This window comes from Gordonia effusa NBRC 100432 (assembly GCF_000241305.1).
Lineage (GTDB): Bacteria > Actinomycetota > Actinomycetes > Mycobacteriales > Mycobacteriaceae > Gordonia > Gordonia effusa.
On sequence record NZ_BAEH01000060.1, the window covers coordinates 1 to 52,945 of the forward strand.

A 52,945-nucleotide genomic window follows, 5' to 3' on the forward strand; every position below is an offset into this window, starting at 1 on the left:
CTGATGCGGGCGACGAGGTAATGACCCCGCAGTGCGCGAGGCGATCTCCGCCGACCGTGGGGGAGTGAACCGGCAACGGTGTCGGCACGGTATCGCCCGGTTGGGGCACCTCGGATTCGTCGACCGCCGGTGGGGTGTTGACCTTGTGTGGACAGTGGTCGGTTGGCACCGGCGACGCATTGCCCGGTACCGCGGGAGTCGCGAGTAGCCCGAATATCGCTACGACCGCTGCGACGACAAAGACCCGCGCGGCGCTCGCGAATATCGTGCCCCCGTTGGGCTGTCGAGTGACGTAGCTCATTGCGGAGAAGTCTAAGTCATCGGTGATCCGGCTGCGCGACCTCAACCACAGACGGCGATTCCCCGACGTCCGCGAACAGTATTCTGGGTCGTCACCGTGCCGTTGACCGCGACTTCGCAGCTGGCGCGTGACCCGCTGGTCTGCAGGTAGACGACGAATTCGGCGACCTGACCGCGGGTGGTGTAGGTCAACGTCGATGACCACAGGCCAGCCTTGCTGTCGAAGGTGGACAGGATCGGATCTTGCTGGGTGCGTGGCCGGTTGGTTGAGTCGATCCAGCCGGCCGCGATATTGCGTTGCTGATCGGATGTGAAGGTGATTTCGACGGTGTCACGCGCGATTGGAGCGGCGCCGACATTCGCGACGAGGGATGCGGCGTCGAATAGTGCGACCGCGAGAACAGCGAGTGAGGCCGAGCAGATGCGTTTCATGGGTTATTGGACGTTGCGGGCATCGGGTTTGGTTCCATCGAATCCGCAAATCTCGCCCCGTGACAATGGAAACCGCCCCGCCCGACAGGAGTCGGACGGGGCGGTGGTCTACGAAATGTCTAGCGCGAGAACATCAATGCGCGCTTGACCTCTTGGATTGCCTGTGTGACCTGGATGCCACGCGGGCAGGCGTCGGTGCAGTTGAAGGTGGTCCGGCAGCGCCATACACCGTCGGAATCGTTGAGGATGTCGAGCCGCTCGACGGCGGCCTCGTCGCGGCTATCGAAAATGAAGCGGTGCGCATTGACGATTGCGGCTGGCCCGAAGTAGCTACCTTCGTTCCAGAAGACCGGGCAGCTGGTGGTACAGCACGCGCACAGGATGCATTTGGTGGTGTCGTCGAAGCGGGCGCGGTCCTTCTGCGACTGGATACGCTCATAGGTCGGCTCGTTGCCGCTGGTGATCAGGAACGGTTTGATCGCCCGGTACGCGTCGAAGAACGGTTCCATATCGACGATCAGATCCTTCTCCACCGGAAGGCCCTTGATCGGCTCGATGGTGATGGTGATGTCTTTGTTCTTGTCCTTAGGCAGCATGTCCTTCATCAGGAGCTTGCAGGCCAGGCGATTGACGCCGTTGATCCGCATGGCGTCCGAACCGCAGACGCCATGGGCGCAACTGCGACGGAAGGTCAGCGTGCCGTCGAGGTAGCCCTTCACGTACAACAGCAGGTTGAGCAGCCGGTCGGTAGGCAGAGCGGGAACGCGGAAACTTTCGAAGCCGGCGGCGTCGGGATCCTCCGGGTTGAACCGGTAGATCTTGAGAGTCACCATCGTGGCCTCCGGCGGTACCGGGGGCAACGGTGGCTCGGTTGTTGCCGGGTTGTCTTCGACGATAGCGGTCATCAGTACTTACGCTCCATCGGCTCGTAGCGGGTCTGGATCACGGGCTTGTAGTCCAGCTCGATGTCGGCAAGCAGACCATCGCCGCGCTTGTAGGCCATGGTGTGCTTCATGTAGTTCGCGTCGTCGCGGGTTGGGTAGTCCTCGCGGGCGTGGCCGCCGCGCGATTCCTTGCGGTTGAGCGCGCCCACCACGGTGACCTCGGCCATTTCCAGTAGGAAGCCCAACTCGATGGCTTCGAGGAGATCGGAATTGAATCGCTTGCCCTTGTCGTGCACGCGGATGTGGGCGTAGCGCTCTTTGAGAGCACGAACCTCGGTGAGCGCGGTGGTCAATGTTTCTTCGGTGCGGAACACCGATGCGTTGTCATCCATGACGCGCTGCAGCGTGGTGCGGATGTCGGCGACGCGCTCGTTGCCGTGTTCGGAGAGAACAGATTCGAGCCATTCGTCGACCATCGCGGTCGGTGCTTCGGGCAGCTCGGTGAAGCCAACCGAGTTGGCGTAGTCGGCAGCGGCGATGCCGGCGCGGCGTCCGAACACATTGATGTCGAGCAGTGAGTTGGTGCCCAGGCGGTTGGCGCCATGCACTGAGACACAAGCACATTCGCCGGCCGCGTAGAGACCGTGCACGACGGTGTCGTTGTCGGAGAGCACCTGACCTTCGATATTGGTCGGGATGCCGCCCATCACGTAGTGGCAGGTCGGATAGACCGGCACGTACTCGGTAACCGGGTCGACGCCGAGATATGTGCGGGCGAATTCGGTGATGTCGGGCAGTTTTTCGTTGAGGACGTCTTCGCCGAGGTGAGTCACGTCGATGTAGACGTAGTCCTTATTCGGGCCGGCACCACGACCTTCGAGTACTTCGAGCACCATCGAGCGGGCGACGATGTCGCGGGGTGCGAGGTCCTTGATGGTCGGAGCGTAACGCTCCATGAACCGCTCGCCGTCGACGTTGCGCAGAATGCCGCCCTCGCCGCGGACCGCCTCGGAGATGAGGATGCCCAGGCCCGCCAGGCCGGTCGGATGGAACTGGTGAAACTCCATGTCCTCCAAGGGAAGTCCCTTGCGGAAGATGATGCCCATGCCGTCGCCAGTGAGGGTATGAGCGTTCGACGTCGTCTTGTACATACGCCCTGAGCCGCCGGTCGCGAAGACGATCGACTTGGCGTGGAAGACGTGGATCTCGCCGGTCGAGAGTTCGTAGGCGATGACGCCGGTGGCGACTTTCTCGCCCTTCTCGTTTTCGCTCAGCGCGATGTCGAGGGCATAGAACTCGTTATAGAACTCGACGTCGTGTTTGACGCAGTTTTGGTACAGGGTCTGCAGGATCATGTGGCCGGTGCGGTCAGCGGCATAACAGGCGCGACGCACAGGAGCCTTACCGTGATCGCGAGTGTGTCCGCCGAAGCGACGCTGATCGATCTTGCCTTCGGGCGTGCGGTTGAAGGGCAGGCCCATCTTTTCCAGGTCGAGCACGGCGTCGATAGCTTCTTTCGCCATGATCTCCACCGCGTCCTGGTCGGCGAGGTAGTCGCCGCCCTTGACGGTGTCGAAGGTGTGCCACTCCCAGTTGTCTTCCTCCACGTTGGCCAGTGCGGCGCACATGCCGCCCTGGGCCGCGCCCGTGTGGCTACGCGTGGGGTACAACTTGGTCAACACCGCGGTGCGGGCGCGCGGCGCGGATTCGATGGCTGCGCGCATACCGGCACCGCCGGCACCCACAATGACGACGTCGTAACGGTGTTCCTGCATGGTTTCCCTGGGTCTCCTCTGGGCGGGGCTAGCTTCTAGTTGCCGATAGTCCGGGTAGCTCTAGCTGCCGACGCTGCTGGTGTCGAAAGTGAGTAGCGCGTAGGTGCCGAGCACGAGCACGAGGATCATCGACAGACCGAGCAGCACATTGAGCCAGAAGCGGGTCGAGTCCTTGCGGGAGTAGTCGGCGATCACGGTGCGCACGCCATTGCCACCGTGCAGTTGGGCCAGCCACAGCATGGTCAGGTCCCAGACCTGCCAGAACGGTTCCTTCCATCGTGCGGCGACGAATGAAGCGTCGATGCGGTGCACGCCGTTGTCCCACGCCAGCATGATGAACATATGCCCGATGGTCAGGATGATCAGCGCGAGACCGGAGAAGCGCATGAACAGCCATGCGTTCTTCTCGAAGTTGCCGCCCTTGGGCTTACGAGGTGAGCGGGGGTTGTCCAGGCTGGCCGGACGGTCGTATTCCTTGCCCAGGGACTTGGCGGTGCCTGGCGCGGCTTGCGATGCGGTCATCAGGTGCCTCCCTTAGAGCGAGTGGATCAGGATCTGCAGCAGCCGGATGGCAGCCGCACCGAATACGACGGCGAAGATGGCCAGGATGGTCCAGAGCATCTGACGCTGGTAGCGCGGGCCCTTGGACCAGAAGTCCACCAGGATGATCCGCAGGCCGTTGAATGCGTGGTAGAGCACGCAGAAGACCAGCGCGATCTCCATCAGACCGATGATCGGGGTCTTATAGGTCTCGATGATCTCGGAGTACTTGTTGGGGTCGATACGGATGACCGCGGTATCGAGCACGTGCACGAAGAGGAAAAAGAAGATCGTCACGCCGGTGATGCGGTGCAGAACCCAAGACCACATGCCTGGATCGCCTCGATAAAGCGAGATCTTGCGCACCGGTGCGGGTGCAACTTCGGTGGGGGTGCTCATGGCGAAAAACTGGCCTCCGCTGTTCTCGGGCTGGACCGCTCTACTGTGTGGCCGAGCGACACAGTGGCTTGTACCGCTTAGATCACTTCGACCCCTAGCAACAGACTTTAAACCTAAGCTGAGTGCCATTGTTAACTGGCTGAAGTGATCTGAGCGACTAAGAATTTGAACTAAGGATTGCCTTACCAAGCTTTTGTTGCTATAAGCGGTATCGAAATTCGCGAAACAGTGCCCCGGGAGAGGATATCGGTGACATCGGTAGTTGACTGGAATCTGTTGCACCACAAGGCAATTGATGCGATGGGTAACGCGTACGCACCCTATTCGGCCTTCCCCGTCGGGGCGGCGGCACTAGTCGATGATGGACGTTTAGTCCACGGATGCAATGTGGAAAATGTCTCATACGGGCTCGGTGTCTGCGCCGAGGTGACACTCGCCGGAAACCTGGCGGTTACCGGCGGCGGCCGACTCGTCGCGGTCTCGGTTTGCGACTCGCGCGGTGAATTGCTAATGCCCTGTGGACGGTGTCGCCAGGTGTTGCTCGAACATGGCGGAGTCGACCTGCTGGTCGCCTCGCCGTCCGGACCGAGGCGTCTGGGCGACTTGCTACCTGACGCGTTCGGTCCCGACGACCTCGCCGGAGGACGGTTATGACAGTCGATGCGCACGCGCTCGACGCGGTGTCGATCATCGCCGCCAAACGCGACGGCGCCGAATTAACCAACGAGCAGATCGACTACATCATCGCCACCTATACCGCGGGCGAGGTTGCCGAAGAACAGATGTCGGCGTTGCTGATGGCAATCGTGTGGCGGGGGATGACACGCCGCGAGATCGCGCGCTGGACCGCTGCGATGATCGCCACCGGCACTCGGCTCGTCTTCGCCGGTCTTCGCCGGGACAGTCGGCAACTGCCGACCGTCGACAAACACTCCACCGGTGGCGTAGGAGACAAGATCACCTTGCCCCTCGGCCCACTCGTCGCGTCATATGGCGTAGCGGTGCCCCAATTGTCGGGCCGAGGGCTCGGTCATACCGGCGGCACGCTAGACAAACTTGAATCGATAGCCGGCTGGCGCGCGGACCTGAGCGTCGAGGAGATGACGAACCAATTAGCCGACGTCGGGGCGGTGGTATGCGCTGCCGGTGCCGACCTGGCACCGGCCGATCGCAAGATCTATGCGTTGCGCGACGTCACCGGCACCGTCGAATCCATTCCACTGATCGCCAGCAGCATCATGAGCAAGAAGATCGCCGAGGGCACCGCGGCACTCGTCCTCGACGTCAAGGTTGGTTCGGGTGCGTTCATGAAGAATCTCGACGACGCAACGGAATTGGCGCGCACGATGGTTGAGCTGGGTGCCGACGCCGGGGTCGCGACGACGGCATTGCTCACCGACATGAACACGCCGTTGGGCCGGACCGCGGGCAACGCCTTGGAAGTCGCCGAGTCGCTAGAGGTGCTTGCCGGCGGTGGCCCCGAAGACGTGGTCGAACTGACGCTGGCGCTGGCACGGGAGATGCTTTCGTTGGCGGGGCTGCCCGACATCGACCCGGCAGAGAATCTGCGCAATGGTCGGGCGATGGACTCGTGGCGGGCGATGATCGCGGGGCAGGGCGGCGATCCCGACGCGGCGCTGCCCGTCGCGTCAGAGCGTGATGTCGTTGTCGCACCGGCCGACGGGTACGTGAGTCGGCTCGACGCGATGGCTGTCGGCCGCGCGGCGTGGCTCCTCGGTGCCGGTCGTGCCACCCCCGGACAGCCGGTGCAGGCTGAAGCCGGCGTGCAATGGCATGCGGGACTGGGTGATCGGGTACAAGCGGGCGATCCGTTGTTCACGCTGCACACCCAAACTTCCGAGCGATTCCCTTCTGCGCGTGCGGCGTTGACCGGTGCGGTCACAGTGAGTGAGGCTGCCGTACCGGTTGCCGGGCGAGTGGTGGGCAGAATTTCCTAACTTGATGTCGACGTCGCGGCCAAGGGCCGCAACGATATTCCGTTGGACTGCTGGCTGGGACGGAATTCACCGTGGCGTCGGACAACGTTCTTGCGCGACATCGGCTACGGAGCCTGCATCGGTCGTAGATTTTTGACAGGCTGAGGTGATGATCCCGTCACTCGACCCCGCGAAATTGATACTCGCGCCCAAGGTGGTTCTGCACGATCATCTCGACGGCGGACTGCGTCCGCAGACCGTGATAGAGCTGGCTGACGCTGTCGGCTACGACAAGCTGCCGTCAACCGACGTGGCGGACCTGGGGCGGTGGTTCGCCGACGCCGCCAACAGCGGGTCGTTGGAGACGTATCTGGAAACCTTCGCTCATACCGTCGCGGTGATGCAGACGGCTTCGGCGTTGCGCCGGGTCGCGCGTGAATGTGTCGCGGATCTGGCCGACGACGGTGTGGTGTACGCGGAGGTGCGGTACGCACCCGAACTACACACCGAGCGTGAGCTGTCACTCGACGACGCTGTCGAGGCGGTGCTGGCGGGATTCGCCGAGGGGGAAGCCGACGCCGCGCGGCGAGGCAGTCCAATCATTGTGCGGTGCTTGGTAACCGCGATGCGGCATGCCGCGCGGTCGCGCGAGATCGCCGAACTTGCCGTGCGGTATCGCCATCAAGGCGTCGTCGGCTTCGATATCGCGGGTGCCGAGGCCGGGTATCCTCCGACACGTCATCTCGACGCCTTCGACTACATGCGAGCGAACAACGCGCACTTCACGATTCACGCCGGCGAGGCGTTCGGATTACCCTCGATCCACGAGGCGATCGGCTTTTGCGGGGCGGACCGTCTCGGTCACGGCGTACGCGTTATCGATGACATCACGCTGCCCGACGGCGCCTCAGCCGATGATCATTCGTTCGACGGTGCCGTACTCGGTGACGTGGCAAACTATGTGCGGGACAAGAGAATTCCGCTGGAACTGTGCCCCAGCTCGAATATCCAGACCGGGGCAGTCGCCGACCTGGCGTCACATCCATTCAACATTCTTGCCAGGTTACGGTTCCGGGTTACCGTCAATACGGACAACCGACTGATGTCGGACACCACGATGAGCAATGAATTCCGTTGTCTGTCAGAGCAATTCGGCTATGGGTGGAGCGATTTCCAGCGGTTCACGGTGAATGCGATGAAGTCGGCGTTCATTCCGTTCGACCAGCGATTGGCATTAATCGATGATGTGATCAAACCGGGGTACGCGGTCTTGCTGGGCTAAGCCGCGTATGAGCGAGATACGCGTGTGGGTTTGGAGAACCGCGCGTTTAAGCCCCGACGTTGGCGCGGGCGAGGGTCTGCGCGGCGATCTCCAGTTGATCGCGCAAGGTCACAATCAGCGCGCGCATCTCCTGAACTTCTTCATTGGTTGCCCCGGCCGCCGCGGTGACCGCCTCGATCATCTCGATCGACGCGGGCTTGAGTCGATATCCGGCCGCGGTCGGGGTGAGGGTTACCGCGCGCCGATCCGTCGCGCTGCGGTCGGCGGTAATCAATCCGGCGATGGTGAGTCGTTTGACGAGGGGCGAGAGCGTCCCGTAGCCGAGCTGGAGCAATTCGCAGAGATCCCTGATCGACCGGCCGGGCTGCTCCCAGAGCGCGAGCAAAACCAGGTACTGCGGGTAGGTGATTCCCATCCGGTCGAGAAATGGACGGTAGGCAGCAGTCATCGCCTGGGATGTGCTGTACAACGCGAAACACAGTTGGGCCGCGGGCGCCAGCAATGCTTCACGGTCGTCGGCGCCCTTGGTATTTCGTGTCTTCGCCTTATTGCGGTTATCGCTCATCAGGTAATCGTATCGCTTAGCGCGCCAACCACCGCCCCGCTTGAATGACAGTCGGCGACGGTGATGCGCACACCGGACGTGCAATCCTTCACCGCGATGCGCGCACGATTGAACGCATCGAGCACCGCGATGGAATCCGACGGACTTCGGTACGACACGTGGACGAAATTGGCCGCGCTGGCCGCGACATCGAATCCGAGGTGCCGAAGACGCGTCGAGAGGCGGTCGCGTTCGACGATTATCGGCGTGATGCGCTCCAGCAACTCCGGCTCGGCGCGGTAACACGCGGCTACAGCGACCTCGGCAAGAGCGTTCATCTCGAACGGAATAAGCCGTCGTCGAATACGCTCGATCATCGTCGGTGAGCCGATCCCGTAACCAATTCGCAGCGCGGCCAAGCCGTAGGCTTTGGAAAAAGTCCGCAGTACCAATACATTTGGGAACATCGCGACCAGTGCCAGTGGATCGGTGCGGTGTGCGGGATCCGCGAATTCCACGTACGCCTCATCGAGGATCACCGGGATCGTCGGATCGATATAGGTCAGAAATTCCGCGAGTTCGGCTGGGTCGACGCAGGTGCCCGTCGGGTTGTGCGGACTGCACACCACCACCAGACGGGTCCGGTGATCAACAGCGTCGGCCATCGCCGCGAGGTTGTGCTCGCCACTTCCGGTCAAGGCGACAGCGTGGCATATGCCGCCGGCCATTTCGGTCAAGATCGGATAGCCGTCGAAGGTCGGTACCGACATGACGACGTTGTCGCCGGCGGAGACGAACTCCCGGAGCAGGTGGGTAAGAATCCCAGTCAGGCCCGGCCCCACCACAATCTGGTCCTGAGTGGTGCCGATATGTCCGCTGATGATGTCGGCTAGTCGCGACGGGAAGAATTCCGGGTATCGGTTAACGCGGCCCAGCGCCTCCGAGAGAGCCAACCGCACCGAGGGCAACGGTCCGAACGGAATCTCGTTGAGTGCGAGAAGATGGTCAACCGGCTCGGTTCGATGCTCGACGATACCCGAAGTCATCTGCCCGCCCCGCCCCACCGAAAGGCCGCGGCGCCCGCGAAATCTCCGGAGTGGGCGAATCCGGCGAACATCACTAGCGACCCAGGCTTGACCGAACCCGTGGTGAGCACATGATCGAAAGTCACCGGAATCCCCGCGCCGAAGAGATTGCCGCATTCGTCAAAGGTGTCCGGATGCCGATCTTCGGGCAGCAACAAGGCCTCGCGCCAGTTGCGCAGAAACATCCGGTTGGGTTGATTGGTCACCAGTAGATCTAGATCGCTCGACGCGACTCCGATGCGTTCGCACACTTCGCTGGCAACCTCGGGGACGAGACGATTGCCGCGGCCAACGACCTTCGCGATACGCGACTCGGTAAAACCGACATGCAATTGTCCGGAGCCGGCTTCCCAATACTTACGCGGCGGGTCGGCCACGCCAATCATGTCGCCGGCGTATTCGGGCAGATGCCGGCAGACCGTCGCGAGTATCGGTGACTCGTCCGACTTGGTCAGATATCCGACTCCGCAGCCATCGCCGGGTATCGCTGCCTGCGCGAGGCCGCGCACCTGCTCTTGGGTGAAGACCTGACCCGCGGAATTCTGGGCGGTGCAGATCAACGCCGAGCGCGCCGAAGTAGTCTCCAGGATCTGCTTGGCCAGTTTCATCATGTAGACAAATGCGACGCAGCCGCCATTATGCAGATCGATTACCCATTCGGGTGCGATACCGAGGCGGTGGGCGACTTGTCCTCCCGCGCCATGGATGGGCAGCTCGGGCAGTTGGGTATGCGTGATCAGGACGTCGACCTGCGAAAGCATCTCGGATCCGTGCCGGGCAAGCAATGGCTCGACCGCGCGCTCGATCATATCGGTCACCGTCTCGTCCTCGCCGATGTGGTGACGATATGCCGGTGCCTTGAACATCACCGAGTTAGCGAGTTCGTCCGATTCGGCGAATTGCGCGAAATACTCAGCGCCCACTCGATTTTCGGGCAGATAACTCGCTACATCAGTAAGGCTGACGACGGTCATTTCATCCACCCCGGGGTGATCGGCTCGCCATTGCGGTGGCGATGTTCGCAAATGGCTTTGAGATTGCGCAGTTCCATTAGGTGACCGGCATAGAACAGTTCCCAGAAATCGCCGACCCACACCTTGCGATCTTTCGGTGCGGTTTCCGGGTACGGATTCTCGTCGTAGAACGGATGATGACAATTGGTCCACAACACGACCGAGCCAGGTTTGTTCAGGACAGTTTGGGCGTCAACGACGCGGATGAGATAGATCATCCACAGATGTTTGCCCTGATCCCATGCGCAGTAATAGTCAACTGTGCGCGCATCCGCGCTGGATTCGGTCCGGGTGTAGATTTCGGTGTTGTCCCCGATGCGATCCTGTGCGATCCACAAGCCGGCCTCATCGGTCTCCTCGAACCCACGCAAACTGTAGGTCCACTCTTCCAGGCTGCGAGTATCAGCGAGATAATTGAAGACGTCCTCGGGCGGAGCGTCGATGAATTCTTGTACGGTGATGTATTCGCCGTAGACCTGATCGTGCGGGTAGACCGCGCGAGTCATATCCAGCACCATCGGCATTCCGGCCTTGACGCTGATATTTTCGATCCGATACACGCCGGGTATATCGATGGACGTTATTTCCGAGCTGGTCATGGATTCACTTCCTTCATCAACGGGGCAAACGGTGGGATTTCATCTGGATCGCATTCCACGCAGACGAATGCCGGACCACCGGCGTGCGTGAGTTCGTCGAGTGTTCGTGTCAGCTCGTCCAATGACTGGACAGTCCGAGTGGTGAGGGTGGGAAACATTGCTGCGACAGCGTGGCCGATATTGGCAGGGGAGAAGCGGTTGAAGCTGTATTCGGCATCGAAAAAGATCTGTTCGCGAGTGATGCACATAGCGTGGGCGTTGTTGTTGAACACGATGAATGTCACCGGCACCTGATGCTCGACCGCCGTGTGAACTTCGAGTCCGTGCATGAAGAACGCTCCGTCGCCGGCCAGGACGTAGGTTCGCCGTTCCCGGGCGATGGCGCTGCCGATACCCGCTCCGAATGCGTAGCCCATCCCGCCCATACCCAGGGCGACGACGAATCGTCCGTCGTCCGGTGTCGGCAAGTAGTGCACCGCGGCTGCCCCGGTATTGCCGGCGTCGGCAAACACCCCGTCGCCGGTTCTCAGTCGCGCGCCGATCGCAGCCATTGCCGGTCGGTAACGCACCCCGGGGCCAGACCCGTCGGGAACCTCGAGTTCACGCACCCTCGCTAGGTTGGGTAACGGTTCTCGTCGAGTTACGTTGTCGGCCAGCAAGTTCAGTGCCTCGCGAAGCTCTCCGCCGACGCTGGTCTCCGCGTCGACGAATGGTGGACGATCACCGATGTGCAGGATTCGGCTGGCGGCGAGGACCGGATCGAGGCCACCGCGCTCGGTCATCGTCAGGGGAGTGCCGACTACGACGCACAATGCGGCATCGCCGATAACCTCGGCGATGCCGCGGTGGCCCATCACCCCACTCACTCCGACGAACAACGGATGTGACTGCGGGAAAACGTCTTTCGCATCCGGGGTTACCACCACCCCGGCTCCCAGTGACTCGGCGAATCGTAGCAATTCGGCACGCGCATCAGCTCTGGCCACACCCGAGCCGGCGATCAGGATTGCCGGCCCGCTAGCGGTCGCGGTCAGTAGTTGTTGTGCCGCAAGGTAATCGGGCATATCGGGGCGGTGAGGTTCTGAGTGAGGCTCGGCCGGTGAACTTGCTGCAGACTGGTTATCGAGTAGCTCTTGCTGAATATCCTTGGGCAACAACAGTGTTGCCGGGCCACCTGACCGGGCTGCGGCAATCGCGGCGTCGAGAAGTTCGGGTACCTCGGCCGCCGACGTCGCCTTCTGACACCAGCGCGACACCTGCCCGAATAATGTGGTGGCATTGAGTGTTCCAGCTCGTCCGCTGGTGTCCTGGAATGCCCCGATGCCTTCGAATTTGGTTGGCGGCTGGCCGACGAGCGCGAGGACCGGAACCCGCGAGTCGAATGACTCGCCCAGTGCCGCAACAAGATTCAACGCACCGCCACCGGAGGTCGCGGCGACGACGCCTAATCGATTCGTCGTTCTGGCGTAACCGTCCGCCATCGTCGCCGCACCAAACTCGTGCTTGGCCACAATTCCGGTCATCGATGGGCCGAATCGATCGATCGCGTCGTACAGATCCTCGATATTCGCTCCGCCTACCCCGAAGACGTGATTCGTGCCGATAGTCGCGATGCGTTCGACCACATAATCGGCTACTCGCCGGTTGTGATTCATAACCCCCCTTTCCATCGTGCACGATGTATTTACGATCAAAACGCTATCCCCAGAATTCGGATACCGCAACTACTTAGCTCGAATTTCCCCTGGTTAACAAGCGATTTCCCAACGGCAAACCCCACCTACGGCGACATCCCCGACCCAAAATCAGGGTCGGGGATGTCGCGATGAGTCGGGTTTGCGAGGAGGCGGGTTACCCCTTCTTCGACAGTCGGTCTTCGAAGTCGTGTACCGCGGCGCGGAATTCTTCGGCTTCGTTGTCAAACGGACCCGACGGGGCGAGGCGTTTGGGGTCGGGGTTGATCGCATAGTCGACAAACCAGCCCAGCGGTGTGGTCGACGCGAAGGCTTCCGCGACGGCGTCGTCGCCAGCGTAATCCGCTGCGTCAGTGAGCAATTCGACTGCGAGCTCAAGTTGATTCGAATCGATGCGACGGGGGCCGTCGACGATGTCTTCGGCTAGGCCGGGCAATACGTACACATTGTCATCGGTGACGTCGTACTCGAGCGATCCGTCCGTGGCGGCGACCTTGACGTCGTCGAAGGTGGAAACCTTAGCCAGATCGTGTGTGTCGGCGTTCGCCAGAAAACGCGTCAGTGCACGCTCGGCCGAGAAGACGTAAATGGCGCCGTTGCTGCCGAGGAAGACCGGCTCATCGCCGAGATAGCAACGCAGCGAAAGGTATTCGCCATCGGTGGTGACGATGCGGATCGGGTCGATGCCTACGTTGGCCCAGAAATCGTCTTCGTCGATCTCGTCGTCCTCGCCGAGTTCGTCGTCGGCATCATCGCTGTCGTCATCGTCTTCGGATTCCCCGTCGGCGTCGATGTCATCGTCGGATGGTTCGTCCTCTTCCTCGGCCGGGACAGCAGCCTCCAGTTCCGCCTCCGCGATGGCAACGATGTCGGCGGGGACGTCGGGTGTCGACGTCACCTCATCAAGGGCGTCGATGACATCGTCCCAGTGCTTGGCGATCAAGCGGCCGATCCGCACCCACAGGTCCAAACCTTCGCGGCCCTCGAAGTTGCGTGTCCCGGTGGTAACGGCACCCAGGATCGGGTTGCCGTTGAAGAACTTGGTGATGACGGTCAGTTCGCATACCTCGCCGAGGATGCGGACGATCTCTAGCGCGTCTTCGAGTTCGGCGATGACGGTCGGCTGCGGGTCTTCCGCGGCCAACTCGGGGACACCGATCAGGTCGTAGCTGTGCCGCGCGTCGGGGACCAATTCATCGGCCTGCAATTCGACGACGGTCGACCACGCCGGATGTTCGACGAGATCGTTGTCGTCGCTGGACCGGATGAACGCGACCAGTTCGGCAACGCCGGGAAAGGTATAGAGATCTTCGTCGAGTCCGAGGAACGCCTCCCACTCGTCGTCGCCTTCTCTCCAGCGAGGTGCCCACAGGGTGAACGAGTTGCCGTCGGTCAGTCCGAGTTCGATCGGGACGATGTCGCCTGCCATGGGCACAAAGCCTAACGATCTTTGCTGAACGTTGCCGCATTGCCCCTTCCTCCGGGCCCGTGGCCGTCGTCAACCGCCAGTGTCGGCAGCTACGGCGTCATGCGATCGCCCGACGCCGGAGTGCTCATCGGCGGCATCATCGCACCCGACGACGGCGGCATCATCTGCCCGCTCATCTGCGGTGACATGCCGCCGGGCATTGACGGACTCATCGGTGCCGACGACATCGGCGCGGTCATTTGGCCCGACATCGGTGTCGTCGACGACGGCGTGGAATCGGTCTTGGAATTGTCGCAGGCCCCGAGCAGTAATACACCGGCGGTTGCGGCAGTCGCTGCGGCGAGCGGGAACAAAGCGGAGCGGCGAAGTGAGCGGGACATGTGAATCCTTTCGTCAGGGTGGCGGGCGCCGGGTGGGCCCTACCGGTCATTCGGCGCCGCTCGGTCGATGGATTGGTGCGACTTCGACGACCAATCCGTGGCGTGCGCGGTGGCGAAGTACATAAGGTGAGGACGACCTTCGACAGTGGAGAATGTGTGAGCGTGGAGCAAACCGACGATCACGGTTTGTTGCTGTGTGCCGTCGGTCGGGGCGACCGGGATGCGTTTGATCGCCTCTTCGACGCCCTCGCGCCGCAGACCTACGGGTTAGCTCAGCGGGTCGTCGCGAGTTCGGCACGCGCGGAGGAGGTCGTCCAGGAGACCTGGCTGCAGGTGTGGCGTAATGCCGGCCAGTTCGACCCGGACCGCGGTAGCGCTGCGGCATGGATTCTCACGATGGCGCGACGCCGGGCCATCGACGCGGTGCGACACGATCAGGCCGCTATCGGCCGGGACGTCGTGTACCACGCTCAGCAGGTACCGGATTACGACCGCGTGAGTGAGGCGGTGGTGGCGTCGGATGAGTCTCGGCGGGTAAGGCACTGCTTGGGCGGTCTAACGGATTTACAGCGCGAGGCAATCGATTTGGCGTACTACGGCGGCCTGACCTACGTGGAGGTCGCGGATTCGCTGGCCTGCAATCCGGCGACGGTCAAGACCCGAATCCGAGACGGCTTGCGGCGCCTGCGCGCTTGTCTGGGAGGTGTGTGACATGGCTGACGAGCACGAAGAATACGCGGGATTCGCTGAGCTCTATGTCGTCGACGGATTGCCGCACGACGAACGAGTCGCATTTGAAGAGCATCTGCGGGCCTGCCCGATCTGCGCCGAGGACATCGCGGGCCTGAGGGAAACGGTTGCGGCACTGTCGGTTCCAGGTGCGACATTGCCGACGGGGGTGCGGGAGCGGGTGATGGCGGCGGTTGATGCCGAGTCGGAGGCCCGCTCGTCCGGCGGCGTGGTCGAACTGACCACCCGACGTCGTCGCACACAGACGTGGCTTGCCGCAGCGTGTGCCGTCGTCGTCGCTTTTGGTGCGGCAGTGGTGATTTGGCAAGTGACCGATACGACCACATCAGAACCGCCGGTCGCGAATCCGCCGATGGTGCAATCGGTACTGACGGCCCCGGATATGACGAAAGCGTCCGGTGCGCTGGAAAAGGGGACTGTCGCCGCGATGTACGCGCCGTCGCAGCGAGCGACAGTCGTGGCAACCGAATCTCTGCCCGCCATCCCGTCGAACATGATGTACCAAGTGTGGATCACGGTGGGCGGCAAGAAGAAGAGCGCCGGGATGGTGCCGGGTGGGCAACCGGATAAGACTATGGTGGTGATGACCGACATGGAACGGCCCACGACGGTGGGGTTGTCGGTGGAACCCGCGGCGGGGTCGTCGCAGCCGACGTCGCCACTGGTCGTCGACTTTCCGGTTTCCTAGGGGAACGCCAACTACCCCACAGCTGAAAGGTGCTGCACGACAATTATTGTCGTGTACCTCGGAAAATCTGTGGGGTAACCAATCCACACCCCCGACCGTGCCGAATTATCGGTGAGAGCGTTGGCGCCCGTTGCCCGACGCCGAGACCGTAAGGAGTTGGCGCATGGTCACTTTGGCGCTGTTGGGTGTGATCAGCGGGTTGATCACCGGAGTATCCCCATGTGTATTACCAATGATTCCGATCGTCTTCGTGACGGGCGGAACGAGCGAGAATCAGAAGACCTCTTCGCGGCCGAATTGGCTTCGGCCGGTGCTGATCATTATCGGAATAGTAATAAGCTTCGGGACCATCGCCTTGTTGGGCACCCTGGTCTTGTCCCTGCTCGGCTTGCCGACCGGGTTGTTGAGGTGGTTGGGGATCGCCTTGTTGGCGCTGGTTGGAGTGAGCCTTATCGTGCCGAAAGTCGCGCACGCGCTGGAGAAGCCCTTCGCCAAATTGCCGTCGTGGACTCCCGGCCACAGCGACGGGGTACTGGGTCCGCTGCTACTTGGTTTGGGGCTCGGCACTCTCTACGTGCCATGCGCGGGTCCCGTGCTCGCCGCTATTTCAGTTGCTGGCGCGACCGCCGAGATCGGTTGGCAGACAGTGGTGTTGACCATATCTTTCGCGCTCGGTGCGGCGATACCGCTGGCATTCTTCGCCTTGGCCGGAGCGTCGATGACGTCGCGATTGGGGGCTTACCGCAGGAGGCAGCGGGCATTTCGGCTTGGTGGCGGCGTGATATTGGTGGCGATGGCTGTCGCGATCGCCGCGAATCTTCCGGCGACCCTGCAGCGCTTGGTACCTAGTTACACCAGTGGCGTTGAGCGGGTGATCGCGCGTCAGGACGCGGTCACCGATGCGTTGCGGCCAGCGGGCGCGTCTGGACCGCGAATTGACCTGTGCGCCAAAAACTCCGGCAACATTGCCGACTGCGGTGCGGCGCCGGAATTTTCCGGTGGCGGGCGATGGTTCAACACCAGTGGTCAGCCGCTAACGAAGGCTGGTCTGCGCGGCAAAGTGGTGCTCGTCGACTTCTGGACCTACTCCTGCATCAACTGCCAGCGAGACGCGCCGTATGTCAAGAAGTGGTACGACGCTTATCGTTCGGCGGGGCTGGTAGTCATCGGAGTGCACACTCCCGAGTTCGCGTTCGAACACGATGCCGGGAATGTCGGCCGAGCGATAGCGGATGAGGGCATCGCCTATCCCGTGGTGCAGGACAACAACTTTGCGGTCTGGAATGCCTACCGGAATCTGTACTGGCCGGCCAAATATCTCATCGACGGTGCGGGCAATATCCGTGCGACCGCCTTCGGCGAAGGGAACTATGCGAATACGGAAGGCAATATCCGTACCCTGCTCCGGCAAGCGAATCCGTCGGTGACACTGCCCAAGGCAGTGACCGGCGGTGTCGACACAGTATCGTCGGCCCCGACGACGCCGGAGATATACCTGGGTGCCGCGCGAGGGGCAACGTCTTACCAGGGCAGCGGCGATCTGACAACTGGCTCGGGAAAGATGTTCACACTCAACGCCGTACAGCCGGTTGACACCTTCAGCGTCGGTGGGCGGTTCGATGTCGCGGGCGAGTCGATCACGTCGGTTTCCGACGCTCATGTGCGGGTCAACACGCGTGCCGCCAAGGTGTTCACCGTCTTGTCGGGAACTGGAACCTTGCGTATTCATTCGGCGGGTATAGCGGATAAGACGATTGACGTATCGGGCACACCGAGGTTGTACACGCTGATCGATGCGGCATCGGCGCAACGGGTGCTCGATATCAGCTATACCCCGGGAATCTCGGTGTATACGTTCACCTTTGGGTGAGGAGTTACCTCGGCCCAAACTGCCGATCGCCCGCGTCACCTAGACCAGGCACGATGTAGTTGGCCTCGTCGAGCCGATCATCGATCGCGGTGATGACAAGTCGCACCGGCAATCCGGAGTCGTTCAAGGCGGCGACCCCGGCGGGAGCTCCGACGACGCAGACGGCAGTGATGTCCTGTGCCCCGCGTTCGACGAGCAGATTCAGTGTGTACAACATCGAGCCGCCGGTGGCGAGCATCGGGTCGAGGACGAAGACGGGATGTTCGGACAAGTCTTCGGGCAACGACGCCAAATAGGGAACGGGCTCGGCGGTCGCTTCGTCGCGGGCAATGCCGACGAAGCCGACCTGCGCCTCGGGCACCATCGCGTGAGCCTGGTCGACCATACCGAGGCCTGCCCGCAGCACCGGCACGAGCAGTGGTGGGCGGTGCAGGCGAACGCCGGTATGGGGCACCAACGGCGTCTCGATCTGACGATCATCGGTGGGCCAGCCACGCAATGCCTCGTAGATGAGCATTTGTGTCAGATCGTCGAGCGCGCCGCGGAACGCGGCGTTGTCGGTGTTCTTGTCGCGCAGAGTGGTCAATCGAGTGAGCGCGAGAGGATGGTCGACGGTCGTGATCTGCATGCAAACAGTATGTCGGTCGGCTCGTAGTGCGGCGTCCGTTGGGGCGTTAGAAGTCTGACATCGATTCGGTGAATGGGATCAGGACGAAGATCACGAAGGCGCTGGCCAGCGTCACGCCCACGGTGATACCCAGTGTGAACCCGGCGATGTGCCCACGTCGGATCAGTAGGGCGATCAGAGCGGCAATGCTCGTGATCGAGACGACTGCGCACGCCACCATTGCGACAGCGGTGCTCAGCAGCATGATGGCTCCGGCGCCGACAAGTGTGCCGAACCATCCGACGACGCCGCAGGCGACAACTTCGCAGATGTACTGCAGCACACCGAGCGCACTGTTGGAGAGACGTTTTCCCCGAGACTCCGGGGTGAGCCCCTCCGTCACGTGATTCACAATAGTGATCATACCCTGTACGAACGAACATCCTCGATGGTCGAAAGATGAGTGGAACCAATATGGGGTGCCAGCGCGTCCAATTCGCATGGCCCTTCACACCGAAACCCCCGCAGTCACCGACTTCGCCCGCCGACAGCACCACGTCGCTACCCGCGTTTCCACAGCCGCGACTTCCGTTCGCTCCGACATCGCGTCACTCGCCGGCACCTTCGGATTGATTGGGGCCGACTTCCTGGCAGCGGTAGCCGTTGTCGTCGACAATCAGGCGCGCCGTCTGGAAACAACCGCCGCGCGCTATCAGTCGTTGTCGACCACATCGACCGACGCCGCTGAGCGGTACAACTCGACCGACGAGAAAGGCAAGCGTTCGTTGGAGGTGCGGGTCTAATGCTCACCGCCGATGTTCTCATCATGCCGCTGAAAATAATGGCGACCGCACTGGGCACGGGTGTGCTGCCCGCCGATAGTCCTCTCACTCGGTTGCAGTCGAGTTCCACGACGCTGGACGACGCCCGTTCTCAATCCGAATCCGCATCGAAAAAGGTTGCCGCGCAATGGAAGGGGCGCGGCGGGGAGGCGGCGCAGAACGCGGCAAACGCTACCCAACATAAGGCGATCGTGTTGGCCGGCGACGCGAAAACCGTTGTGTCGGCGATCGAATCAGCGAGCGCGAAGGTAAAGCACGCTGCCGACGAGATCAATTCCCTTATCGACTCCTTCGGTCGTTGCGCTGCGGCACTTGGACCGTCCTTGTTCACCATTGCTGGACTAGCCGCGCTGCTGCCGGTCGCCGCCGATCACGTTAGCCGTGGCCTGGCCGTCGTCACGCGGGCGCAAAGTGCGTTGCGAGTCGACACGGCAACCGTGCTCAAGTCTGTGCGACATGATGCCCCAGCCGCGACCAAAGTTGGGGGCAAGACACGTGACATGGTGAGCTGCAAGGGAATCGCGATCACGCTGCCCGACGGTTCGACCGCATACGCGCCGAACGAGCGGGCGGCCAAAGCGGTACGTGCCGCCTTAAGTCAGCGCGGGGTGAAGTACTCCTGGGGTGGCACCACTACAGCGGGATTTGATTGCAGCGGGTTGACGCAGTGGGCGTATCGGCAAGCGGGACTTGAACTTCCGCGCCTCGCCCAGGATCAGGACACAGCGGGTACTCGCGTAGCGCAGTCTCAGTTGCTGCCCGGTGATCTCGCGGTCTGGGACGGGCACGTCGCGATGTACATCGGCAACAACCAGATGGTTGAAGCCGGCGATCCCGTCCAAGTGTCGCCGGTGCGTACAACCAATCTCAACCAAGGGTTCCAGGGCTTCTACCGACCGCGGTAGAGGTCCGGCGCTATCGTGCGGTCGCCGACCATCGTCCACCCATTCGCCGCACCACAACACCGTGGTCGAAACACTTGCTAATCGTGTCGGTCGTCAGTGCGCTCTTGACTGGCCCCGACGCCACCGTCTCGCCGTCGGCCAGGAGCAGAGCATGCGTGGTCGACGTCGGCAGATCCTCCAGGTGGTGGGTTACCAGCACAGTGGCCAACTCTTCCTGCTGGCTACGGAGTTGGTCGATGCTTGCCAGCAGCCGTTCGCGGGCCGCGAGGTCTAACCCGGTTGCTGGTTCGTCGAGCAAAAGCAACTTGGGCCGTGGCATTAGCGCACGCGCGATCAGCGTTCGGCCCCGTTCGCCCTGACTCATGAACGGCCACAATGCCTCTCGCCTCGCCGACATGCCCAGCAGGTCAAGTAGTTCGTCGGCGCGGGTGTGTTCGCCGGCGGTGTAGTCGTGGCGTCGGTCCAGTTCGGGAGTATTGGTTAATCCCGTGAGCACCACGTCATGCGCGGAAATTGGCACGTCGATTCGCCAGCGCGGATCCACATGCCCGATATGAGTGCGCAATTCGCGCATATCGACCTTGCCGAGTCGCCGACCGAGAACGTCGACAAAACCGTGCGTCGGATGCGATCGCGCACCGAGAATCGCCATCAAGGTGGACTTGCCCGCGCCATTGGGGCCGAGCAGTGCCCAGTGTTGGCCTGCCGCAACCGACATGCTCACGCCACGCAACAGATAGCGTTTGGACCGCACGACATCGACACCAACGGCATTGAGTAACAAGGTCATTCCATCAACAGTAGGGCAGCGCTCAATTAGACCGGTGCTCAATCGGACCAGTAGGCGATCATCGTCTCGGTATTGAGTACGGCTCCGCCCTTGGTGATCGTCAACGACTCCTGGCTTATGACATACGAATAGCCGTCGTTGGTCGCGGTGAAGGCGTTGCCGCTGCGTACCGGAAAGTCGATCTCGACGGAATTCCCGTCGGCCGTTCCCTTGTAGTAGAGGTTGGCCGTGCTGCCGACTTGGCAGATCACCACGCGAGAGCGGTCGGTCAAGCCGATGGCAACAGCCGCATCCTTTGAGGCGTTGCATCGCGGACCGTCGATGAATCCTTGCCAGTCGGTGTCGGCCACAGTTGGCTCGCTGTGCGTGGTGGGACTCGTCGAACCTGGGGCGGGAGCCGGCGGGGGTATAGAGGCTGGCGGACTGGTATTGCTCGAACCGCCGGGCCTGACCACGGACGTGGTGATCGATGACACCGGCGGCGATGACTCTGACTCTGGGATCAGAATTAGCGCCGCCAGCACTCCCGCGACAACCAGTAACACCCCGGCCGCGATCGCGGTCAACACGATCGGTGACCGCCACGGCGAACGCGGCGGTTCGGGCGGTAGCCCTTGCGAATGCGGCCCCGACGGCTGGTAGTTGCCACCTGGGTAGGTCATGCCTGCCCTCCTTGGGTAAGTCAGTCGGCTAGCAGTTCGGTCAACGCGGCTGTGGCCAGCTGAGCGGCGCGTTGTTTGAGGTCGTCGAGCGATTGAGTATGACCGTATTCGTTGGCAGCTACAATCGTTTCGACGTAGTACTTGATCTTCGGCTCGGTCCCCGATGGACGGACCATGACTCGCAGTCGCGCATCGGTGGTCGTGCCGGTCATCAGGATTGCGTCGGTCCGCAATCTGTCGTCGCGCACGGCATAGTCCTCGACACTCAATCGGATACCCGAAACCTGCGCGGGCGGGTTCGACCTCAGATTGCCCATGACGACCTCGAACTCGCCGGAGTTCGATAGCCGCCGTGATCGGGCCGATGTGTGATGTACCCCGAACTTTCGATACAGCTCGTCTAACATGCCGCTTAGGTCGCCGCCACGCGTTTTCTGCTGCCGAGCAAGCGAACTCAGCACTATCGACGCACTGATGCCATCCTTGTCGCGGACCGCGTCAGGATCGACGCAATGGCCGATCGCTTCCTCGTAGGCGTAGCGGAGTGGGGGGAGGTCGGGGTTGTCGTCGGCGCGTGAGAGCCATTTGAAACCGGTCAGTGTGCGTACGGTGTGCGCCCCAGACGCTTGGGCGACGGCTCCGGCGAGTGTCCCCGAAACAATGCTGCTGGCAACGGTTTTCGGGCCCGGCGGCGAATTCTCCAGAAGGTACGCGCACAGTAGTGCGCCGGTTTCGTCTCCGCTGAGCATCCGCCATCCGTCGGCGGTTGGTATCCCGACCGCGACCCGGTCGGCATCGGGGTCCAGCGCAATCGCAAGGTCGGCGCCGACGTCAGCGGCGGTGGCGAGTAACAGTGCCGCCGCACCCGGTTCTTCCGGGTTGGGGAACCGAACCGTGGGAAAGTCAGGGTCGGGTGCGAATTGGGCTTCGACGAGGTGGATATCGTCGAAGCCCGCTGCTCGTAACGCGTCGACCGCGATATGCCCACCAACGCCGTGCATCGGTGTCAAGGCGATTCGCAAGGGCGTTCTCCCGTCGCCGAGCGGCAGGCTGGCCAGTCGTGTTAAGTATTCGGCCCGTACCCGCTGTGCTCGTTCGTTCGACGAAACTGCCACTCGTGCAACATCTTTTGCCGCCATGGAGCCAGCCATGATCGCTTCGATCTCGACGTCGTCGGGCCCGACGATCTGTCGTCCACCTTGTGTGTACAGCTTGTAGCCATTGTCGGTAGCGGGATTATGCGAGGCGGTAATTTGTATACCAGCGACCGCTCCCAGGCTCCGCGTGCCGAACGCTACCAGCGGCGTTGGCACCGGATCAGGGAGCGCGACGACGTCGAACCCTTGCGCGGCAAGCACTTCGGTGGTCGCGGCGAAAAAATCGGCTGAGCCGTGTCGTGCATCGCGTCCTACGACAACGGTGCCCCCGGCGTGGCCGTGTCGCCGAAGCCAGGTGGCGACAGCGTATGTCGCGCGCGTGACCGTCGCGACATTCATGCCATTCGGTCCGGCACGAACGATGCCACGTAGTCCCGCGGTCCCGAAATGTAGTGTGTCACCGAATCGTTCGCTCAACTCGACCGAATCATCGAGCAGCGCTTCAAGTTCGACGCGAGATGCGGCGTCGGGATCGGCGTCGATCCAGGCGCGCACCGACTCAGAGTTCGGCGATGATGTCATGGAGTAGCTCGCCGATCCGCTGCGCCGAATCCTGTCCCGCCGCAAGGACTTCTGCGTGGTCGAGCGCCTTCCCGGTGATTCCTGCCGCGGGGTTCGTGACCAGCGAGACACCGAGCACCTTCATCCCGGCGGCACGCGCGGCGATCGTCTCATGCACCGTCGACATGCCGACCAGGTCGGCGCCGAGCGTCGCCAGCATCCGGATTTCAGCGGGTGTTTCATAGTGTGGCCCAGGCAATCCCGCGTATACCCCTTCGGTCAGCGTCGAGTCGACACCGCGGGCGACGTCGCGTAGACGAGGCGAGTACGCGTCGACTAGATCGACGAACTGGGCGCCGACGAGGGGAGATCGTCCGGTGAGGTTGAGATGATCGCTGATCAACACCGGCTGCCCAACGCCATAGTCGGGGTTGATGCCGCCGGCGGCATTGGTCAGCACGATGGTCCGAGCACCCGTTGCCGCGGCGGTGCGGATCGGATGTACGACCCGCGCCAGATGGTGACCCTCATACGCGTGGGTGCGCCCGACTAGAAGCAACACCCGGTGATCGCCAACCCGAACCGACACGGCGGTACCGCTGTGTCCGGCCGCCTTCGGTGGCGTGAATCCGGGCAACTGCGCCATCGGCACGCTGACAACGGGATCGCCGAAGCTCGCGACAGCTTCCCCCCAACCGGACCCGAGAACTACGGCGACATCGTGAGTAGGCGAATCGGTCGCGGTCGAGATGGCGGTCGCGGCAGCACGGGCGGCAGCGTCAGCGTCGACGGTGGGATCCATAGCAAGGATGTTAAGTGATGCGCCGCGAAGTGACCGTCCGGACTTGGCGCGGCCGACCCGGTAGAGCGCGGAGCACGGCCACGTCGGTCGTAGTGGCTCGATATCTGAAGCATCCCCTGGTCACCCGCGCAAAGCGATGCGACTAAGGTCAGCAACATGCCATTTTTGCGAGAAGCTGACGACGTGTTCGAGCTCTACCTGGGCACCGAGGGCGTTGAACTCGACGAAACCAACCCGGAGAACCGTTTCCACCCGGATTGGATCGTGACACTCAATGGATTGCTCGATGACGTCGCGGCGGCCGGTGCGTCGAGTAAGAAGGCACTGGTAATCACCGCTACCGGCAAGTTTTTCACCAATGGTCTCGATACCGACTGGATTTTCGGCAACGCCGACAAACTCCCGGCATATCTTGACTCGGTCCACGCTGTTTACACCAAGGTCTTGACGTTGCCGGTGCCGACGATTGCCGCGATCAACGGTCACGCCTTCGGAGCTGGCGCGATGCTGGCCGAATGCACTGACTACCGGATCATGCGCACTGAGCGAGGCTTCTGGTCATTGCCCGAAGCGCAGCTGAACATGCCGTTCACGCGTGGCATGGCGGCGCTACTTCGTACGCGCCTACGGGACGAGACAGCCACCGAGGCGATGTTGACCAGTCGCCGCTATGGTGCCGACGACGCGCTCGCCGCGGGGATCGTCGACGAAGTCATCGACGCCGACGCACTCGTTGAGCGGGCGCGGGCGGTAGCTGCTGAGCGTCTGCCGCTCGCCGGGGCCAACCTGGGAGTCATCAAGTCAGGACTGCGCCAGCCGCTACTTGCCGACCTCAACACCCCGACGCCGGCGTCGTTGTTCTAAAAGGGCCGGGCAATGACTGACGTGACATCGCGCAGCGGGCAGGAAGTTATCGATGCCTGGCTGGCCGCGCATACCGGCGACCTCCTCGGGTGGCGTCGTGACTTCCACGAGCACCCGGAACTGTCGCGTCAGGAAGTGGTTACTACCGACAAAGTGATGGCGGCGCTGACCGCGATCGGATTGTCGCCGAAGCGGTTACCGCTGGGTACCGGGGTGGTGTGTGATTTGGGCCCCGACGCCCCCGGCCGCATCGCGCTACGCGCCGACATGGACGCACTGCCGATCCCTGAGCACACCGGTCTGCGATTTCGTTCGCAGATCGACGGCGTCTCGCATGCGTGCGGACACGACGCCCATACGGCAATCTTGCTCGGCGTAGGACATCTCCTGGCTCAGGCGGGCCAATTGCCGGTCGGTGTGCGACTGGTCTTTCAGGCGGCCGAGGAAGTGATGCCCGGTGGTGCGCTCGACGCCATCGAAGCCGGCGTGATGAATGGCGTACGCGAAATCTATGCGCTGCACTGCGATCCGCGGCTACCGGTCGGATCAGTTGGTTTGCGGACTGGCGCGTTGACGTCGGCCGCCGATCACGTTGACCTGACGCTACATTCGCCCGGTGGGCATACGTCTCGACCGCATCTGACCGGCGACTTGGTCTACGCGATGGGCACTGTGATTACCGGTTTGCCGGGGATCTTGTCTCGTCGCGTCGACCCGAGGTCGGGGACAGTCATGGTGTGGGGTGCGGCCAACGCCGGCAACGCGCCCAACGCGATTCCGCAGGAGGGGCGGCTCAAAGGTACCGTCCGGACCGGTACACACGAGGTGTGGATCGAACTGGAACCGTTGGTACGCAGTATCATTGGCGAATTGCTTGGGCCGTTGAAGGTCAGTTATGACCTGTCGTACTTCCGTGGTGTGCCGCCGGTCGTCAACGACGCCGATGCTGTCGCGAAACTGGCGCGCAGCGTGAGTGCCTGCGGCCCAGCGGCGGTTGCGGACACTCCGCAATCGCCTGGCGGAGAAGACTTTTCGTGGTACCTGGAGCATGCTCCGGGTGCGATGGGGCGACTCGGAGTGTGGGACGGCTTCGGTCCGCAAGTTGATCTGCATTCGCCGAACTTCGACATCGACGAGCGCGCGCTCGCGGTCGGAGTGCGAACCCTCGCGGGTTTGATTCTGGGTTAGGTTGTCGAGAGTTGCCGTGCGTGCGTTGGTATTTCGGCTCGCCGGGTCTCGATACACCTCGTCGCTAGCGCTCCTCGGCACTCGGCCATCGCAGTGGTCAGCGTCGAGCGTTAAGTGTCGGTACCGGCAGTCGGGTGCCCAGTACGCGCGGTGAGTAGTGGTGTCCACACAGATGGTCGAGTGCCCGGCGTCCGTAGTGAGTCATGGTGCCCACACTGATGGTCGAGTGCCCGGCGTCCGTAGTGAGTCATGGTGCCCACACTGATGGTCGAGTGCCCGGCGAGGCGCTAGCCGAGTCGGGTGTATCGAGACCTCGCAAGCTGAAATGCAAACCCGCCCAGTTCAACTCGACTGCCGCCGAAGGCCGCACGACCATCGCCTACCGGCGGCACAATGCCCTCGGTAGGCAACTGTCGTGCGGTTTCGGGGGAGCGTCGCGCGCCTAGTCCAGGTCGTCGTGGCGCACGAGCTGGCGCGCGGCTTCGATTACCGACCCCGACAACGACGGATACACCGACAGCGTCTGTGCCAAGTCGCTCACCGTCAGCTTGTTCTGAACCGCCAGCGCGATCGGCAGGATTAGCTCCGACGCCGTCGGTGCGACGACCACCCCGCCGATCACCACACCGGTAGCTGGACGGCAGAAAATCTTGACGAAGCCGCGACGCAGACCGCTCATCTTCGCGCGTGGATTAGTCGACAGTGGCAACATCACCGTGCGCGCGGGGTACTCGCCCGAGTCGATCGCGTTCTGGGAAACGCCGACGGTCGCGATCTCTGGTCGCGTAAAGATCGCCGATGCAACAGTTTTCAGCTTGATCGGGGTGACACCTTCACCGAGCGCGTGGTACATCGCGATACGACCCTGCATCGCGGCAACCGACGCCAGCGGAAAGAGCCCGGTACAGTCACCGGCTGCGTAGATACCCGGCACCGACGTGCGCGACACCCGGTCGACCGTGATGTAGCCACCTTTGTCGACGGCGACGCCGGCGTTCGCGAGACTCAACGAGCTGGTGTTGGGCACCGAACCCACTGTCATCAGTACATGCGATCCCTCCACAGTTCGGCCATCGGCCAAGTGAACCGTTGCACCGTTGGCAGTGCGATCGACTCGATCGGCACGGGCATGTTTGACCAATTCGACGCCGCGCTCAGCCAACGCGTCCTCGAGGACCAGTGCGGCATCCTCGTCTTCGCCGGGCAGCACCCGGTCGCGACTCGACACCATCGTGACCTTCACGCCCAGCTCGGTGTACGCGTGGACGAACTCCGCGCCGGTGACACCCGAGCCCACGACCACTAGGTGTTCGGGAAGTTCGGTGAGGTCGTAGAGCTGGCGCCATGTCAGGATGCGCTCGCCATCGGGTTCGGCATCGGGCAGGATCCGTGGACGAGCACCGGTTGAGATCAGCACGACGTCGGCGTCAAACCGTTCCTCGCCGCCATCGGCTGTTTTCGCGATAACGGCGTGAGTGGAAACACCGACCTGAGTGTCGGCTAATTCGCCGACGCCGGACACCAATTTGATGCCCTCGCTGACCAGCCGCGATCGTATGTCGGCCGACTGCGCGAACGCTAGATCGCGCACGCGTTGATGGACCTGCGGCAGGCTGACCAGCGCATCGTCGGGATGAAGATTGATTCCGAGGTCGACGGCACGACGCACTTCGGTGCGAATTCCAGTCGAGGCGATGAAGGTTTTCGATGGCACGCAGTCGTAGAGCACGCAGGCGCCACCGACGCCGTCGGCGTCGATCAACGTGATGTCGGCGCCGTACGCGGCAGCGGCCAACGCAGCTTCGTAACCTGCGGGTCCGCCACCAATGATCACGATCTTGGTCATCGTTTTATCTTCTCCTGCCCAGATGTTGCCCAGTACAAGTTGTCAACAGCGTGGATGTTCGCTGCCGGATATCAACCTAATCGGTTGGGAGCCACCCCACCACTTCCACAGGCGCCGGGCAGTGTTCTAGGCTTTCGCAGTGCCGATTTATGCCGCCTACGGGTCCAACATGCATCCCGAGCAGATGGCCGAGCGTGCCCCGCACTCGCCGATGGCGGGTACCGGCTGGCTGCACGGTTGGCGTCTGACCTTCGCCGGCGGCGACATCGGATGGGAAGGGTCGCTCGCCACGGTCACCGAAGATCGGATCGACCCCAACGCGAAAGTCTTCGTCGTGCTCTACGACGTCACCACCGAAGACGAGGACAATCTTGACCGCTGGGAAGGGTCCGAACTCGGAATCCATCGCAAAGTCCGGGCACGGGTGCACACCGAGAACGGACCGGTCTTGGCGTGGCTGTACGTGATGGATGCGTTCGAGGGCGGCCTGCCTTCGGCCCGCTATCTCGGCGTGATGGCCGACGCCGCCGAAATCGCCGGTGCACCAGCGGAATACGTCCAAGATCTACGGCTGCGGGAAGCCCGGAATGTTGGGCCTGGGCCGGGGGCAGTCGAATAGGAGCCGATATCTGGGGCTTCGAAAACTGCTGCGTAGCTTGAGGTCTGCGACGGCCCGAGGGTGAGTTTCTCGTTACGGTGGCATCTTGTCGATTGTCGCCTTCGTGAAAGCTATTGCGCGGTTGCAGATTTCGTCGATGGGTGGGGCTTGAGGAGAACCAAACTGGGCGATCGTGGAAACGGTCGACCGTTGCGATTGGACATGAGCCGAGCAGGTGGCTGCATTGACTTCGGAAATTGCGACAGTTCGCCCGTTTGCAATAATGTCAGTGCGCCATTTCAGGTCAGCTTGGCTAGCTTTGTAGTCGGACAGGCTCGTACTGTTGCCGACGATTTGACTGATAATCCAGCGTCGGTTGTCGGTAAGTTTCCATCTGCACCCTCTAGCCGTCTGGCCAGTTGCCGCTGCGGCGTCCTCCTGCGAACCGATGTTGACTTTCAATGAACTTGCTACCTCGCTTGACAACGCGTCGCACGGTTCGTAAGTGGTTCCATCATTGCCGGGATTAACTCGACTCATCAGGGATGCGCTTGCCTGTGAGTTCTCCGAAGAGGGCATCACATTCTCACTAGGGGAGCAGGAGGTAGTTGCCATCGATACCGCAGATGCGAGAGCAGTAATACCCAGAAATATTCGCTTCACGCCTGGACCTCGGATCCAATGTTCGTTCCATTCCTCTTGTCGCCAGCCTCGATCTGAGAGCGTGTTGTCTTACAAGCCTCCGTTAGATTCTCAAGAGTCTCAGCCGAGACAAATAGTGCGCTAGACCATGAATTCGATCCAGTGGAGAGGATGAGGCGGAGTGCAGAAAAGACGCGTTCCCCTTCAGTGCATCCACTGCCGAGGTAATTGTGGGCAAGAACTCCCGAGACAACAGCCGCGCTCACCCTTAACTCCTCCGCCCCCCAACTCGCCACCTCGGCTCGCGCTCGCCATGCTTGCTCTTCCATCTGGACCACCGTGACGCGTTTGGGACTCACGCTGTTCTTGTCGCCGGCGCCGCTGTGGGGTGTCGTGACGTGCGGGGATGACCAGTTTCCGTCCGGTCGCACATAGTCGCCGGGTAGTGGTTTTGGTGTCACTGCGCCTCCCTTGCTCGTGACATCGCCTCTGGGGTGATCTTATGTTGGACGCACGCGGGAGGCGTTTGGTTCCATCTAATTTGAGTGCTGGTCATCTGCGAAATGGAGTCGTAGCATCACCCGCATGGTGGCAGGGGGAGCTCGGACGGATTGGGATGCCCATTCCGTCGCCGATATCATCGCGAAACTGCAGACGATGGACTCGGCGCAGGCCCGGGCGGATGCGGCGGCGCTCGCGACAGCTGTGTCGTCGGCTCAGGCGGTCGCGCAACGGATCGCATCGGTTTTTGAGAACACCGAATGGATCCTGAAAGGCAAAGCCGCCAATGGCGGATACAACGCGGCGCAGCGTATTGCCGTCGATATCGCCAAGGACGCGAGTGTGGCGTCGAGGGCGATCTCCGCGTTGTCGGAGGCCGGCGAGACGTTGCGGGCGGCAGCGCATACCCAATTCACGCTCGTGGCGCTACAAGCGCAGATGGCTGCCGAGCCGGAGAATGCGGCCGTCATCAAGGCTGCGGTCACCGAAACAATGAACGTGAATTACAGCGATCCGATGAGTGGGACGCCGGTTCCCGGAGCCTTGGCAGGCAATACCGTCAAGCCAACCGCGCGGTCCGGGCCGAACGGCGAGGACACCGCGGCGCCGAGCGCACGACAATCCCCGGACGACAAAACTCCAGCCACTATCTCCCCAACTAATGCCCCCTCGAACACCAAGTCCCCGGGATCCCAGACGCCTGCCAGCACGAAGAATGCCAAGACACCTACGACAACCATTGGTACGCAACAGAACTCGGCGCCAAAGTCGACCGATGCGCCGACCGCGAATGACAAAGGTCAGCGCGACAAACAGACGCCGACACCTATTCGCACCGATCCTAACTGGTCTAAGAAAGACAAGCCGCTCAATCTGAATCGCGGTGCCGCACCGCTATCGATCCGATCGCCAGGTACTCGCGGCGCCGTTCCCGCACCGGCCATTCCGCTACGGCGCGTGGGCATTTCGCCGATCGCGCCGGCTTCTACGATGACCCCGGGAACGCCTTCACCGGCGAACCGCGGCTCGATGCAGCAACCGTATGCGCCACATGCCGGACGCAGCCGAGGTGGCGAAGATGGCAAACACAAGGCCGCATCGTTTCTGAACACCGCGCGCAACGGTGAGGAGGTAGTCGGGTCGCTGCCCCTGGTTGGCCCGCCTGTGATCGGCGACTGGGCGGGGTCGCCCGACCAGGCGCGGCCGGTAGAAGCCGATCGGAAAGCGGAAAAATGATCGCTCCCAACACCTCTCGCGAGGCAGCGATGCGGCACCGGATCGATACCATGCCGGGGCTATCGCTGGTCGTCGACGCTCTCGACGTTTCTGACATCCCACGCTGTCTGGTCCTGATAGCGATTGCGTGTGCCGACGTCAGCGGGATCGGAGCCGAACCCGATGTCGCGGACGCTTTCGATCAGTGGCGGACCGGCGGGCGAATATCGGAGTCGACGATGACAGCTCTGGAACGCAGGGGCTCCCGGGCCGAACTTGAGGCCGGCGACCCACGCCTCGACCGCGCGACCCGCGACATCGCCTTTCGACGTGCGCGCGCCCTCGCCTGCCTGCGTTTCGCCTGTGTGACGGGTGCGGACGAGTCTCAATTGATGCTACGAGAGGTGTTGCGGGAGAGCGCATATGAGGCGGCACATGCGATAACAACAGCCGGCGTCGTCGGCGTCGTTCGGTCATTCGCGGTTAGCGACCCTGGCTGACGTCGTCAGTTCAGGTCAAAGCTGTGCTCGACCGCGCGGTTCCATTGCGCGTATAGGTCATCACGTTTGTCCGCGGCCATTTTGGGCAGCCAGGTCTTGTCCTGCGCCCAATTGTTGCGGATATCCGCTTCGCCATCCCAGTACCCGACGGCGAGCCCGGCGGCATAGGCCGCGCCAAGTGCGGTGGTCTCGTTGACGACCGGTCGCACCACGGGCACCCCGAGAACATCGGCTTGGAATTGCATGAGCAACTCGTTGACCACCATGCCACCGTCGACTTTGAGTGTCGAGAGCGTCACACCGGAGTCGGCTTGCATCGCCTCGATAACTTCCCGTGTCTGAAAAGCGCTGGCTTCCAAGGCCGCTCGGGCCAGGTGGCCCTTGTTCACATAGCGGGTCAGACCTACGATGACACCGCGCGCATCGGGCCGCCAGCGCGGCGCGAACAGGCCGGAGAACGCGGGGACGAAATACGCGCCGCCGTTGTCGTCGACGCTGGCGGCCAGAGGTTCGATTTCGCTCGCGGCAGATATCAACCCGAGATTGTCGCGCAGCCATTGGATGAGTGATCCGGTCACCGCGATCGATCCCTCGAGCGCATAGTGGGCAGCGGATTCCCCGATTTTGTAACAAACGGTGGTAAGCAACCCATGATCGCTGAAGACCGGCGTGGTTCCGGTGTTGAGTAGCAGGAAATTGCCGGTGCCATAGGTGTTCTTGGCTTCACCGGGGGAGAGGCACGCCTGACCGAAAGTAGCCGCTTGTTGATCGCCCAGGATGCCGGCCAACGGAACACCCGCCGCCGGTCCGCTCTGCCGCAGAGGGCCGTAAACCTCTGAGCTGCTCCGGATTTCGGGCAGCAAAGACATTGGGATGCCCATGTCCGCGCAGATCTGCTGATCCCAGTCGAGAGTGGTCAAGTCCATCAACATGGTGCGCGACGCATTGGTGACGTCAGTGATGTGCAACCCGCCGTCGACGCCGCCCGTCATATTCCAAGCACACCAGGAATCCATTGTGCCGAAACATAATTCACCCGCATCGGCGCGTGCCCGCAGCCCCTCCACATTCTCCAGCAGCCAGGCGATCTTGGGGCCGGCGAAGTACGTCGACAACGGCAGGCCGGTGCGTTCTCGATAGCGGTCGACATCGCCGTCGGCCAATCGGTTGCAGAGTTCGGCGGTGCGGGTGTCCTGCCATACGATGGCGTTGTGCACGGGTTTGCCGGTGCCGCGATCCCAAATGACAGTCGTCTCGCGTTGATTGGTGATACCGCATGCGGCCAAGTCGGCACCCTTGAGGTCCGCCGAGGCCAGGGCCGATGCCGCGACCCGCCTGGTGTTGACCCAGATTTCCGCGGCGTCGTGTTCGACCCAGCCGGGTTGCGGGAAGATTTGTCGATGTTCGATCTGTTCGGAACCAACTACGCGACCGTCGTGATCGAAGATCATCGCCCGCGTCGACGTGGTGCCTTGATCGATCGCCGCTACATACTTGCCGCCAGATTTCGCCACGGAGCCCATCCTCGCATGTGGGGGTGGTTGCGCACTACGACTCGCACGCACGAGCCGTGACTTGGTGATCGGCCGACATCGGCGCGTGAACGGTAGCGGGGACGGGAAAACCCGGTAGGGTCGGGCCAATGGAGACCGACTTCAATCCGGACCGACCTGCGGATTTGGGCCCAGCGCAACGAGTCGAAGCGTGGCGCAGGCTCTCTGAAGAACAATTCGACATTCTCGTCGTCGGCGGAGGAATAGTCGGTGTAGGAGCGGCGCTCGACGCCGCGACCCGAGGTCTTCGGGTCGCTCTGGTGGAAGCTCGCGATATCGCTTCGGGAACGTCGAGCCGATCGTCGAAGATGTTTCACGGTGGACTGCGGTACTTGGAGCAGTTGGAGTTCGGGCTGGTGCGTGAGGCACTGCATGAGCGCGAGTTGTCGCTGACCCTGCTGGCGCCACATCTGGTCAAGCCGTTGCCGTTTCTGTATCCACTGACGCAACGATTCTGGGAACGGCCATATGTTTCGGCGGGACTATTTCTGTACGACCGGATGGGCGGCGCGAAATCCGTTCCCGGACAACGGCATGTCAGCCGATTGGGTGCCCTGCGGGTAGCGCCGGCACTCAAACGTAACTCGCTGGTGGGCGGAATCCGCTATTACGACACGGTCGTCGATGATGCTCGGCACAGTCTCACCGTCGCGCGGACGGCCGCCCAATACGGAGCGGTAGTGCGCACCTCGACGCAGGTCGTCGGCTTCTTGAAGGAAGCCGACCGTGTCCTGGGCGCGAAGGTCCGCGACACCGAGACAGGCGAGACCACTGAAATCCGCGCGCACTGCGTGATAAACGCAGCTGGCGTATGGACTGACGAAGTGCAGGCTTTATCCAAGCAGCGCGGGCACTTTCGCGTCCGCGCATCCAAAGGTGTGCATATCGTGGTCCCGCGCGATCGCATCGTCAGCGAGACCGCGATTATTCTGCGGACGACCAAGTCGGTACTTTTCGTGATCCCGTGGGAGACGCACTGGATTATCGGCACCACCGACACTGACTGGAATCTCGATCTCGCACACCCGGCCGCGACGCGTGCCGACATCGACTACATCCTCGATCGCGTCAACGAAGTGCTCGTTTCGCCGTTGACGCACAACGACATTGAAGGTGTCTACGCCGGGCTACGACCACTGCTTGCCGGCGAGGATGACGATACATCGAGCCTGTCGCGCGAGCATGCGGTGGCAGCGGTGGCACCCGGACTGATTTCGATCGCGGGCGGCAAGTACACCACGTATCGCGTGATGGCAGCTGACGCCGTCGACGCATGCAACGACTACATACCCACCCGGGTCGCGCCGTCCATCACGCAGCGAGTACCGCTGCTGGGCGCCGACGGCTATTTCGCCCTGATCAATCAGTGCGAGCACCTCGGTCATCGATTTGGGTTGCACCCGTACCGAATTCGGCGACTGCTCAACCGGTACGGATCACTCGTCGACGATGTGCTCTATTACGCCGACGACGATCCGTCGTTGCTCAAACCCCTTGCCGCGGCGCCCCAGTATCTCCGCGCGGAATTCGTCTACGCCGCTCGGAACGAGGGTGCCCTGCATCTGGAAGATCTCCTCGCGCGACGAACGCGAATCGCAATCGAATACAACCATCGCGGCGTCGACTGTGCGGCCGAAGTCGCGGAGCTGGTGGCACCGATTCTCGGCTGGGACACTCAGCGGACCGCGTTCGAGGTGGCCAATTACGTTGCCCGCGTTGAGGCGGAGATCGCCTCCCAACGCCAACCCGACGATTTGTCGGCCGATGCGTTGCGCGCAGCCGCTCCCGAGTCGCGCCGCGAAATCTTGGAGCCGGTGCCGGTACCCGAGTGAACGGGCTCACCGCTGACCCGGCGATGTGGGCATTGCTATTGGGTGGTGCGCTGACCGCGGGGTGGATCGACGCTGTTGTCGGCGGCGGTGGGCTGGTTCTGATTCCGTTGCTGCTCATCGTATTTCCCGAACTCGCACCGGCAAAGGCGCTGGCGTCGAATAAGCTGGCCGCGATCTGGGGTACCGGTACCGCTGCGGTGTTGTTTGTGCGGCGCAACGGAATCGACACACGCCTGGCGACCACGGGGTTCGGCCTGGGTGCGCTAGGTGCGGCCATTGGGGCGTCGCTGGCATCGGCGATCAGTGCGGATCTGTTGCGCCCGGTGGTGATCACACTGATGATCGCAGTCGGCGTATTCATTTGTGCCAAGCCGGCGTTTGGGCGCAGCAGTCAACAGAACGTGACCCGACCGGACCGCAAGCACCTAGTGATCGTGACCGGACTGTTCTGCGTCATCGGTTTCTACGACGGCATCTTCGGCCCCGGCACGGGGATGTTCTTGATTCTGTCGCTCTCGGGGGTGTTATCGGCAGACTTCTCAGCAGCGCCACCGTGGCAAAGGTGGTCAACACCGGCACCAACCTGGGAGCCCTAACTGTGTTCGCGGTCCAGGGAAACGTGTTGTGGCTGTTGGGTTTGACACTCGCGATCGCGAACGTGGTGGGGTCGGTAATCGGCTCCAAGATGACTCTCAAGGCGGGCAGCGGCTTTGTGCGATACGCACTGCTTACCGTCGTGGTCGTAATGAGCGTGAAACTGCTGATCGATCAATTCGGCTGAGTTCGCTCAGCTTTCGGCCAGCCTTCTCCCAGATTCGGTGCCTATTGTCGTACCAATGACCGTGACCCGTGCTGTGCCGCATACTCGTGCGACGACCCGCGCGGTGCTGGTCACGGTCGCTTTCGTTATCGCCGCGGCCGGCGTGTTTGTCGCAGCCGTATGGACTTCGCCGGGGCAAGCGGTCGACCAATGGTTCTACAACGTCTGCCGGGGCCTCGCACCCACCGGCGAGATTCCTCTCGTGGCACGGTACAGCGTCATCGCCAGTCCGCTGATCTGGGCAGGTGTCGCGGTCGCCGCGATTCTGCTGGCCGCGACCCGGCGGTTCAGCGGAAGCTGGTCGATCCGACAAGCGGTCATGTCCATCGGCCCATTGCTCGTGTTTCTGCCGGTAATGGCCTACGGCGCCGGGTTCCTTCGCGATCACGTACTGCCGCGACCGCATCTACATGACTGGATCAGCCAGATGTCCAACTCGGCGCCAAGCGGCCACGCCGCGGCTGCCGCTGCTTTCGTGGTCGTCCTGGTCCGGGCCGCGCCACCAATCCTGCGTCTGCCACTCGCCGTCGCCGGTGGAACGTGGGCCGCGGTCGCCGACTTTGGATTGGTCGCCGACGGTTGGCATCGGCCGAGCGATGTAATTATCTCGACCCTGCTGGTCGTCGGTATCGGGGCGGTGCTGCCCGACCCGTGGCGTGGACACGACTCCCGATCGGCTGCCTGGCTAGCTTGGCCCGCGGGTGCGGTCATCGTCGTCGGGGCAGTCGTATTCGCGACGTCGTACTATCCGGCACCCGCTCAGTTGATCACGGCGACCACAATCGCGGTCGTGATTGCCGCGGCGCTTGTCGTCGCAGACCTGGTGAGTCGTACTCCGGCCGGTCAGGTGCGGCCGAACACCATCGATTCGGTGACATCGTCGAACCGGTGGTCGATCGCATCCCGGTAATAGTTATGACGTACCCGCCACTTGCCCGTTGTGCCGGCCTTGGGCAATGCCTCCGGTGCGCGCTGAACGTATCCGGCCTGTAGGTCCCAGAGCGGGGTCGACGCCATCGAGACCGCACCGAGGTGCGGATAGGCGTGCGTATAGCCCTCAGAGCGCATGTACCGCAACAGCGTTGCCACCGCTCGGGCGGTCATATCGGCTCGCAGCGTCCACGAGGCGTTCGTGTAACCTACCGACCAGGCGAAATTGGGGACATCTTCGAGAAGGTGACTCTTGAACATAAAGCGGTCATGTGGCTTGATCTCAGCACCGTCCATCGACAGCCGAATCCCGCCGAATGCCTGCAATTGTAAGCCGGTCGCGGTGACGACGAGGTCGGCGTCGAGGTGGCGCCCCGAGGTTAGCGCGATACCAGTGGCGTCGAAATGATCGATATGGTCGGTGACCATTTCGACTCGGCCCGAGCTGATTTCGGCGAAGAGGTCGCCGTCGGGCACCATGCACATGCGCTGATCCCACGGGTTGTACGTCGGAGAGAAATGCACGTCGACTGGATAACCGTCGGGCAGTTCCCGCGCGACACCCGCGGTGAGGACCTTGCGCCCGACTTTGGGGAAGCGATGCAGCGCATGAACAAGCGCGGCGGTCTGCGCGGCGTATCGCGTGCGGATTACCCGGTGAGCGGCGTTGGCGGGCAACAGTTTTCGGATGACTGGATTGATTCGCTGGCGTTGGGACATCGACGCGATATACGACGGTGAACGCTGAAGCATGGTGACATGCCCGGCGGTGCGCGCGAGGGCGGGAATCATGCTGACTGCTGTCGCTCCGCTACCGATGACCACCACTCGCTGGCCCGCGTAATCCAGGTCTGCCGGCCAGTGCTGCGGATGTACGACGGCACCGCGGTAGTCGTCGACACCGGCGAATCTCGGCGTATAGGGGGAGTCGTAGTTGTAGTAGCCGGTAGCGAAGTACACGAAGCGGCACCGATGAGTGGTCATCGTCGCCGCACCGACTGCCCCTTCGGTTGATGAAGTGATCGTCCAGGTGTCCGACGTCGAATCCCAGTCGACGGCCCGCACATGCTCACCGAAACTGATCTGTGAAGCGATGCCTTCGCGGTGGGCGGTGTCTTCCACGTAGCGGCGGATGTCGGCGCCCTGAGCCAGCGCTTCGGGGCGGCGCCAGGGTTCGAACGGAAAACTCAGTGTGTAGATGTCGCTGTCGGAACGGATGCCCGGATAAGTGAACAAGTCCCACGTTCCGCCTACCCGCGCTCGTCGTTCGATGATTCGGTAGCGCAGGTTCGGATTCTCCTCGCGCAGGCGATAGGCGGCGTCGATGCCGGATAACCCCGCGCCAATGATGACTACGTCGAGTATTTCCGCCTTGGACCGATTGTCGTCGGTGCTCGGTTCGCTCACCTGGGGACGCCTCCTTGCGTATGGCCGTGCGAACCACGGTAGTTCGCTTCCCGCATGACAGGTTGGGAATGGCCGCTGTCGTTCGCGGCGAGGGACTTTCGGCCCTATGGCCGGGGACCAAGCGTGCGTAGCGTCGGGGGTGTCATCAAGTTTCGATTCCTGGAGGACGACATGGTTGACGGCAACGTGGTCGAGGCTGTGACAGTTGAGGAAGCATGGACGCTGCTCGCGTCGCGAGAGTTGGGGCGGGTCGCGACGAGCGCTAGTGGTGAACCCGATATCTACCCGGTGAACTATTTTGCCGATGCCGGACGGATATTGTTCCGAACCGCGGCCGGGACGAAACTGTCGGAGATCGCAGTAAATCCCCGATTGGCTTTCGAAGCGGATTCTGCTGACGACCATGGCGGCTGGAGCGTTATCGCGAAAGGTGATGCGCGGATCCTCGTCACGACTCGCGACATCGCAGCAGCCGACGGACTCCCGTTGCGCAGTTGGGTGCCGACCCTGAAATACGACTACGTGGAGATCGCGGTGGACGAGATCAGCGCTAGGCGGTTCGTCTTCGGCCCGGAACCGGAGCGCTATCCGATGTGAGGCGCGTCTAGATCTGACACGTTGGGCAGAAATACACGACACGCTCCATTCCGCTCTCTCCCATCGTGTCTCGCACTATCAGGTTCCCGCACCTGCGGCAGGGCTGTGAACGGCGCCCATATACCCACAGTTGCTGTCCACGTCTGGTGTTGCCGGTGGTCACCCGCTCGACGCGATCGCGATTGGCGTAGAGAAGTTTCCTGGACAGTTCGACCATCGGCCCGATATCCACGTCGCGGACCGGCCTGCTTGGTAGCACTCCTCGCAGGAAGCAGATTTCGCTGCGGTAGACATTCCCGACGCCGGCCATTAGCCGTTGGTCAAGGAGTGCGACACCGATTGGAGTGTCGGGCTGCGCCGCTATTCGGGAAATAGTCTGTGTCGCATTCCAATCCGAGCCGAGCAGATCGGGGCCGAGGTAATTTAGGGCGGCGTCGGCGTCGGTGAGGAGTTCCAGTACGGGAAGGTCGAATCCGACGCACTGAGTTGATTCGGTAACCAGTACGACCCTCGCCTTGAAACCCGGTCTACGCCAACGTGCGTCGCGATCGTAGATATCCCACGCGCCATCCATCCCGAGATGCGAATGGATCGAGATGGGTTTGTCGTCGGATTCGACGTCGACTAACAGGTGTTTGCCGCGCGAACGGACACCGCTGACCGTACGTCCGGAGAAGTCGACGGTAGCCAGCGCGGGCACCCGAAAGTCAGTCTTGACCAATAGTTGGCCGGCGAGTGCGCGCCGTAACCGCGCGGCCGCCCGGTAGACGGTGTCACCTTCGGGCACCGGAATACCTTAACCGCAGCCCTCGCGGGGTGGTCGCGAAACCGGCCCCGACAAAGATCTTCGACAACGCCGTGGACAACGCGGCGCTGCCGTCAATGTGGTCGACGTTCAGTTTGTCGACCCGCCCCGAAGTGACGGTGTCCACGAGGCGACCCGCAGCCGCGGTGAGGGCGTCATCATCGGCGGTGAAGGTGAGCACCGTCTTGCCGCCACGTTCGACGAAGAGAGCTAGCATGCCGTCGACCAATACGACCAGCGCACCTGCCTTTCGTCCCGGGCGATGGCCAGCGGCGGCATCCTCGACATCGTCTCGCCGCGGCCAATCTAACGCCGCCCCATAGGGATTCGCGGGGTCAGTGGCAGCGAGCACAACCGCGGAGTTCCGATGAGCCCGTGTTACCTCGACATGTTCGCGCAGTGCGTCGACGGTCGTCGGGGTGGCGAACTGCGCCCCGCCGAGGCCGTCGACGAAATAGCCGCGACGCACTTTACCGCTGTCTTCAAAGATGTTGAGGGCCTTGTATATTCGGGCGAAACCTCCACTGACGCCGGTTGCGGCGACGGCCCCTTTGGTGACCACGCCGTACCGATCTAGAAGTTGTTCGCAGAGGACCTGTGTCGCCAGAGTTGTATCGATGTCTTGTCGGGGAAGCAGCGACCAGCGTCCCGCCATCGTCGGAGGCGTCGACACCGCCGACGATGCCGAACCGGCGAGATAACTCGATGACAGGCGCGCGGCGCGTAGCCGTGGTGGGCGGCGTGACCGATGGCTCGGCGCCGGCGCGGACGCGCGGGCCGGCCGGGCGCGGAGTCGTTCTCGCACGGGTGCGAACGAGTCGTTGGTGACCTGCCCCGACCAGACTAGCGACCACACCGCCTCTTCGACGTCGGCGACCGTACCGACGTCGGCGGCCAATTGTGGAAAGCGCACCGCGCCAGCGACTTTCAGTGTGTTGAGCACATGGGCCGCAGTAACGGTGACGTCAATCTCATCGGGCGGTCCGAGCGTTACCGGTAGTACGTCGGCCGGGTGAAAAGCCACCGAACCGTCGGCTCCGCCAATCGCCCCATGTCCGGTCCACACCACTTCGCCCGCACTCAGCAGCTCATCGAGCATCGACGGCAGATAATCGCTGACGCGACTTGGCAAGATGAGCGACTCCCACGCCGAGGCTGGCAGCGCGACCCCGGCGAGTTGATCGATCACCGCCGCGACGCCGTCGATGCCGCGCAGCGGGGAACTGACATGCTGCCAGGTGAGTCCGAATCGGGCCAGCGCGTCTGGCGGTACCGGAGCAACCTCGGCCCGGCTAGCTGCGAGGGATCCGCGTCGGATCTGGGCGAGGACATCGGCGTGACACCATTGCGGCGGCGGCAGGTCTCGGACGAATTCGCCCTCGACGACGCGCCGCTGGCCCGCTAATCGGGTCAGCGTATCGACCACTACAGCAACGCCGAGCCCGAGTGAATCGGCAGCCGCGTCCGCGGTGAATGGGCCACGTGTGCGCGCATAGCGGCCGACGAGATCGCCCAGCGGGTCGGCCACCGCTTCGGTGTACGCGGACGGAATCCCCAGGGGCGCTGGGATTCCCAACCCATCGCGAAGGCGAGCCGTATCGTCGATCGACGCCCAGACCGTGCGTCGGGCGTGATTCACCAGGATCACTTGGCCGTCGGTGTGGAGTTGGGCGAGTACGTCGGCGATCGGCTCCTCGCCCTGATAGCGGTGCGCCACTTCCTCGGTGGTCAGCGGGCCGAGCCAGCGCAACAGATCGACCAGATCTTCGGCGTCGCGCGCCTGACGTTGTGGGGTGAGTCGCTGCAGGCGCGCTTCGACGTCGGCGATGACAGCCGGATCTAGGAGTTCACGGAGGTCGAGGCGGCCGAGTAGCTGCGAGAGCAATGCGGTGTCGAGGGACAGTGCCGCGGCCCGGCGTTCGGCGAGCGGTGCATCGTCGGCATACATGAACGCGCCGACGTAGCCGAAGAGCATAGCGGCGGCAAATGGTGAGGCGCTCGGGGTTTCGACTTCGACGAGCCGCACCTGTCGCTTTCCGATCCGGCGCAGCAGATCGGTGAGCGCCGGAAGATCGTAGACATCCTGGAGGCATTCGCGCACCGTCTCCAAAATGATGGGGAAGTCGGGGAATCGCGACGCCACCGCGAGGAGTTGGGCACTGCGCTGGCGCTGTTGCCACAGGGGTGCGCGGCGTCCGGGATCGCGACGCGGCAAAAGCAAAGCACGCGAGGCGCACTCGCGGAACCGGGATGCGAATAGCGCCGAGTTGGCGAGTGCGTCGGTGACCAGCTGCTCGATGTCGTCGGCATCGATCGTGAAAACCGATGCGCCCGGCGGATCGTCGTCGGTGTCGGGGAGACGGACGATGATGCCGTCGTCGGAGGCGGTGGTGGCACCGTCGAGTCCGAGTTCTTGTTGCAGGCGAGCGGAAATGGCACTCGCCCACGGTGCGTGCACGCGCAGACCGTAGGGCGAATGCAGGATGACGCGCCAGTCGCCGAGTTCGTCGCGGAATCGTTCGACGATGAGTGTTCGGTCGGTGGGCACCTGACCGGTTGCCGCGGCCTGCTCGGTGACCAGTGAGGTGAGATTGTTGCGGGCAAACTCGGTTAGTCCGAGCGTATCTGCCTGAGCGTTAAGCTTTTCCGGCTCCACGAGCGTGCCGGTAAATTTGCCGATGGCGGCACCGAGTTCGGCGGGCCGACCAACGGTGTCACCGATCCAGAACGGGAGTCGGCCAGGTTGGCCGGGGGCGGGCGAGACGAGAACGCGGTCATGGGTGATGTCCTCGATCCGCCAGCTGGACGCACCGAGTGCGAAGACATCGCCGACGCGCGACTCGTAGACCATCTCCTCGTCGAGTTCGCCCACCCGGGCCGAACGCGTCGACCCGCCGCCGTCCTGGTCACCCCCGACCATGAAGACGCCGAAGAGTCCGCGGTCGGGGATGGTGCCGCCGGAGGTGACCGCGAGACGTTGCGCACCGCGCCGACCAGTCAGAGTGTTAGCGGCACGATCCCAGGTCACTCGGGGGCGTAGTTCGGCGAATTCGTCGGAGGGAAATCGGCCCGCGATCAGGTCGAGGGTTGCCTCGTAGATCGCGCGACCCAAGTTGCGGTAGGGCGCACAACGTTTGACGGTGTCGTACCAGTCGTCGACGTCGAGATCATCGAGGGATGCGGCCGCAATCGTCTGCTGCGCAAGCACATCGAGCGGATTCTGCGGAACCGCGAGTTCTTCGATGAGGCCGTTACGCATCCGGTCGACCGCGACGGTTGCATGAATGAGATCGGTGCGATGTTTGGGATACAGTGTGCCGCGGCTGATTTCGCCAACCTGGTGTCCGGCGCGGCCGATCCGCTGTAGCCCGCTTGCTACCGAAGGCGGCGTCTCCACTTGGATTACCAGATCCACCGCGCCCATGTCGATGCCGAGTTCGAGCGAACTGGTGGCCACTACGCAGCGCAGTCGCCCGGCTTTGAGATCGTCCTCGATGAGGGCTCGCTGTTCCTTACTGACCGATCCGTGGTGCGCGCGTGCGAGCACCGGATCGGCGCCCGCGGAGCTGCCACTGCCCATCACGTAGGCAGGCGAGCCACCGGGAACGTGCCCGTTGACTGGCTTCTCGGCGGGAGCGAGTCCGGCGCGTTCGGCGTGAATCTCGTTGAGCCGCGCGGTAAGTCGCTCGGCGAGGCGTCGTGAGTTCGCGAAGACGATAGTCGACCGGTTGGCTTCGACTTCGTCTACGATCGACTCTTCGACATATGGCCACAGGGAGCCCGCGGTCGGGGACGTAGCTTCGTCGAGGTCGGCATCGTCTCGAAGCGGGATATTCGCCATATCGGGGACGGGCACGTCGACGCGGAGGTCGAAGGTCTTCGATGCGGGTGGTTTGACGACCGTGCACGGGCGTGCGCCGGATAAGAAGTCGGCTACAACCTGAGGTGGGCGGACCGTCGCCGATAGGCCGATGCGCTGCGCTGGAGCATCGAGCAGGGCGTCGAGCCGTTCCAGTGAAAGGGCAAGGTGGGTACCGCGTTTGGTGCCGGCGACCGCGTGGACTTCGTCGACGACGATGGTGTCGACCGACGTCAGTGACTCCCGCGCCGACGACGTGAGCATCAGGAATAGGGACTCCGGCGTTGTGATGAGAATGTCCGGCGGTGAGGTGACGAGTTTGCGGCGGTCAGCGGCTGGGGTGTCGCCCGAGCGAAGGCCGACGGTGATGTCGGGTGGTGGAAGTTCCAACTCAGCGCAGGCGCGAGCGATCCCGGCCAACGGGGCCCGCAGGTTGCGCTCCACGTCAACGGCGAGAGCTTTGAGCGGGGAGATGTAGAGGACGCGGGTTTTGCGTTTGGCCGTCGTCGGTGGTGTCGATGACAAACGGTCGAGCGCCCAGAGGAAGGCCGAGAGTGTCTTTCCCGAGCCTGTGGGTGCGATGACCAGGGTATTGTCGCCATTCGCGATGGCATTCCAAGCGCCCGTCTGCGCCTTGGTCGGCGCGTCGAACGCGCCGGTGAACCACCGGCGGGTCGCCGGTGAGAAGCGGTTCAGGACGGGGTGTGGCACAGGTCCATCTTTCCTCATAGGTGTGACAACCCGAAGAGCGCGGAAAGGATATGTCCCGAGAGTGAGTCAGATGCCTATATAACGCCTGACCTCGCGACGGGGCATAACCTCGACATCGACGGAACCGGAATCACGTGCGCTGCGTCCATCTACCCATGGAGAACAGTGGGGTATTCACCAGCCGGGAGCTGAGGTCCAAGGGCCACAGTGGGCGGAGCATCCGGGCGGCGGTTGACGTCGGGAACCTGGTTGCTCACCGCCCGGGTTGGTACTCATCCCCGGGAGCTGATTCCGAGACGGTCTCGGCGATCCGCGCGGGCGGAGTGCTGACATGTTGTTCGGCGTTTGCCTTCTACAAGCGGCAGGGTATTGGTCTTTGGATACCGCCCGGACGAGATCTGCATGTGCGGCTCAGTCGTGCGGCGAAGGTCAAACCGGTCTCGCGGGCGGGATGGGTGAAGATTTGCCAGGGATACGGTAGGCCGATTCCGGCACTCACCGCTGTCGATTCGATTCCGCATGCTCTCAACTGCGCCGCGAGATGTGTGAACAACGACTACTGGATTGCCATGTGCGACAGCGTCTTACACAACACCTCCTGGACCATTCCGGACCTGCAGGCACATATGGGAACGGTGCCCGGCAAGCTGATCGCATTGATGCGAAGATGTGATGCGGCAGCCGAATCCGGAACCGAGTCGCTCGTGCGGGTCCGTCTTGAGTCCGCGGGCTACCGAGTTCATGTCCAACCGCGGATATCTCGTGGACGCAAACGCGGTGACCTCCGAATCGGGCGTCTCCTTCTGGAAATCGACAGCGAAGGATCGCGCAGCGGCGAGGCCAGACGGCAAGACATTCGGCGTGACCGCAAGACCCTTGGTAAAGGGTGGCTCACAATGCGGATCGACTACCGGGAAGTTCTGGAATCGTGGGACGAGGTGCTGGCCGACATCGCCGAGCTGACGATGGCAGGAAAACATCGGATCGGAACGCGCGACTATCCGCTGCCGATTGAGTAATGCCGTAGAAGATATGTCCCGAGAATTACTCCGATGCCTATATAGCGCCTGACCTCGCGACAGGGCATATTCCAGCGAAGCCTCTTCCGTTGTACAGTCATCACAGCCAGTCGACGCGGGGAACCCGGTGAGAATCCGAGACGGTCGCGCCACTGTGAGCAAGCGCAAGCTGCGAGTCAGACACCTGCACTGGCCATGAGTCACAACTGAATCGGACGCGTAATCCGGAAGGGACACCCCATGACCTCCACAGCGAAAGCTGTATCCAAGCCCCGCTCGCTCGCGGTACCGAATCTGTCGGTCGTCAGCGCGGCGCTTCTACTAACCGCCACGGTGCTGATCGCGGCGCTCGTGTACTACTTCCTCGGCTACGACCAGGGTGCGGTTTCGGTATTCGGTTCGGACACTCACGTGCACGAGTTTGTGCATGATGCCCGCCACTTCCTCGGCTTCCCCTGCCACTAGACGAGCAGGAGACAACAGAACATGGCGCAAACAGCATCCGGCACTACAACTGTCGGAAAATTCGTTGGCGCAGGCCTGCTTTCGGGTCTGATTGCCGGAATCGTCGCATTCGTCTTCGCTCGTATTTTCATCGAGCCGCAGGTCGCGAAGGCGATCGACTATGAAGAGGGACGCTCACACGCCGAAGAGATGCTTTCTGGCGAGCATGGGCACGAACACGAGGTTTTCACTCGGGCAGTTCAGGAAAATGTCGGCGCGGCCATTGGGACTATCGGCTTCGCGCTGGCGATGGGCGCGTTCTTCGCCGTTGCCTTCACAATCCTGTGGGCGTACATCGGTCGGCGGTATCCGGCGGCGGATCCGCGATGGGTTAGCGCGGCGCTGACGGTGATCGGCTTCGTCGCCGTCGTCGGTGTTCCGTTCTTCGTGTACCCGCCGAATCCGCCAGCTGTGGGCAACGACGACACCATCGGCTCTCGATCGGGCTCGTATTTGACTCTGACGTTGATTTCGGTGGCTGCGGCCGTCGTGGCGACGATCCTCGCGCTGTGGCTTCGACCACGGATCGGCGGTTTGCTCAGTGCCGTCGGCGCGGCAATCGGCTACCTCGTGGTGATTACGATTACGGCCGCTTTGTTGCCTAATTTCGACGAGATCCCGTTGCCAGTCACCAACGATGCCGGCCAGATTGTTTACCCGGGTTTCCCCGGTGACGTGATCGGATTATTCCGCACGTACTCAATCGCCAACCAGGTGATTCTGTGGACCGTGTTGGGCGTCATCTTCGCGCTGGTTCTCGGATGGTTGTCGCGCCGCGCAAAAGAGGTCGAGGCGACACCGGAGTCCGTAGCGGTCTAGTCGGTCGGGTTGCGGGGTCTCGATACACCTGGCTCGGCTGGCGCCTCGCCAGGCACTCGACCATCGGAGGGGCTGGCTTGTGGCCGGTCGGCCAGGCACTCGACCATCGGCGGGGTGTTGCGCTGGCGCCTCGCCAGGCACTCGACCATCGGTGGGAGGTATGACCTTGCAGATCATTACCGCGGGCCGGACCGCACCTAACAAACTTGTGTGCTTCGGCGGGGCTGATACGCCGCTCGACGCGCGCGGCAGTCGCGATGTCGAGGCACTGCGAACATCGGTCGACTTTTTCGGCAGTGCGCTGCGCTGCGGCCCGGAAGCCGCCGTCGTGCAGACGGTGCGGTTACTGGGGTGCGAGCCGATCATCGATGATGCGCTGCGCGGCCTCGACGTCGGGCGTTGGGACGGGCTTCGTCCAGAGGATGTACCCATCGAGGAACTGGGTACGTGGTTCAGTGACCCGACATCGAATCCGCACGGCGGCGAGACTGTGGCGGCTTTCGTCGAGCGGATCTCCACGTGGCGCGAACAGTGCCAGGTGGACGTCGTGGTGGTTGCGAAATCGGTGGCACAAGCGTTGCTGTGCGGGGACATCGCGCACTTCTTCGCGACCGAATTGCGGCTGGGAACGCGCTATGACGAGGGCCGCTAGAGACATTTGGGATGTTTTGTGTCACAGTTGTTGGTAACTCAGCTAGAACATGTTTCACCCCGAGGAGTCTGAATGTTCGAGTGGTCCGAAGAAGACCTGATGGTTCGCGATGCGTTGCGGCAGTTCATCGACAAGGAGGTGCGGCCGAATATCGACGAGCTGGAGACGGGTCAGCTTCCGCCCTACGACATCACGCGAAAGATGTTGTCCACCTTCGGTATCGACGCGATGAACCGCGATGCCCTGGAGAAAGAACTCGCCGCCGAAGAGTCCGGTGAGGAGAAGAAGTCAAGTGGTCCGGGCAGCCTGGGGGGCTCGATGTTCCTCATTCTCAACATGGAGATGGCCGGCGTAAGTCTGGGCATCATCGCATCGATGGGAGTATCGATGGGGCTGACGGTGTCGACGATCAAGTCGCGCGGCACTCTCGCCCAGAAGAAGCGTTGGCTGCCCGAGTTGGTCACGATGGAGAAGGTTGGCGCGTGGGCGATCACCGAACCCGACTCCGGTTCGGACGCCCTCGGCGGCATGAAGACGACCGTCAAGCGTGACGGCGACGGCGGATACATCCTCAAAGGTCAGAAGACGTTCATCACCAACGGACCCTACGCCGACACGATGGTGGTATTCGCGAAGCTCGACGAGGAAGATGGCACCCCGATCCGAGATCGCAAGGTCCTGACCTTCGTGCTCGACACGGGCATGGAGGGGCTCACCCAGGGCAAGCCCTTCAAGAAGATGGGCATGATGTCCTCGCCCACCGGCGAGCTGTTTTTCGACAATGTCAAGGTCGGGGCCGATCGGCTGCTGGGCGAGACCGAGGACACCGGCAGTGACAAGCGCGGCGGCGATAGTGCGAAACAGGGATTCACCGCCGAGCGCATCGGCATCGCGGCACTCTCACTCGGCATTATCAATGAGGCGCAACGACTTTCGATCGATTACGCGAAGAGTCGGACCCTGTGGGGACAAGAGATCGGGCAGTTCCAGCTAATCCAGCTGAAGCTTGCCGAGATGGAGGTCGCTCGTCTCAATGTGCAGAATATGCTGTTCGTCGCGATGGAGGCATCGAAGAACGGCAAGCCGCCCACGCTCGCGCAGGCATCGGCGATGAAGCTGTATTCCTCAAGGGCCGCAACCGAAGTGGCGATGGAGGCGGTGCAGCTCTTCGGCGGCAACGGCTATATGGCCGAATATCGGGTCGAGCAATTGGCGCGAGATGCGAAGTCGTTGATGATCTACGCGGGCAGCAATGAGATCCAGGTGACGCATGTCGCCAAAGGGTTGCTCAGAGGCTAGCTCAATTCCAAAGCGGTTCCCGTGAGTCGAGCAGATCCTCCTCCGCGTATTTGCTCGACTTACGGGGGACCGCTCGGCAGTGCGTTGCGCGGACCGCCGGATCCCGCCGACGCTCATTGTTGCCCTGGACTGCAATCTGCGTTTCTAGGTTAGCCGAGGGGGAGCGTTCCCTCTCCGACGATCACGGCGCATATCTCGGCCAGGCCACTATCTGCGTCGTTGTGCCGGCCGAGGGGCGTTGTCCCTCGGCGGCATCCCACGATGCAGGTTGGAGCCTGGCGCGAGCAGGGCTAGCTGACCAGTGCCGATGACTTCTGATACCGCATGAAGCGGTCGTCGACGTCGCCGTTACGCAGCTGTTTGACATCGGCCGCGACGCTCATCGTCATCTGCCACGGTGCGGCGGTGCCCTGCTTCGGAAGCCAGTCGAGCGCGCGTTTCACATAACCGGCATCGAAGTTGAGTAGTGGGCGAGTATCCATCGTCGGCTCGGGGATCGGCTGGACCGATGCGTAGCCATGCTTGTCCATGTGCTTCAGTACGCGGCAGAAATACTCACACAGAAGACCGATCTTGAGCGTCCACGACGAGTTGGTGTAGCCGATCGCGAGGAGGAAATTCGGCACCCCCGATAGCATCGCACCGCGGTACGCGACCGATTGAGCCAAGTCGACTGGCGTGCCATCGGTACTCAGCTCCAGTCCGCCGAACAACTGGAGGTTCAAACCCGTTGCGGTGACGATGATGTCGGCATCTAGGGTGGTGCCATCAGTCAGTTCGATTCCGGTCTCGGTGAACGTCTTGATATGTCCGGTCGAGATTGACGCCTTGCCGCTGCGCAAGGTCCGGAACAGGTCGCCGTCGGGAACGACGCACAGTCGCTGATCCCACGGGTTGTACGGCGGATTGAAATGGGTGTCGACATCGAAACCCTTGGGCAGCATCGCGGCGTTGGACTTGCGGATGATTGCGCGTGCTTGTTTGGGGAAGCGCTGACAGAGCTGAAATACGATGCGCTGCTGAAGGATATTCTTCTGGCGAGACAGCGCGTAGCCGCGGTTATCGCCGAGGAACCGCTTGAAAGCGTTGGCAATGACGTCTTCTCGGGGAAGCGGAATCACGTAGGTTGGTGTCCGCTGCAACATGGTGATGTGTTTCGTCTCCGGCGCCATCGCTGGGATGAGGGTGACAGCCGTTGCGCCACTGCCGATTACGACGACATTCTTACCCGCGAAGTCCAGATCCTCGGGCCAGTGTTGTGGATGTACGATCTGGCCGGTGAAGCGCTCGCGTCCAGGGAACTCGGGGGAGTACCCCTCTTCGTAGTTGTAATAGCCGGTGCCGGCGAAAATCCATCGCGCCTTGACGGTTTCGGTTTCGCCGGAGTCGTTGTGGCGCACAGTGATCGCCCAGACTTGCTCCGCCGAAATCCAGTCGGCGGCCACTGCCCGACGGTGAAGTTGGATGTGTCCGGACAGGCTATCTTCGTCGATCGCTTCGCGCAGGTAGTCGAGAATCCGAGGGGCATCGGCGATTGCCTGCTTGTCCCGCCAGGGTTTGAATTCGTAGCCAAACGTATGCAGATCGGAGTCGGAGCGAATTCCCGGATACCGGAACAGATCCCACGTGCCGCCGATGGTGTCGCGCGATTCCAGAATGGTGAAGGACTTTTCCGGGCATTCGGTGCGCAGATAGTGCGCTGCGCCGATGCCAGAGATGCCGGCGCCGAGAATTACGACGTCGAAGATATCGGTGGCAGTGGCTGGTTGGCTGGTCATACACGCTCCTGGTCGCCTATTTGGTGTTACCTCATTTTCCTCGGGCAGCCCTGGGGCAGCAAGGGTGATATGAACCAGAATCGCCACCCATCTGGTTCATAATGAACACATGGACTCCGATTGGGAACAGCCGTCTCCCGGGGCGGCAGCGTTGATCGTCGCCGCGGTCGCACAGATCGCCGACCCCCCGCAGGGGTGGATGGACGAATTCAATCTGGCGGCACTGCAAGGTGTGCGACTCGACGAGATCGTTGACGACGCGGCACTGACAGATGCGTTGCGGGAAACCAACGAAGGGAATCTGGCGCAGTGGGCTCAGCACAACCTCGTCGAACCAGGAGTTCGCGTGCCGGTCCGCGTAGTCGAGGATGGCGCCGACATGGTTCGCGAAATGGTTCGACGCGGGCTCGATGCGGGCATGCTCGACGCGTTCCGGACCGCGCAATCGGTTGCCTGGCGACGGTGGATGGAGGTCTGTTTCGATTTGACCGACGACGTTCAGTTACTGCGTGAGGTGCTCGATGTGACGTCGCGATCGATCAGTGCATTCGTCGATGACACTGTCGCGGCGCTTGCCGATCAGATCGACGTCGCGCGTGCCCAACTGGCCGGAGACACCCATGCGGAACGACGAGCCGCGGTTGCGCTTGTCTTGGAGGGCGCGCCGATCGCACAGTCGCGTGCCGAAGCGCAATTGCACTATCGCCTGGCCGGCCCGCAAACCGCCGTAGTGCTGACAGCGATCACCGCGGCGATGAGCCGGTTGGAAGAACTATGTGAAGAGGTCATGTCTGCCAATCGGCTGACGTCACGGCTGAATGTGCTCGCCGGCGCGGACCGGCTGTGGGTCTGGTTTCCCACGCAGTCGCTCGACATGACCGCGGTTCTCGACGACGTCGATGGTGTGCGTATCGCGATCGGCCGTCCTGGGGTTGGGCGAGAAGGCTTCCGGCGTAGTCACTTTCAAGCGCTGTCCGCTGACCAGACGCTTACTCGTCTCGGATCGACGCGCACGGTGGTCCGGTACGACGACTTGGCGCTCATCGGGGTCACGAGCGACGACCGCGCCGTCGTGGATGGCTTTATCAGCGAAACGCTCGGCGAATTGGCAACCGCCGACCCTGAACTGCGCGAGTGCCTGCGTGTATGGTTCGCCGAGCGGTGCAACTCCACTACTACGGCGGCTCGGCTCTACACGCACCGAAATACCATTGTGCGGCGAGTCGCTCGCGCCAGTGACCTATTGCCGATCCCGCTGTCGCACAATGCTATCGGCGTCGCCGCAGCGCTCGAACTGTCGCATTGGCTGCCGTAGGGCCTGATCAAGAACTGGGTGACAGGTAGGGCGTCGACGCGGATACGTTGTCGTCGACCATGATTGGGCGGCCGAGTTGCGGAAAAGCGCGCTGCGCGCAGTCTGGCCGGTCGCATACCTTACAGCCGGCACCGATCGGCACCGCTCGACGCGGATCGCCGAGGTCGACGCCGGTGGAATACACCAGCCGATCGGCGTAGGAGAGGTCGCAACCTAGTCCGATGGCGAAACTGCTACGGACGCCCAGGTAGCCCTGCTGAGGTTCGTCAGTGGTGCGAGCCAGCCAGAAGTATGACCGGCCATCGGGCATCGACGACACTTGTGTGACGATCCGGCCGGGCGTGGCGAATGCGTCGTGGACGACCCAGAGCGGACAACTTCCCCCGACGCGGGAGAAATGAAACGCGGTGGCGGACTGACGTTTCGAGATATTGCCAGCGCGGTCGGTGCGGACAAAGATGAACGGAACTCCGCGCAGACGTGGGCGCTGCAATGTCGACAGCCGATGACAGATCGTCTCGAAACCGACTTCGAATCGCAGACTGAGCACCTCGATGTCGTAGCGGAGCTCCTCGGCGGCGGCGTGAAACTGCTTGTACGGCAACACCAAGGCGCCGGCGAAGTAGTTGGCTAGGCCGACCCGTGCCACCGAAGCCGAAGGAGCGCTGAGGTTTTCGGCCGACGCGACGATATCGTCGATAAGTGGACGTTGTGTCAGAAACGCGAGTTGGGTCGCCAACTGAAACGCTCGCTGGCCTGGACGTAGGCGTCGAGCGATGGTAATCACCCGATTATGCGGATCATAGGTACGTTTGCTCACCGCATCATCGAGTACGACTCGAATTCCGAAGTCGCGCTCCAGAATCGCGCCAAGCTGCTCGTCGAGGCCACCGACAGTAAGGCTGTGAGCGTGGAACATTTCCTCTGCGGCGATGTCTAGATCGTGGATGTAGTTCTTTCGGTCGTAGAAGAAGTCGCGGACCTCCTCGAAGGGCATCGGGGCGCGGATCTGTTCGGTGTCGTCGCGAGTGACGCTGGCGCGATAGGTCTCCAATTCCGTTGTCGCGGCGAGAAGTCGGCGGTGCATGTCGACGAGCGTCTTTCCGACATCGGGCATCCGCGAGACCAGCTCTTCGATCTGTCCGCCGACATCACCCGAGTCGCCGTGTGCGGATAGGACTTCGGTCAGGTCGCCGACCAAGCGTGCGTCGGAGTCGGTGGCGAAATAGTCGGCGCCGAGGTCGAACTCGCGGCTCAACGTCAGCAACACCGACACGGTCAGCGGCCGATGATCGTTCTCCAATTGGTTGACGTAACTCGTCGACAAGTCGAGGCGGCGCGCCAGCGCGGCTTGGCTGATACCGCGTTCCTCGCGCAATCGGCGAAGCCGTGCACCCGCGAACATCTTGGCCATGGGAGGTAAGCGTACTCGCATCGACGTACACAACGTTCGCAAAAATACTCGTCAAGGTTTGCGAAAATACGCATTTGCAGGGGCTTTCGCTGCTGAACTGTGGTGCGTACGGTGCAAATATGATCAATCATATCGTGCGAACCCGACGTAGCGCTGACGACTTTCCGCAGTCCGAGCACCTTGCTTACAAACTCGCGCAGCTCGCGACCGACGCCGTCGAGGTGCCCGCCGACACGACCGAGATGATCATCAATCGGATCATCGACAACGCATCGGTGAGTGCCGCATCGGTGATTCGCCGACCGGTCACCACCGCGCGGTCACAGGCCCTCGCGCATCCGGGGAAGCCGGGTTCGCAGGTTTTCGGCGTGCCGGGGAGCTATTCGCCGGAATGGGCAGCATGGGCCAAT

At 62.4% G+C, this 52,945-nt stretch carries 51 protein-coding genes, 1 pseudogene and 1 riboswitch; of the genes and pseudogenes, 26 read left to right on the plus strand and 26 right to left on the minus strand.

Annotated elements, in window-relative coordinates; translation table 11 throughout:
* The 6 genes and pseudogenes from GOEFS_RS23815 to sdhC form a co-directional block, all read right to left on the minus strand.
* Window positions 1–301, minus strand: a pseudogene (locus GOEFS_RS23815) (D-alanyl-D-alanine carboxypeptidase); the annotation flags it as partial.
* A 41-nt stretch (window positions 302–342) separates the two neighbouring features.
* Window positions 343–732, minus strand: coding sequence for a hypothetical protein (locus tag GOEFS_RS22470; RefSeq protein ID WP_007317945.1), 390 nt, complete (start codon window positions 730–732; stop codon window positions 343–345).
* Between the two features lie 119 nt (window positions 733–851).
* Window positions 852–1,637, minus strand: coding sequence for a succinate dehydrogenase iron-sulfur subunit (locus tag GOEFS_RS10830; RefSeq protein WP_007317946.1), 786 nt, complete (start codon window positions 1,635–1,637; stop codon window positions 852–854).
* Window positions 1,637–3,391, minus strand: a complete 1,755-nt coding sequence (gene sdhA / locus GOEFS_RS10835) for a succinate dehydrogenase flavoprotein subunit (protein WP_007317947.1) — start codon at window positions 3,389–3,391, stop codon at window positions 1,637–1,639. The genes GOEFS_RS10830 and sdhA overlap by 1 nt, the downstream gene beginning before the upstream one ends.
* A 60-nt stretch (window positions 3,392–3,451) precedes the next feature.
* A complete protein-coding gene (locus GOEFS_RS10840; protein ID WP_007317948.1) occupies window positions 3,452–3,913 on the minus strand; it encodes a succinate dehydrogenase hydrophobic membrane anchor subunit in 462 nt (153 codons plus the stop codon).
* A 12-nt stretch (window positions 3,914–3,925) separates the two neighbouring features.
* Window positions 3,926–4,330 (minus strand): succinate dehydrogenase, cytochrome b556 subunit, encoded by a 405-nt coding sequence (gene sdhC, locus GOEFS_RS10845; RefSeq protein ID WP_007317949.1) that lies wholly within the window; start codon window positions 4,328–4,330, stop codon window positions 3,926–3,928.
* A gap of 249 nt (window positions 4,331–4,579) precedes the next feature.
* Between sdhC and GOEFS_RS10850 the strand changes: the two genes are divergently transcribed.
* The 3 genes from GOEFS_RS10850 (at window position 4,580) to GOEFS_RS10860 (ending at window position 7,549) form a co-directional block, all read left to right on the plus strand.
* Window positions 4,580–4,984: a cytidine deaminase gene (locus GOEFS_RS10850; protein WP_007317950.1), complete on the plus strand. Its 405-nt coding sequence runs from the start codon at window positions 4,580–4,582 to the stop codon at window positions 4,982–4,984.
* On the plus strand, window positions 4,981–6,288 hold the full coding sequence (locus tag GOEFS_RS10855; RefSeq protein ID WP_007317951.1) for a thymidine phosphorylase: 1,308 nt from the start codon (window positions 4,981–4,983) through the stop codon (window positions 6,286–6,288). The genes GOEFS_RS10850 and GOEFS_RS10855 overlap by 4 nt, the downstream gene beginning before the upstream one ends.
* A 148-nt stretch (window positions 6,289–6,436) precedes the next feature.
* Entirely contained in the window at window positions 6,437–7,549 is a 1,113-nt protein-coding gene (locus tag GOEFS_RS10860) for an adenosine deaminase (RefSeq protein ID WP_007317952.1), read from the plus strand.
* Window positions 7,550–7,595: 46 nt separating this feature from the next.
* Here GOEFS_RS10860 and GOEFS_RS10865 read toward each other — a convergent pair whose 3' ends face one another.
* The 6 genes from GOEFS_RS10865 to GOEFS_RS10890 all read right to left on the minus strand — a co-directional run bounded on the left by GOEFS_RS10865 (window position 7,596) and on the right by GOEFS_RS10890 (window position 13,913).
* Window positions 7,596–8,114: a MarR family winged helix-turn-helix transcriptional regulator gene (locus tag GOEFS_RS10865; RefSeq protein ID WP_007317953.1), complete on the minus strand. Its 519-nt coding sequence runs from the start codon at window positions 8,112–8,114 to the stop codon at window positions 7,596–7,598.
* Window positions 8,114–9,139: a pyridoxal phosphate-dependent aminotransferase gene (locus tag GOEFS_RS10870; protein WP_007317954.1), complete on the minus strand. Its 1,026-nt coding sequence runs from the start codon at window positions 9,137–9,139 to the stop codon at window positions 8,114–8,116. The genes GOEFS_RS10865 and GOEFS_RS10870 overlap by 1 nt, the downstream gene beginning before the upstream one ends.
* Window positions 9,136–10,152, minus strand: a complete 1,017-nt coding sequence (locus tag GOEFS_RS10875) for a 3-oxoacyl-ACP synthase III family protein (RefSeq protein WP_007317955.1) — start codon at window positions 10,150–10,152, stop codon at window positions 9,136–9,138. The genes GOEFS_RS10870 and GOEFS_RS10875 overlap by 4 nt, the downstream gene beginning before the upstream one ends.
* Window positions 10,149–10,790 carry an SRPBCC family protein gene (locus tag GOEFS_RS10880; RefSeq protein ID WP_007317956.1) on the minus strand — a complete coding sequence of 214 codons (642 nt, stop codon included), beginning with the start codon at window positions 10,788–10,790 and terminating at the stop codon, window positions 10,149–10,151. Before GOEFS_RS10880 ends, GOEFS_RS10875 begins: the two co-directional genes overlap by 4 nt.
* Window positions 10,787–12,445 carry a thiamine pyrophosphate-binding protein gene (locus tag GOEFS_RS10885; protein WP_007317957.1) on the minus strand — a complete coding sequence of 553 codons (1,659 nt, stop codon included), beginning with the start codon at window positions 12,443–12,445 and terminating at the stop codon, window positions 10,787–10,789. Before GOEFS_RS10885 ends, GOEFS_RS10880 begins: the two co-directional genes overlap by 4 nt.
* 196 nt (window positions 12,446–12,641) lie before the next feature.
* The gene (locus GOEFS_RS10890) at window positions 12,642–13,913 is read right to left on the minus strand and encodes a SatS C-terminal domain-containing protein (RefSeq protein WP_007317958.1); all 1,272 of its coding nucleotides are present in this window, start codon (window positions 13,911–13,913) and stop codon (window positions 12,642–12,644) included.
* 39 nt (window positions 13,914–13,952) lie between these two features.
* Here GOEFS_RS10890 and GOEFS_RS10895 point away from each other — a divergent pair, with 39 nt between their 5' ends.
* The 4 genes from GOEFS_RS10895 to GOEFS_RS10910 all read left to right on the plus strand — a co-directional run bounded on the left by GOEFS_RS10895 (window position 13,953) and on the right by GOEFS_RS10910 (window position 17,601).
* Complete coding sequence (locus tag GOEFS_RS10895; protein WP_138917977.1) at window positions 13,953–14,297, plus strand: hypothetical protein; 345 nt, start codon at window positions 13,953–13,955, stop codon at window positions 14,295–14,297.
* A 152-nt stretch (window positions 14,298–14,449) separates the two neighbouring features.
* Window positions 14,450–15,004, plus strand: coding sequence for an ECF RNA polymerase sigma factor SigK (gene sigK / locus GOEFS_RS10900; protein WP_007317960.1), 555 nt, complete (start codon window positions 14,450–14,452; stop codon window positions 15,002–15,004).
* Between the two features lies 1 nt (window position 15,005).
* The gene (locus GOEFS_RS10905) at window positions 15,006–15,731 is read left to right on the plus strand and encodes an anti-sigma factor (RefSeq protein ID WP_007317961.1); all 726 of its coding nucleotides are present in this window, start codon (window positions 15,006–15,008) and stop codon (window positions 15,729–15,731) included.
* A 163-nt stretch (window positions 15,732–15,894) separates the two neighbouring features.
* Complete coding sequence (locus GOEFS_RS10910) at window positions 15,895–17,601, plus strand: cytochrome c biogenesis protein DipZ (RefSeq protein ID WP_007317962.1); 1,707 nt, start codon at window positions 15,895–15,897, stop codon at window positions 17,599–17,601.
* Window positions 17,602–17,605: 4 nt separating this feature from the next.
* On the opposite strand, the gene upp is transcribed toward GOEFS_RS10910, so the two are convergent.
* On the minus strand, window positions 17,606–18,229 hold the full coding sequence (gene upp, locus GOEFS_RS10915) for a uracil phosphoribosyltransferase (protein ID WP_007317963.1): 624 nt from the start codon (window positions 18,227–18,229) through the stop codon (window positions 17,606–17,608).
* A 46-nt stretch (window positions 18,230–18,275) separates the two neighbouring features.
* Window positions 18,276–18,620, minus strand: a complete 345-nt coding sequence (locus GOEFS_RS10920; RefSeq protein ID WP_138917978.1) for a hypothetical protein — start codon at window positions 18,618–18,620, stop codon at window positions 18,276–18,278.
* An 88-nt stretch (window positions 18,621–18,708) separates the two neighbouring features.
* On the opposite strand from GOEFS_RS10920, the gene GOEFS_RS10925 reads away from it, so the two are divergent.
* Both GOEFS_RS10925 and GOEFS_RS10930 read left to right on the plus strand, forming a co-directional pair.
* The gene (locus GOEFS_RS10925) at window positions 18,709–19,011 is read left to right on the plus strand and encodes a type VII secretion target (protein ID WP_007317965.1); all 303 of its coding nucleotides are present in this window, start codon (window positions 18,709–18,711) and stop codon (window positions 19,009–19,011) included.
* Window positions 19,011–19,955 (plus strand): C40 family peptidase, encoded by a 945-nt coding sequence (locus tag GOEFS_RS10930; RefSeq protein WP_007317966.1) that lies wholly within the window; start codon window positions 19,011–19,013, stop codon window positions 19,953–19,955. Before GOEFS_RS10925 ends, GOEFS_RS10930 begins: the two co-directional genes overlap by 1 nt.
* A gap of 10 nt (window positions 19,956–19,965) precedes the next feature.
* Here GOEFS_RS10930 and GOEFS_RS10935 read toward each other — a convergent pair whose 3' ends face one another.
* From GOEFS_RS10935 to GOEFS_RS10950, 4 genes are read right to left on the minus strand one after another with little or no spacing between them, the layout of a single operon-like run.
* Window positions 19,966–20,745 carry an ABC transporter ATP-binding protein gene (locus GOEFS_RS10935; RefSeq protein WP_007317967.1) on the minus strand — a complete coding sequence of 260 codons (780 nt, stop codon included), beginning with the start codon at window positions 20,743–20,745 and terminating at the stop codon, window positions 19,966–19,968.
* Between the two features lie 38 nt (window positions 20,746–20,783).
* Window positions 20,784–21,407 carry a hypothetical protein gene (locus tag GOEFS_RS10940; RefSeq protein ID WP_007317968.1) on the minus strand — a complete coding sequence of 208 codons (624 nt, stop codon included), beginning with the start codon at window positions 21,405–21,407 and terminating at the stop codon, window positions 20,784–20,786.
* Window positions 21,408–21,427: 20 nt separating this feature from the next.
* A complete protein-coding gene (locus GOEFS_RS10945; RefSeq protein WP_040524947.1) occupies window positions 21,428–23,086 on the minus strand; it encodes a phospho-sugar mutase in 1,659 nt (552 codons plus the stop codon).
* Complete coding sequence (locus GOEFS_RS10950) at window positions 23,064–23,867, minus strand: purine-nucleoside phosphorylase (protein ID WP_007317970.1); 804 nt, start codon at window positions 23,865–23,867, stop codon at window positions 23,064–23,066. The genes GOEFS_RS10945 and GOEFS_RS10950 overlap by 23 nt, the downstream gene beginning before the upstream one ends.
* Window positions 23,868–24,023: 156 nt before the next feature.
* Between GOEFS_RS10950 and GOEFS_RS10955 the strand changes: the two genes are divergently transcribed.
* A complete protein-coding gene (locus GOEFS_RS10955; RefSeq protein WP_007317971.1) occupies window positions 24,024–24,731 on the plus strand; it encodes an enoyl-CoA hydratase/isomerase family protein in 708 nt (235 codons plus the stop codon).
* 12 nt (window positions 24,732–24,743) lie between these two features.
* On the plus strand, window positions 24,744–25,919 hold the full coding sequence (locus tag GOEFS_RS10960; RefSeq protein ID WP_007317972.1) for an amidohydrolase: 1,176 nt from the start codon (window positions 24,744–24,746) through the stop codon (window positions 25,917–25,919).
* Window positions 25,920–26,361: 442 nt separating this feature from the next.
* Here GOEFS_RS10960 and GOEFS_RS10970 read toward each other — a convergent pair whose 3' ends face one another.
* Window positions 26,362–27,765: an NAD(P)H-quinone dehydrogenase gene (locus tag GOEFS_RS10970; protein WP_007317974.1), complete on the minus strand. Its 1,404-nt coding sequence runs from the start codon at window positions 27,763–27,765 to the stop codon at window positions 26,362–26,364.
* 139 nt (window positions 27,766–27,904) lie between these two features.
* Here GOEFS_RS10970 and GOEFS_RS10975 point away from each other — a divergent pair, with 139 nt between their 5' ends.
* Window positions 27,905–28,384, plus strand: a complete 480-nt coding sequence (locus GOEFS_RS10975; protein ID WP_007317975.1) for a gamma-glutamylcyclotransferase family protein — start codon at window positions 27,905–27,907, stop codon at window positions 28,382–28,384.
* 72 nt (window positions 28,385–28,456) lie between these two features.
* On the opposite strand, the gene GOEFS_RS10980 is transcribed toward GOEFS_RS10975, so the two are convergent.
* A complete protein-coding gene (locus tag GOEFS_RS10980) occupies window positions 28,457–28,978 on the minus strand; it encodes a DUF3558 family protein (protein ID WP_083837298.1) in 522 nt (173 codons plus the stop codon).
* A gap of 612 nt (window positions 28,979–29,590) precedes the next feature.
* On the opposite strand from GOEFS_RS10980, the gene GOEFS_RS10985 reads away from it, so the two are divergent.
* Entirely contained in the window at window positions 29,591–30,742 is a 1,152-nt protein-coding gene (locus GOEFS_RS10985) for a hypothetical protein (protein WP_007317978.1), read from the plus strand.
* The gene (locus tag GOEFS_RS10990; protein ID WP_007317979.1) at window positions 30,739–31,221 is read left to right on the plus strand and encodes a hypothetical protein; all 483 of its coding nucleotides are present in this window, start codon (window positions 30,739–30,741) and stop codon (window positions 31,219–31,221) included. The genes GOEFS_RS10985 and GOEFS_RS10990 overlap by 4 nt, the downstream gene beginning before the upstream one ends.
* 5 nt (window positions 31,222–31,226) lie before the next feature.
* Here the strand turns inward: GOEFS_RS10990 and glpK are convergent, their stop codons facing one another.
* A complete protein-coding gene (gene glpK / locus GOEFS_RS10995; RefSeq protein WP_007317980.1) occupies window positions 31,227–32,735 on the minus strand; it encodes a glycerol kinase GlpK in 1,509 nt (502 codons plus the stop codon).
* A 128-nt stretch (window positions 32,736–32,863) separates the two neighbouring features.
* Here glpK and glpD point away from each other — a divergent pair, with 128 nt between their 5' ends.
* From glpD to GOEFS_RS11010, 4 genes are read left to right on the plus strand one after another with little or no spacing between them, the layout of a single operon-like run.
* A complete protein-coding gene (gene glpD / locus GOEFS_RS11000) occupies window positions 32,864–34,606 on the plus strand; it encodes a glycerol-3-phosphate dehydrogenase (RefSeq protein WP_007317981.1) in 1,743 nt (580 codons plus the stop codon).
* On the plus strand, window positions 34,603–35,202 hold the full coding sequence (locus tag GOEFS_RS11005) for a TSUP family transporter (RefSeq protein WP_007317982.1): 600 nt from the start codon (window positions 34,603–34,605) through the stop codon (window positions 35,200–35,202). Before glpD ends, GOEFS_RS11005 begins: the two co-directional genes overlap by 4 nt.
* Window positions 35,169–35,387, plus strand: coding sequence for a sulfite exporter TauE/SafE family protein (locus GOEFS_RS23970; protein WP_373278197.1), 219 nt, complete (start codon window positions 35,169–35,171; stop codon window positions 35,385–35,387). The genes GOEFS_RS11005 and GOEFS_RS23970 overlap by 34 nt, the downstream gene beginning before the upstream one ends.
* A 55-nt stretch (window positions 35,388–35,442) precedes the next feature.
* Window positions 35,443–36,336: a phosphatase PAP2 family protein gene (locus tag GOEFS_RS11010; RefSeq protein ID WP_007317984.1), complete on the plus strand. Its 894-nt coding sequence runs from the start codon at window positions 35,443–35,445 to the stop codon at window positions 36,334–36,336.
* On the opposite strand, the gene GOEFS_RS11015 is transcribed toward GOEFS_RS11010, so the two are convergent.
* Window positions 36,270–37,763 (minus strand): flavin-containing monooxygenase, encoded by a 1,494-nt coding sequence (locus GOEFS_RS11015; protein ID WP_007317985.1) that lies wholly within the window; start codon window positions 37,761–37,763, stop codon window positions 36,270–36,272. The genes GOEFS_RS11010 and GOEFS_RS11015 overlap by 67 nt on opposite strands.
* Before the next feature lie 171 nt (window positions 37,764–37,934).
* On the opposite strand from GOEFS_RS11015, the gene GOEFS_RS23050 reads away from it, so the two are divergent.
* Entirely contained in the window at window positions 37,935–38,360 is a 426-nt protein-coding gene (locus tag GOEFS_RS23050) for a pyridoxamine 5'-phosphate oxidase family protein (RefSeq protein WP_040524957.1), read from the plus strand.
* Between the two features lie 7 nt (window positions 38,361–38,367).
* Here GOEFS_RS23050 and GOEFS_RS11025 read toward each other — a convergent pair whose 3' ends face one another.
* On the minus strand, window positions 38,368–39,147 hold the full coding sequence (locus GOEFS_RS11025; RefSeq protein WP_007317987.1) for a DNA-formamidopyrimidine glycosylase family protein: 780 nt from the start codon (window positions 39,145–39,147) through the stop codon (window positions 38,368–38,370).
* Window positions 39,134–43,735, minus strand: coding sequence for an ATP-dependent helicase (locus GOEFS_RS11030; protein ID WP_007317988.1), 4,602 nt, complete (start codon window positions 43,733–43,735; stop codon window positions 39,134–39,136). Before GOEFS_RS11030 ends, GOEFS_RS11025 begins: the two co-directional genes overlap by 14 nt.
* A gap of 155 nt (window positions 43,736–43,890) precedes the next feature.
* On the opposite strand from GOEFS_RS11030, the gene GOEFS_RS11035 reads away from it, so the two are divergent.
* The 5 genes from GOEFS_RS11035 (at window position 43,891) to GOEFS_RS11055 (ending at window position 48,028) form a co-directional block, all read left to right on the plus strand.
* Window positions 43,891–44,754 carry an endonuclease domain-containing protein gene (locus GOEFS_RS11035; RefSeq protein WP_040524951.1) on the plus strand — a complete coding sequence of 288 codons (864 nt, stop codon included), beginning with the start codon at window positions 43,891–43,893 and terminating at the stop codon, window positions 44,752–44,754.
* A gap of 72 nt (window positions 44,755–44,826) precedes the next feature.
* Window positions 44,827–44,960, plus strand: a riboswitch (cobalamin riboswitch).
* Between the two features lie 34 nt (window positions 44,961–44,994).
* Window positions 44,995–45,219 carry a CbtB domain-containing protein gene (locus tag GOEFS_RS11040; RefSeq protein ID WP_007317990.1) on the plus strand — a complete coding sequence of 75 codons (225 nt, stop codon included), beginning with the start codon at window positions 44,995–44,997 and terminating at the stop codon, window positions 45,217–45,219.
* Window positions 45,220–45,240: 21 nt separating this feature from the next.
* Entirely contained in the window at window positions 45,241–46,077 is an 837-nt protein-coding gene (locus tag GOEFS_RS11045) for a CbtA family protein (protein ID WP_007317991.1), read from the plus strand.
* A 160-nt stretch (window positions 46,078–46,237) separates the two neighbouring features.
* Complete coding sequence (locus tag GOEFS_RS11050; protein WP_306304945.1) at window positions 46,238–46,729, plus strand: histidine phosphatase family protein; 492 nt, start codon at window positions 46,238–46,240, stop codon at window positions 46,727–46,729.
* Between the two features lie 72 nt (window positions 46,730–46,801).
* A complete protein-coding gene (locus tag GOEFS_RS11055) occupies window positions 46,802–48,028 on the plus strand; it encodes an acyl-CoA dehydrogenase family protein (protein WP_007317993.1) in 1,227 nt (408 codons plus the stop codon).
* A 290-nt stretch (window positions 48,029–48,318) separates the two neighbouring features.
* Here the strand turns inward: GOEFS_RS11055 and GOEFS_RS11060 are convergent, their stop codons facing one another.
* Window positions 48,319–49,806 carry a flavin-containing monooxygenase gene (locus tag GOEFS_RS11060; protein ID WP_007317994.1) on the minus strand — a complete coding sequence of 496 codons (1,488 nt, stop codon included), beginning with the start codon at window positions 49,804–49,806 and terminating at the stop codon, window positions 48,319–48,321.
* Between the two features lie 109 nt (window positions 49,807–49,915).
* Here GOEFS_RS11060 and GOEFS_RS11065 point away from each other — a divergent pair, with 109 nt between their 5' ends.
* The gene (locus GOEFS_RS11065) at window positions 49,916–51,121 is read left to right on the plus strand and encodes a PucR family transcriptional regulator (RefSeq protein WP_007317995.1); all 1,206 of its coding nucleotides are present in this window, start codon (window positions 49,916–49,918) and stop codon (window positions 51,119–51,121) included.
* Between the two features lie 7 nt (window positions 51,122–51,128).
* Here GOEFS_RS11065 and GOEFS_RS11070 read toward each other — a convergent pair whose 3' ends face one another.
* Window positions 51,129–52,535, minus strand: coding sequence for a short-chain fatty acyl-CoA regulator family protein (locus GOEFS_RS11070; RefSeq protein ID WP_007317996.1), 1,407 nt, complete (start codon window positions 52,533–52,535; stop codon window positions 51,129–51,131).
* A gap of 119 nt (window positions 52,536–52,654) precedes the next feature.
* Between GOEFS_RS11070 and GOEFS_RS11075 the strand changes: the two genes are divergently transcribed.
* On the plus strand, window positions 52,655–52,945 hold a 291-nt coding region (locus tag GOEFS_RS11075; RefSeq protein WP_007317997.1), incomplete at its 3' end, for an MmgE/PrpD family protein.

Excerpts from the sequence above, each read along its gene's own strand:
- GOEFS_RS11070 (WP_007317996.1), bottom strand. The coding sequence starts at position 52,535 with ATGGCCAAGATGTTCGCGGGTGCACGGCTTCGCCGATTGCGCGAGGAA.
- GOEFS_RS10840 (WP_007317948.1), bottom strand. The coding sequence starts at position 3,913 with ATGACCGCATCGCAAGCCGCGCCAGGCACCGCCAAGTCCCTGGGCAAG.
- GOEFS_RS23050 (WP_040524957.1), top strand. The coding sequence starts at position 37,935 with ATGGTTGACGGCAACGTGGTCGAGGCTGTGACAGTTGAGGAAGCATGG.
- GOEFS_RS10950 (WP_007317970.1), bottom strand. The coding sequence starts at position 23,867 with ATGGATCCCACCGTCGACGCTGACGCTGCCGCCCGTGCTGCCGCGACC.
- GOEFS_RS10940 (WP_007317968.1), bottom strand. The coding sequence starts at position 21,407 with ATGACCTACCCAGGTGGCAACTACCAGCCGTCGGGGCCGCATTCGCAA.
- GOEFS_RS10990 (WP_007317979.1), top strand. The coding sequence starts at position 30,739 with ATGATCGCTCCCAACACCTCTCGCGAGGCAGCGATGCGGCACCGGATC.
- GOEFS_RS10970 (WP_007317974.1), bottom strand. The coding sequence starts at position 27,765 with ATGACCAAGATCGTGATCATTGGTGGCGGACCCGCAGGTTACGAAGCT.
- GOEFS_RS10875 (WP_007317955.1), bottom strand. The coding sequence starts at position 10,152 with ATGACCGTCGTCAGCCTTACTGATGTAGCGAGTTATCTGCCCGAAAAT.
- GOEFS_RS10960 (WP_007317972.1), top strand. The coding sequence starts at position 24,744 with ATGACTGACGTGACATCGCGCAGCGGGCAGGAAGTTATCGATGCCTGG.
- GOEFS_RS10945 (WP_040524947.1), bottom strand. The coding sequence starts at position 23,086 with ATGACATCATCGCCGAACTCTGAGTCGGTGCGCGCCTGGATCGACGCC.
- GOEFS_RS11035 (WP_040524951.1), top strand. The coding sequence starts at position 43,891 with ATGGAGAACAGTGGGGTATTCACCAGCCGGGAGCTGAGGTCCAAGGGC.
- GOEFS_RS10930 (WP_007317966.1), top strand. The coding sequence starts at position 19,011 with ATGCTCACCGCCGATGTTCTCATCATGCCGCTGAAAATAATGGCGACC.
- GOEFS_RS11065 (WP_007317995.1), top strand. The coding sequence starts at position 49,916 with ATGGACTCCGATTGGGAACAGCCGTCTCCCGGGGCGGCAGCGTTGATC.
- GOEFS_RS10910 (WP_007317962.1), top strand. The coding sequence starts at position 15,895 with ATGGTCACTTTGGCGCTGTTGGGTGTGATCAGCGGGTTGATCACCGGA.
- GOEFS_RS10935 (WP_007317967.1), bottom strand. The coding sequence starts at position 20,745 with ATGACCTTGTTACTCAATGCCGTTGGTGTCGATGTCGTGCGGTCCAAA.
- sdhC (WP_007317949.1), bottom strand. The coding sequence starts at position 4,330 with ATGAGCACCCCCACCGAAGTTGCACCCGCACCGGTGCGCAAGATCTCG.
- GOEFS_RS10870 (WP_007317954.1), bottom strand. The coding sequence starts at position 9,139 with ATGACTTCGGGTATCGTCGAGCATCGAACCGAGCCGGTTGACCATCTT.
- glpD (WP_007317981.1), top strand. The coding sequence starts at position 32,864 with ATGGAGACCGACTTCAATCCGGACCGACCTGCGGATTTGGGCCCAGCG.
- GOEFS_RS10980 (WP_083837298.1), bottom strand. The coding sequence starts at position 28,978 with ATGGCAACTACCTCCTGCTCCCCTAGTGAGAATGTGATGCCCTCTTCG.
- GOEFS_RS10860 (WP_007317952.1), top strand. The coding sequence starts at position 6,437 with ATGATCCCGTCACTCGACCCCGCGAAATTGATACTCGCGCCCAAGGTG.
- GOEFS_RS10955 (WP_007317971.1), top strand. The coding sequence starts at position 24,024 with ATGCCATTTTTGCGAGAAGCTGACGACGTGTTCGAGCTCTACCTGGGC.
- GOEFS_RS10855 (WP_007317951.1), top strand. The coding sequence starts at position 4,981 with ATGACAGTCGATGCGCACGCGCTCGACGCGGTGTCGATCATCGCCGCC.
- GOEFS_RS10885 (WP_007317957.1), bottom strand. The coding sequence starts at position 12,445 with ATGAATCACAACCGGCGAGTAGCCGATTATGTGGTCGAACGCATCGCG.
- GOEFS_RS11040 (WP_007317990.1), top strand. The coding sequence starts at position 44,995 with ATGACCTCCACAGCGAAAGCTGTATCCAAGCCCCGCTCGCTCGCGGTA.
- GOEFS_RS11010 (WP_007317984.1), top strand. The coding sequence starts at position 35,443 with ATGACCGTGACCCGTGCTGTGCCGCATACTCGTGCGACGACCCGCGCG.
- sdhA (WP_007317947.1), bottom strand. The coding sequence starts at position 3,391 with ATGCAGGAACACCGTTACGACGTCGTCATTGTGGGTGCCGGCGGTGCC.
- GOEFS_RS10880 (WP_007317956.1), bottom strand. The coding sequence starts at position 10,790 with ATGACCAGCTCGGAAATAACGTCCATCGATATACCCGGCGTGTATCGG.
- GOEFS_RS11055 (WP_007317993.1), top strand. The coding sequence starts at position 46,802 with ATGTTCGAGTGGTCCGAAGAAGACCTGATGGTTCGCGATGCGTTGCGG.
- GOEFS_RS10865 (WP_007317953.1), bottom strand. The coding sequence starts at position 8,114 with ATGAGCGATAACCGCAATAAGGCGAAGACACGAAATACCAAGGGCGCC.
- GOEFS_RS11050 (WP_306304945.1), top strand. The coding sequence starts at position 46,238 with ATGACCTTGCAGATCATTACCGCGGGCCGGACCGCACCTAACAAACTT.
- GOEFS_RS10985 (WP_007317978.1), top strand. The coding sequence starts at position 29,591 with ATGGTGGCAGGGGGAGCTCGGACGGATTGGGATGCCCATTCCGTCGCC.
- GOEFS_RS10890 (WP_007317958.1), bottom strand. The coding sequence starts at position 13,913 with ATGGCAGGCGACATCGTCCCGATCGAACTCGGACTGACCGACGGCAAC.
- upp (WP_007317963.1), bottom strand. The coding sequence starts at position 18,229 with ATGCAGATCACGACCGTCGACCATCCTCTCGCGCTCACTCGATTGACC.
- GOEFS_RS11060 (WP_007317994.1), bottom strand. The coding sequence starts at position 49,806 with ATGACCAGCCAACCAGCCACTGCCACCGATATCTTCGACGTCGTAATT.
- GOEFS_RS10830 (WP_007317946.1), bottom strand. The coding sequence starts at position 1,637 with ATGACCGCTATCGTCGAAGACAACCCGGCAACAACCGAGCCACCGTTG.
- GOEFS_RS11045 (WP_007317991.1), top strand. The coding sequence starts at position 45,241 with ATGGCGCAAACAGCATCCGGCACTACAACTGTCGGAAAATTCGTTGGC.
- GOEFS_RS22470 (WP_007317945.1), bottom strand. The coding sequence starts at position 732 with ATGAAACGCATCTGCTCGGCCTCACTCGCTGTTCTCGCGGTCGCACTA.
- GOEFS_RS10925 (WP_007317965.1), top strand. The coding sequence starts at position 18,709 with ATGGCCCTTCACACCGAAACCCCCGCAGTCACCGACTTCGCCCGCCGA.
- GOEFS_RS10905 (WP_007317961.1), top strand. The coding sequence starts at position 15,006 with ATGGCTGACGAGCACGAAGAATACGCGGGATTCGCTGAGCTCTATGTC.